Raw genomic sequence first — 55,834 nt, 5'->3', positions numbered from 1 at the left:
CGAAGCATAATCAAAGGGCGAAGTGTACCGCTATTCGCCCTGGTTATAAACGCCCGGTTAACGCATAACGATAAGGTGATCGGAGCCCGCCGGTAACCCGTCAGGTTTTACATTCTCCAGACGCAGCACGTTACCCATAATCTCGCTGAAAACAGGCGCGGAAACGGCACCGCCGTAGTAGGCGCCATTTTGCGGATCGTTAATGACTACCACCAGGGCAAAGCGCGGATCGCTGGCGGGCGCAACGCCGGCCGTATACGCAACGTATTTATCGACGTACTTTCCGCTGTCGTCAATTTTCTTCGCCGTGCCGGTTTTCACCGCCACCCGGTAATCGCGAACGGCGGCCTTAACGCCCCCGCCGCCGGGCAGCGCAACGCTCTCCATCATGTGTTCCACCTCGTGTGCGATCTCTTCCGGCATGACCCGGTGCCCGATAACGGGTGGATCGATACGCGTAATCGAGAGAGGTCGCTCGAGCCCGAAGCCGCCGATCGTGGCGTAGACGTGCGCCAGCTGGAGCGGCGTCACCATCAACCCGTAGCCGAAGGCAAAGGTCGCACGATCGAGCTGGCTCCAGTATTTACGATTTGGCAACAGCCCCGCGCTCTCGCCCGTTAAGCCAAGCCCCGTATTCGTGCCAAACCCAAAGTTTCGATAGGTATCAATAAGATGCTGGACAGGCATTGCCAGGGAGAGTCGGGATACGCCGGTGTCGCTCGATTTTTGCAGGATCCCGGTCATCGTCAGTTCAGGATAATAGCCCACGTCGCGGATACGATGCCCGTCAAGGGTATACGGGTGAGTGTCAATCACGCTGTCCGGCTGGACCAGGCCCTGCTGCAGGGCCGTCATCAGCACCAGGGGCTTGACCGTCGAACCGGGTTCGAACGTATCGCTGATCGCGCGATTACGAAAATCGTTTATCGTCGCGCCTTCCCGATTATTGGGGTTGAAATCCGGATAGCTCGCCATGGCGAGTATTTCCCCGGTTGGGATATTTATTAGCACCGATGCGCCAGACTCGGCCTTGTTCCAGGCCACGGCATTATCGAGTGCATCCTCGGTGATGGTTTGCAGCCGCTCGTCGATACTTAACTGGATGTTATGCGCCGGCGCGGGCGCCACTTCCGTCAGGTTTTCAACCACGCGACCGTAGCGGTCTTCCCTTACCTGCCGCACTCCGGCCTTGCCGGTCAGCTGCGCGTTGAAGCTTTTTTCCACGCCTTCAATGCCCTGCCCGTCAATATTGGTGAAGCCAATCAGGTTCGCTGCCACATGGCCGGCAGGATAAAAACGGCGGGATTCATCGCGTAAATTGATACCGGGCAGATTCAGCTTATCGATCCACTTCGCCTGTGCGGGATCGACCTGACGGGCAAGATAAATAAAACGCCCCTGCGGGTTGGCGTTGATTCGCGCCGAAAGTGTGCCCAGGGAGAGATGCAGCGCGTTTGCCAACGCCTGCCAGCGTTCGTCAATGCCAACGCCCCCTTTTGCCAGCACCGTTTTAGGATCGGCCCAGACGGCCCGGACGGGCACGCTCACCGCCAGGGGGCGACCTTCGCGATCCATTATCATGCCCCGCGGCGCATCAATCGCCAGCTGGCGGAGGGATCGCATATCTTCCTGCTTCACCAGATTGTCAGGCTTGATGATTTGCAGCCAGGCAACGCGGCCCAGCAAAAAAGCCAGACTACAAAAAATAGCTAAACAGAGCAGCACAAAACGCGCTGGCGTGAAATTGCCAGCGGTGGTTATCAATTTCTTCTTCACCTGAACCCCAGGACTGTTAAACAACGCCCTGATTTAACGGGAAAAGATGGGTTTAAGGTGGCAAAACAGTGCTACTAACCTCGCAGCTTTGCAACAAGTTACTAACAAGACCGCCAATGGTAATATTTTGAAAGATAAGGGACATAAAAAAGCCCCGCATTATGCGAGGCTTTATGTCTGAGAGTGAAGTGCGAAGCGCTTCAGTCAGCAGCGGTTCGATCAGATAGCAGTTACGTTAACTGCAGCTGGGCCTTTCTGGCCGTCCTGAATTTCGAACTCAACGTTCTGGCCTTCAGCCAGAGTTTTGAAGCCGTTACCCTGGATTGCAGAGAAGTGTACGAACACGTCTTTGCTGCCGTCAGCAGGAGTAATGAAACCAAAACCTTTAGACTCGTTGAACCACTTAACTTGACCTTTAATCTTTGCCATTTTGCAAAATTCCTTAGAGTGTTTTCTTAGCCCGCAGGCATTAGCTGAGATAAAACTGAGACATTACTGCATGAGGCACTAATATAAGGTTCGGCAGAGAAGCGGTATTCAACGACAACGTGTTTACTCAGGACTTCTTTACTGAAAATGCCACACATAAACAGAACTGTACCTCGTTTGACCCAAAACGTGTTATCACACACTATGTTTAATATGGCAAGCCATTTTTAAACATGTCTCGATCCGCCGCACAAATTCGAACAGTGCCTGTCAGGTTTTGCACAATTATGCGCATCACTTACAGACAGCTCTGCTGCGTAACAAAGACCCAGCGTTGCTTTCACAAGCGCTGTAATCTAAGACTTTTTTAACATAGCTCAATCATTACGAAGCGTCCATGTAATGGCTCAATAGTAATGTCCGCCTGTGGCTCAATTCAGATGTCCGCGCTATGGTAAGCTTCACTGGTCCGTTTAAACTACCGGGAGGCATATCATGAGCGCAGAAAGCTCAGGAGTGTTTACTTTGAAAGAGATCAACCGGATCAAGATTATACAGGACGTCATTGAACGTCGCATCACAACGCGCCGTGCGGCCGAGCACCTCGGTATCAGCGACAGGCAATGCCGCAGACTTCTTGCCCGTTACCGTGAAGGCGGACCGCTTGGTATGGCCAGCAGACGATGTGGCATGCGTGGTAACCGCCAGTTGCCACCCGGGCTCGCAGATCAGGCTCTGGAACTGATCAAGACGCGTTATGCTGATTTCGGTCCGACTCTGGCGCGTGAAAAGCTCGAAGAACTCCACGGACTGTTTCTTGGCAAAGAAACTGTCCGGCGCATCATGGTGCGGGCTGGCTTATGGGTTCCCCGTAAACAACGTGCCGCAAGGATCCCTCAACCACGGTACCGGCGTCCGTGTACTGGTGAGCTGATACAAATAGATGGCTGTGATCACGACTGGTTTGAAGGCCGTGGCCCGGCCTGCACCGCGCTGGTCTATGTTGATGATGCAACCAGCAAACTGATGGAACTGTTGTTTGTTAAATCGGAGTCCACGTTTTCTTACTTCGAAGCCACGCGGCGCTATATCGATAAGCATGGTAAACCGCTGGCACTGTACAGCGATAAAGCCGGTGTTTTTCGTGTTAACAATAAACACGCCACAGGCGGAGACGGGCATACTCAGTTTGGGCGAGCCATGCATGAACTGAACATCCAGACTATCTGTGCAGAAACCAGTCCCGCCAAAGGGCGTGTAGAACGAGCTCACCTCACTTTACAGGATCGTCTGGTCAAAGAGCTGCGGTTACAGGGCATTTGTTCAATGGAGGCTGCAAATGACTTCGCTGAGGCCTATATGGCTGACTATAACCGCCGTTTTGGCAAAGTACCGCGACATGATTTTGACGTACACCGTGCTGTAGAACATGATGAGGACCTGGGGCTTATTTTCACTGTTCGTGAAAAACGTAAAGTCTCAAAATCGTTGACGATACAATATGATAAAATGTTGTACCTGATTGAAGACAGCGAACTGAGTCGCCGTGCAATAGGTAAATATATCGATGTGTATCACTATCCTGATGGCAGAAAAGAGCTGCGCCTGAACGGTACGCTACTTCCCTACTCTACCTACGACCGACTGTCAGAAATCGACCAGGGCGCGATTGTCGATAACAAGCGTCTTGGCCGAACCCTGGAGTTTATCAGTCTGGTGCAGAGCAAGCGGGATAACACGCGCTCTCAGTCAATTCCCGCTGGAGATGGCCCTTCCCGACGACGGCCAAAGCAGGAAGGGAAGAAATCCCAGCGCTCACTGGATAATGATGACATGCTCGAAGCACTCAAACAGCTTCAGTCACGTTCAGAGGACATTTTTGGTAAAAGAGCCCGCTGATGGTACTCACTGGCCGGACAGTGGTTGCTCACCAGTTGATATTGTCCGGCCAGACCCATGATGTATTATTCATTTCGTTCAGCATCTTTATGTCCTGCTTTTCACGGGCATACTTACCCCATAATGAATGAAAAGAACGAACAATACTGATTAACTGCTTTTTTCTTTGCTCCGGAGATAGGCTGATAAAATAGCAGCACCTGCTGTCAATATTATCCTCAATGAAATTAAAATCAGAGTCTGATGCATATTTTACTGTTAGCATAATATCATTCGACGTTGTTCTCTCAGACTCTGTTAATGCTGATTCTATCAGGTATTCAAAGGCATACATGACAGACAGCTGGTTTTTGTCTGTCTGAATATAACCCATTGAGTTTCTGAGTATTGAGGACTGTACCAGGACCAGAGGCCATAAAAGCTCAACACCATAAAGCTTATATGTATCATGTTGATCATACTGATGTTGCTCAACACGACGATTACCTTCCCGTGCTTTACGAATATCATAGGCAAGGGATAACATAAATCCGTCTTTAACTTTAATCAGTGGGCTTTCATCCACGATGTAATGAATGAGTTCATGTAATTCATTCAGGGCTTCTGAATCTCCCCACAGTATAAAACCTGCATTGTTCGGCGTTAACTCGTATCGAAGCATGGGCTCAATCATCCTGTTGTTTCAGTCGGAGGAAAGTCTATCAGTAAAGAGAATGAGAGATCAAAGTGGTCATTTTAATTGAGCTGGATAACGGACATTTCAATTGAGCCTTGACAAATATGGGATCAGAAGGAATCTGGCATTTTATGGGCATCGTTTGGGCGTTGGCCTGAATGCTAATGACCTCTGAGTGTGTCTTCTCACGTGCTGCTATCATCACGCTGATCGTCTCACAGTGCATGACTTACCGTTTTCCATCGCCTGCGCATGGCCCTTCAGCTCAACGGCTGCATCCGTGGCCTGCAATCCCGTCTGCGAACGGGTAAATAAAACAAGCCCCAGGGCTGATTCAAGTGCCGCAATGTGGCGTCCGGCGGTTGGCTGGGTAATGGCAAGCCTGCGTGCGGCCCCTGACAGAGACCCTTCCTTCAATTTCCATGGTGGCTGGTCTCTGCAATGAGTCCGTTTAACACCACGCTGCGTGAAATGCGGGAGATGCGCTATCTCTGGGAGCAGACAATAGAGATGGATAATTCAAAACTGATCGCCTTTTTAGGTCATGAACCGCAGACCCCCCTTACCGAGGCCGTGCGTTCTACATTAGCAGGCCTGGGGTGTATTTAACATAACCTGCATTAGAAAAGGTTGAAAGACATCTGATATACTTCAGCTTTTGAAAAACGCTGCCGTAAGCAAATGGAAATTGAATTAAATAAGAGTGTTAAAGAGAGAGTTTTCCATGCTGTCATTTTTGAAGTGACGGCCAACGTTATCATCGCGCTGTCTCTCGCCTGGCTGATGAACGTGTCGGTACTCCAGTCAGGCTCGTTGTCCGTGATATCCGCCCTTACCGCCACGGTCTGGAATTTTATTTTTAATAAGCTCTTTGACTCCCTGCAGAAAAAACATCAGTTTCAGCGCACATTTCTCGTTCGCGCAATCCATGCGGTTGGTTTTGAAACGGGACTTATCATCTCCTTAATCCCTGTGGCAATGGTTATGCTGAACCTGACCGTGGCTGAGGCATTTTTTGTTGAGATTGGTCTGGTGCTGTTTTTCCTGCCCTATACGATGCTGTTTAACTGGCTTTACGACTACCTGCGCTGGACGTTCGTTGGACGAAAGCGTTCGGCGTTATAGCTAAGTGAATCAATGTAAAAAATGAGGTCATACGGTGAAAATTACTATGCCGCGTTTGTCATTTCGCCTGATGGCCATAATATCGAGGCGGTGTGCCATGCGCCGGAAAGTCTGTAGCTCAGCCCTTCTCTCAGAAGCGATTAAATGATCTGTCATGCATCTTTTTGCACGATAATGCACGAAAGTGTTTCATAACGCGGCCACAATCCCGTATGGTATCGGTAGTAAACGTGCAACTTCATGCAATAACACTGGCAGAGGTACCTATGACACAACAGCTAATTTTAATTGCCGGCCCCTATCGCAGCGGAACCGAAGGCGTTCAGGCACGTATTGATGAGAATCTGGCGCGTCTCGAAAGCGCAGCACTAGCCGTTTACCAGCGGGGTCACATCCCGGTCATTGGCGAATGGCTGGCTTTGCCGTTGGCAAAAGCCGCAGGATCGAAAGCGGTTGGTGATGAAATCAGTGAAGCGATGCTGTACCCCGTTGCTCACCGGCTAATAGCTAAATGTGATGCCATTTATCGTATTGCCGGTCCGTCTAAAGGTGCCGATATGGACATTGAGGTTGCCCGCAAATATGGCCTGAAGGTTTATACCGCACTTGAGAACATTCCTGAGGCTTAAGGCAGTCCGCCAGCCAGCCTGTGAGCACAGGCTGGCTATCAGAGAGTGTCACTCTCTGAGGTCAACACGACGGAGACTCCCTTTTCCGATACCGCGCGGATCCACTCCTTATCGGTATGGTCTTCAACGATAATGGTGTTCACCGACGACACATCGCCAATCACAAACGAAGACGCTGTGTTGATCTTTTCAGGAGAAGCCAGCACAACCGTCTCCGCGGCTCTGCCGGAAAATGCACGTTTGATGCACGCTTCTTCGAAATCGCCGGTTGTCAGCCCCGCCTCAGGATGGATCCCGGTCACGCCCATAAAGAACAGATCTGCATGAATATTTTCGATGCCTTCGATGGCCGCAGCGCCGACCGCAACAATGGAGTGCTTATACAAGCGACCGCCGATCAGAATCACCTCGATGGACGGATGATCCACAAGCCCCAGGGCGATGCTCGGACTGTGTGTAACCACCGTGATGCGCAGATCAGGAGGGAAAAACGTAATCAGCTCCGAAGTAGTCGTGCCACCGTCAACGATCACCACCTGGCCTGATGAAATCAGCTGCGCGCCTTTGCGGGCGACCCGTTTTTTCGCATCCATTTTCACGGATTGCCGTTCGGCAAAGGGAGCAATAGCAGAAGATGACGGCAGCGCGCCGCCGTGAACGCGCTGCAAACGCCCTTCTGCCGCCAGCTCGCGCAAATCACGCCTGATGGTGTCTTCAGAGACATCAAAGAACATGCTGAGCGCTTTTGACTGGACCTGGCCTTCGGTGCCGAGCTTTTCGAGGATCAATTGTTTTCGCTGACTGGTGAGCATCATGAATTCCTGATGTTGCATGTTTTATCTTGAGGATGCACGATAGTGCTGTTTATGATAATTACTCTACGTAAGGAGGAACAAACGTGCAATCAAAACGTGCAGATGTGCGCATCATTGACAGTGAAACCCTGTCAGATAACTGGTACAACCTTAAAAAGTACACCTTCGACCTGCAGCACCGTGACGGCGAATGGCAACGACAGCAACGAGAGGTCTACGACCGTGGCAACGGCGCGACTATTCTTCTCTACAACCGTGAGAAAAAAACGGTGATCCTGACGCGCCAGTTCCGCTTCCCTGTCTTTATCAACGGCCATGAGGACGATTTAATCGAAGCCGCGGCGGGACTGCTGGACAACATGGATCCCGAAAGCCGCATAAAAGCAGAAGCGGAAGAAGAGACAGGGTTTCAGGTTTCGAGCGTGCAGAAAATCTTTGAAGCCTATATGAGCCCGGGCTCCGTCACGGAAAAACTTTATTTTTATCTTGCCGAGTACCAGCCGCAAGACAGAACCGGCGCAGGCGGCGGGATCAAGGCTGAGGGAGAAGATATCGACGTGCTGGAAATGACGCTCGAAGAGGCATTACGCGGCATTGAAACAGGCAAGATTGTCGACGGTAAAACCATCATGCTGCTTTATCATATTGCTCTTAAAGGCATTATGTAGACCGCGGGCTAAAATCCTGAATTTGAATCTGGGTCGGTACGCTTGTCCATTACTCAAATGTAAAGCGGAAAACCTCCTAAATTTTGCAGCCTACTATATTTAGTGAACTATTTCGGGATTTGACAAAATCTTCTAAAATTCGCCGAGTCATCTGCATTTACCATTAGAAATGCCACACGTTGGCCAGGCTACCACTTGAGGTAGCCTGTCTTATCTGTTGGCTGGATTAAAATGCGACTCGCTACAGATAACGAAGCATATTATACTTGCTCCTCCACTCGAACAGGAGGCAAGCAACTCACGTGAAGGATACATATTACAACGACATAGCGATCAATACGCTAATTCAGAGTGAGCTGGACGCGTTTTTTGAGGATTTCAAAGGGATCGTCTTCGCCTACGCCATTATGAACAAGAAAGATCCTTCACAGATGCGGATAATCAATAACAGCCCCGAGTGGTTTGATATCTACCTCGACAGGAAATATCAGTTCATTGACCCTGTTATCATTCGGGCTTTGCGCTGTGTTGAAGATTTTTTCTGGGAAAGTGATGTCATCCTGTCTGATGGTTATAACCTGACGCGCATTTTCAACGAAAGCGTCCAGTATGATATCTACCAGGGGCAGACGTTCCCTCTGCATGACTATCTTAATAATCTTGTCGTCTTATCCGTCATCAGTCCTAAGCATTCTGGTATTGATATAGAAAAATATCGGCCACAATTTCTAAGCTTCCTTGTTCAACTGCATCAGAAGACACTCAATCTCTATAGCCAGCATCAACAGAAAAAGAATGTTTTTCTGTCGCCACGTGAGCGACAAATCCTTAAATGGGTCAGCGCCGGGAAAACCTACGCAGAAATTTCTGTTATTTTGTCTATTGCTGAACGCACCGTTAAATTCCATATGGGGAATGTAATGAAAAAACTCGGTGTGAATAATGCCAGACACGCAATTAAACTTGGAACAGAACTACGATTACTGGACGACTGAGCCTCAGCCACTGGTTATAAGTGGCGTAAATGCTCCAGCATTTCGCGAAGCCAGTGACTGGATTTATCTTTGCTAATAATGTCTTCAATAATGTTGATACTGGCAGGCATAAATATATAGTAAATAACCTCCCCTTTTTCAGACAAGCCGCGTTGAATAACTTCAACTTTCCAGTTTGCATGGCGAAAAATGGCATACATACCACGACTGACTACTGCGTACATTCCATGATATTTATTCTTAATGCAATAAATATTCATCGCAAGAAACAATGCCTTACTGGCGGGCACGCCCTGCAGACTTGAGGAGTCTCGTCTTTCTTTATCTAAAAATAAACGGCTAATTTCACAGCAGGGAACATCTGTCGGTAAAATAATGGTTTCGGCAAAATAATTGTGAAAAATTTCACTTATCATTGTCGGATGCGTCGAATTAATGAATCGCGCGCCACATAACAACTCTCCCTCATACATACCCAACAAGTATGTCGTGTTTGGGTTGTCAAATTGATCCTTTTCCATATCTTCAACGCATTCAACTTTCCAGTCGAGTCGGTCCCGAAAGGTTTTTCTCCTGAGTCGGAAGAGTTCGCGGGCTAATGCTGACGGTAAATCATCGTAATCATGCAAAAAAAACTCAATAACAGAATTCATTGCTCTTATTCCTGATAATAACACCTGAAACTATTATCCCCTGTCTTTTAGGACAGCTTTCATTGTGCATGGTATTCCTTATACTTGAAAAGTACCCGGCCACTAAGTCCTCGTGAAACTCAGTGGCCAGGAGGTCAAAGACCTACGAAACACCAGGGATATATCCATTCATGATTATCTAATATTTATAGTTTCGGGTACAGAGCGTAAGAAGCACTTAGCCGATAAAATATTAAAAAACGATAATTATAAAATAATTACAATTAAAGTATTGCCCCTTAAGAATTTAAGGGGTAATATTCCCTTTTTCTTATTTTTTCCCTATTATCTCTGTTCTTACTGCTGTGCTACTCTTGCAGAAGCATGCTAAACGGAGAATCAAAATGGCCGACTGGAATCCTTCTCTTTACCTGCAATACGGCGCGGAAAGAACGCGTCCTGCCGCAGAACTGCTCGCCAGAATTCCTCTGGATGAGGTCTCCACCATCGCTGATTTAGGCTGCGGGCCGGGAAACAGCACCGCGCTGTTGAAGCATCGCTGGCCTTCGGCGCACATTACCGGGGTCGACAACTCCCCTGCAATGCTCGAGGAAGCAAGAGCCGCATTGCCTGGCTGCCATTTTGTAGAGACCGATATCCGCCAGTACAAGCCTGGCCAGCCGCTGAGCCTGATTTATGCCAACGCTTCGCTGCAATGGGTTCCTGACCACTACGATCTCCTTCCTCATCTCGTTTCTTTGCTCACGCTTAACGGCGTATTAGCGATCCAGATGCCTGACAACTGGCTTGAACCCACTCACGTAGCGATGCGTGAAGTGGCGCTGGAGCAAGACTACCCTGACCGCGGCCGTGAACCTCTCCCGGGTGTGCATGCCTATTACGACATCTTGTCGGAGGCGGGCTGTGACGTGGATATCTGGCGGACAACCTATTTCCATAAAATGAGCTCGCACCAGGCCATTATTGACTGGGTAAGTGCCACCGGCTTGCGTCCGTGGCTCCAGGAACTGAACGAGAGCGAGCAGAAACGTTTCCTGAAACGCTACCATGAACTGCTGGAAGAGCAGTATCCGCTCCAGGAAAATGGGCAGATACTGCTCGCTTTTCCGCGGCTATTTATCGTGGCGCAACGCCAGCCCTGACGGGTTATGACCTGGCTTCTTTCAGCAGCTGCTGAATGATCTTTTCCTGCTGCGCATAATCTCCTTCGCCAAAGGCGGTATAGCGTAGCTGGCCTTTGGCATCGAAATAGTAATGCGCTGGCCAGTACTGGTTCCCGAAAGCGTTCCAGATTTGATAATTGTTATCCGTCACCACCCGATACGGCAGCTGCCATTTCTCCACCGCGGTTTTTACCGACGAAAGCGGCTTTTCCCAGGGATATTCCGGCGTGTGAACCCCAATCACGACCAGCCCCTGAGACTGATACTTCGTGGCCCAGTCTTTCACATGGGGAAGCGTATGCTGGCAGTTAATGCAATCCCACGTCCAGAAATCAATTAATACCACCTTCCCTCGCAGAGATTCAGACGTGACAGGGTCACCGTTTATCCACCCTGTTCCCCCGCTTAACGAAGGCAGCTGGCTGCTGGGCTCTGTCATCACGACCGGCCGGAGCTTCACCGGCGCGGCTGTGGGTTTCGCCAGCGTCAAAAGTGTTGTCTCCAGACGATCCGCAACGCTATTTGCTCCTTTCAGAAGCGAAGTCATTCCTGTCGCGTTAAATACGACTGCCGCCAGCATCGCCACGCCAGCCCCCTGCCGCAGCCTTTCCATCAGCGCCGATTTTGCTCTTAACGGCGCAATCAGCGTGCGGCCGCCGAAAACGAGCAGGCTCAGCATCAGCGCGCATCCGCTGCCGTAGGCCGCCAGCAGCGCGCCCGTCGTAATGGCCGAATGGCCCGCGATATTAATGCTGAAAATGGCGCCCAGTATGGGACCGGCGCAGGGAGACCAGAGCAGCCCCACCGCGAGCCCGGCCAGAAAAGCCGATACCATACCGCGCGTTTGCCCGCTTCGGGTGTTCAGGACATTTCCCGCGCTGACGGCCGGACCCGCAATACGCTGGGCGAATGACGGAAAAATTAAGGCCAGCGCGGCCGTGTCCAGAATGACTAGAGCGATCCAGCGCCCGACGATGGTTGCCTCTGCGATCCACTCGCTGGCGACGGTGACGGCCATCGCCACCAGGGTGAACATCACGATCATCCCCGCGAGCAGGGCCAGAATATGTCGTCGCTGTCCCTGAAAACCGGCGAACAGGAGCGGAATAACCGGGAGAGTACATGGGCTGAGCAGGCTTATCATCCCGCCCAGAAAAGCGATTACCAGAAACATAGACACCTCACAATACAAGTCCTGCGACGCTGCAGTGAGGCTATTTCATCGTGCGGATGTGTTCAGGATATGTGTAAAAAAGCAGGTTTTGTCTGACTCTGTATCACCCAGGCCGGGAGATACAAAGCCGTACAATTAACGGCGCGGTAGCGTAATGGAGACATCCAGTCCGCCTCCGGCCAGGTTCGTCAGGTTGAGCTTTCCTTCAAGCTGAGCGGTGAGCTGCGCGGCAATCGCCAGTCCGAGTCCTGTTCCGCCGGTATCGCGGTTGCGCGATGTTTCCACCCGGTAGAACGGCTGTAAAACCGCCTCAAGCTCGGCTTCAGGGATCCCCGGCCCGTCGTCCGTGATGTGGATAACCACCTCCCGGTCAGACGAATCATCGATGGTTATTACAGCGCGTTCGCCGAATTTGAGCGCGTTATCCAGCAGGTTAGTCATCACCCGGCGGAGCGCCTGGGGACGCGTAACGATTGGCAGGCGGGCATCGCTTGCCTGAAACTGCACGTTTTTACCGATGTCCTGATAATCGCAGGCGATGCTGTTGACCCAGGCGTTTAGCTCCAGCTTCAGCGGGGTCTCTTCCAGCGATTCTGATGACCGGGCATACGCAATCCCCTCCCGCACCAGACGCGTCATGTTATCAAGGTCGTTCAGAAGCTTGTCGCGAAGTTCTGGTTCCCCTGCCATTTCGACGCGCAGCTTCATGCGGGTAATGGGCGTCTGGAGATCGTGAGAAATCGAGGCCAGGATCTGCGCGCGTTCCCGGAGATAAGACTGAATGCGCGCCTGCATGGCGTTGAAGGCATGCGCTGCCCGCTGCACCTCAAGCGGCCCTTTCTCCGTCATTGGCGTGCTGGCCGCCGGATCCAGCGAATCCACCGCGCGGGTAAATTGTGAAAAAGGCCGCACCACCTGCCGCACGGCAATCCAGGCGCACGCAGCCAGCAGCAGCAGCTGCAGAATTAGCACAACGGGCAACCAGCTGGCGACCGGCGGCATGCGCGGGATCAGGTCAATGGTCAGCGGCGCGCCGTCGCGCAGCGTCAGATGCGCCTGGATGTGTGAAACGGCACCAGGGACGGCGGTGAAGCTGAGCGGGTACTGTGTCGCGAGCGTCGCTTTTAAGGTTCGGATGGCGTCCTGCGAACGCCTATCCGTCGGCGCGTTGCCGGGCTCTCCCGGCCCCAGAATATAGCGATAGTTACCCCGTTCGAGGCGCGGAAGCCAGGCCGCGCGTTCGCTGGCCGGTAAGCGGTCTAAAATGGCGACGCTGGTTGCGACGTCGTTTTCCAGATTACCGAGCATCACCGTTCTGGCGCTGTGCATTCGTTCAATCATGACCAGCGTCAGGCTCAGGGCGTTGGCCAGCAGCAGACCGGACAGCACGACGAGCAGCAAGCGGGCAAGCAGCGAGCGTGGCCAGAACCTCATTCGTTAGCCTCTTTGATGGTGACCGGCATCGTAAAAACGTAGCCTTCGCTGCGCACGGTCTTGATATAGGCGGGCGTGCGGGCATCTTCGTTCAGGCGCTGACGGACCCGGCTAACCAGCAGGTCGATAGAACGTTCAAACAGCTCGGCGTCGCGCCCCTGCGTGAGGTTGAGCAGCTGATCGCGGGTCAGCACCCGCTGAGGGTGGTCAAGGAAAACGCGCAGCAGGCGATACTCCGCCCCGCTGAGCACGACGATCACCCCTTCCGGATCGATTAAGTGACGTGCAACGGTATCGAGCTGCCATTCACCGAACATCACCAGCCGCCCGGCTTCTGTCACCTGCAGATTGGGCGGCATCGTGCGAAAACGTCGTAAAATCGCTTTGATACGCGCCAGCAGTTCGCGGGCGACAAACGGCTTCACCACGTAGTCATCCGCGCCCATCTCCAGACCCAGGATCCTGTCCGTCTCCTCATTGCGGGCCGTCAGCATCAGGATGGGCAGATCTTTATATTTCCCGACGCGTAGCTCTCGACACAGCGTAAGGCCGTCGTCGCCGGGCATCATGACATCCAGCACCACCAGGTCGATATGCTGTTTATCCAGCACGACGCGCATCTCTTTACCGTTGGCCGCGCCCGTCGCGCGATAGCCAGACTTACCGAGATAATCGACAATCAGTTCACGAATATCCCTGTCGTCATCGACGACAAGAATATGATCAATATGCTCCACCGAAATCTCCAGACCGAAGGTTAACGTACTGAAAATAGCACATTTCAGAGCTTGTCCGCGTCAACGACGGCCTTGACGAAATCCTGCGGATCTTCCTGAGGCGGATTGTGCCCCACGGTTGCCCCGAAGGTGCGGTGCTCATATTTACCGGTAAATTTACCCGCGTAGGCCTGAGGTGCAGGATGCGGCGCACCGTTGTTTCCGCCTTCGATGGTAATCGTTGGAACGGTTATATTCGGCAGCGTAGCGAGTTTTTGCTCGTAGCTGTCGTATTTGCGCTCGCCTTTTTCCAGCCCTAAACGCCAGCGATAGTTGCTGAGCGTCACGGCGACGTGATCCGGGTTATCGAGGGATTTGGCGCTGGCGTTAAAAACAGCATCGCTAAATTTCCAGTCAGGCGAGGCCTGAGACCAGATTAAGCGCGCGAAGTCATGCGTGTTTTTGGCATAGCCCTCAGCACCGCGCGCGGTGGCGAAATAGAACTGATACCACCACTGCTGCTCCGCTTTTGGCGGCAGCGGCTGTTTGCCAATCTGCTGGCTGCTGATGAGATACCCGCTCACCGACACCAGTGACTTAACGCGCTCTGGCCACAGCGCCGCAACGATATCCGCCGTACGAGCGCCCCAGTCATATCCTGCAAATACCGCCTGCTTAATATTCAGGGCATCCATCAGGTTCACAATATCTTTCGCCATGGCTGAAGGCTGGCCGTTGCGCGGCGTTTTGGCTGACAGGAAGCGCGTGGTACCGTAGCCGCGCAGAGAAGGCACAATCACCCGATAGCCTTTTGCCGCCAGCGCGGGCGCAACGTCGGCGTAGCTGTGAATATCGTACGGCCAGCCGTGCAGTAAAATAACCGGCTGGCCGTTTTTCGGGCCGATGTCGACATAACCGACGTTCAAATCGCCGGCGTTAATTTGCTGCGGACGATCGAAGGCTGCCGCGAAAGTTGTGCCGGTGACTTCGGCCTGACAGGACATCACGGTGCCAAGGGAAACGGTCAGTGCGAGAGTTGAATATGCGAGTTTGCTAAACATGTTGGTATCTCCGGTTGAGTACAATTCACGGGGATATAACAACACGGCAATGTATAGCGGATATGTGCGAAAGCGGGTTTATTGCAAGCCTGTGTATGTATCCGGGACGCAGATACAGTGTGATACAAACACAGGCGTTGTCGCCTTAAAGGGAGAGGCGATAGCGGACGTAATCGTCAGCTTGACCGTATTTGTCATAGAGTTTACGCGCCGGGTTATTCTCACGGGTGACCCAGTACAGTTTTGACCACCCTTCGCGCTTGCCTTCCTCAATCAGAGCATCAATGAGCGCCTTACCGGCTCCCGCCCCGCGTTCGTCGGCATCAACAAACAGATCTTCCAGGTAGCAGACGGGGGCCGTTGACCAGGTTCCTTCATGCAGAATGCACATCGCGAAACCGATGACCTTTTGGTCCTTCTCGACCACCCGGCAAAACATCCGGGAATGCGCTGAGAGCGCCCTTTCCCATGTCGATGCGGTGACGGATTCCTCGAGGTAGCAATCATAAAAATGGGTATAGCCATCCCAAAGCGGTCGCCATTGGGAGTAATCGTCTTCGCATAGAGGTCTTACCGTGACAGCCATGTGTTCCTCACATTACAAATCGATCGCCATTTCGAAACAGCGTAAATCAGCCCCCGCCATACGCGAGTGATGATAGGTTTCGCTCAGCGTCACAAACCCCAGTTTCTGATAAAACGACTGGGCGTTAGGCGTTGCATCCAGCCTCAGGCGGGCTATCCCCCGGCTGCGGGCCTCATTTTTTAGCGCCTCGATAATCCGGGTCGCCATGCCTTTACCGGATGCAGCGGGCAAGGTGAATATCGCCTCCAGACAGTGGGTATCCAGATCCAGATAGCCGGTTGCCGCAATATCACCCTTTTCATCTTCCACCACGTAAAAAGGGTATTCAATGACCATCTGCCGATAGCGTTCTGGCATGAGATCCGGCGTCCAGCGCGCAATGACGTCGGCGCCGTAGCTGATTTTACAGCCGTGACGAATCGCCTGATTGCGAATATTCCAGAGTATTTCGGCTTCCTGCGGGTTTGCCCGTCTTAATGCCATGATGACCTCTGCAATTCTTAGTAGTATGGGAAAAGAGCTCACTGGGATAGAGTGCCGTTAAGATGAAAATACCAGAACGCAAACAAAAGCATAACGCTTAAATATGGAGATCAGCGGATGACGATACCGACGCTCATGACAGAACGCTTACTGCTAAAGCCTCTGGTTGCTGAAGATGCGGCCCAGATACAAAAGCTTTATCCGCGCTGGGAGATTGTCCGCTATATGCTCTCTTCTGTGCCCTGGCCCTACCCGGACAACGGCGCAGAGAACTATGTCAACAACGTGGCGCTGCCGGATATGGCAAAAGGGATCGCCTGGTTCTGGAGCATCCGTCGTCGCGAGGTGCCGGATGAATTGATGGGTATTATCTGTTTGTATGACATTGAAGATAACAACCGAGGGTTCTGGTTGGCCCCGGAGTTTCAGGGCCAGGGATACATGCGCGAGGCCAGCATTGCCGCGACGGATTTCTGGTTTAATACCCTAAACAAACCCGTGTTACGCGCCCCGAAAGCCGCCGCCAACAGCCGCTCCCGGCGTATTTCAGACATTAGCGGCATGCGGCTTATCAGAACGGAACAAAAAGCCTACGTCAGCGGCATGCTGGATTCTGAACTGTGGGAAATCACCCGCGACGAGTGGAACGCCCGTCAGGTCAGCTGATAATGCTTATCCGGCATCAGCCTTTCCGGAATGTTCTCTTCATCGTTCATCTGCAGCAGATCGCGTTCCATCATGTTGCAGATGGCGTCCAGGGGCAGATCGTTATCTTCTGTGCCGAACGGGTCTTCCAGCTCTTCCGCCAGGGTGTCCAGCGAGATAAAGGTGTAGGAGATCAGCGCCGAGACAAAGGGCGTCATGTAGTGCAGATCCACAACCAGCGCGAACGGCAGCATGATGCAGAACAGATACACCGTGCGGTGCAAAATCAGCGTATAGGCAAACGGTACCGGCGTTGTCGCAATGCGCTCGCACCCGGAAAGGACGATGGACATATCGTTCAGACGGTTGTTCAGGCTGTGGAACAGGATGTCTGAAAGCTGGCCGTTTCGCCGCCGCACGGCCAGCCACTCCCCCATGATCAGTAAAATACGGTTCGCCGGCGAGTTGGCGCTCATCACGTGGCGTAAATCATCCGGAGCAAGATAGCTAGAGAGCTTTTCGGCGTTCAGGTCCCGGCGCAGGGTCATACGCAGGCAGTTGGCAAAAGCTATCTGCAGGCGGACAAATTCGCCCAGATGCTTATCGTCAGGCAAGGTGTTTTTTACCTCGCGAAACAGCGAGCGTGCCGCTATCATCAGCTGCCCCCACAGCAGGCGAGCCTCAACGTAGCGTGAATAACAGGCGTTGTTTCTGAAACCGAGAAAGATAGCGATCGCCACGCCGAGAATGCTAAATGGCGCCACGGTAAATTTGATGCCCAGCGAGGTATACCACGGCAGCATCAGGATAACGGCGATAGAAAGCAGGAAGTTGAGCAGCAGTCGGGTGTAGATTTTGGGAAGTACCGAACCGTGCCAGACAAAAATCAGTTGTAGCCAGTGCTGTTTAGGACGAACAATCATAGTGAGTTTCAGGAAGGAAAAGAGCGTGGCTATTAAACGTGATCTCCCTCACCGTTGCAAGCATGTTAACGGAACATTGAATTTTACGACCTGCTTAGCGATAACCGCACGGTGCTGCATGTGGTTTTAAAAAAAAGAGCAAATAGTATGTTGTAACTAAATTAAGATGTAATTAAACCCGGCCGAAGCCGGGTGACGTCATTAGCACAGGGGTTTCACCGCTGCGCGCATTCCCTTCAGGAGAATGGCGTCAAGATTCAGGGTGACCTGGTCGACAAGTCCGGAGACCTGCGTGAGATCCTGTTCCCAGTGCTCGCTCACGCTCAATACGGACTGCACCAGCTCACGGGTGCTCAACTGCTGGTCGCGATGCTGTGCCCACAGCTGCTGATAACGTTCCAGCCAGAATGCATCATCCTGTACCGGGTAGTTTTCCCCGTTACGTTCCCCGCGATAAAACGCTATCAATGCAGCCAGCGCGAACGTCAGACGCGCGGGCAGTTGTCCGCTTGCCTTCTGCCCTGCCAGCAGCTGCGGCAGGATGCGGGTGCGGTATTTGGTCATGCCGTTGAGCGCGATGGAAAGCAGCTGGTGTCTGATGTAAGGGTTGCGAAAACGCCCTGTTACCGCGCTGGCGAAAGATTCCAGCTCGTCACGCGGCAGATCGAGGACAGGAATAATCTCCTGATAAATCGCTTTTTCGACGAATGCGCAGATCTCTGCATCATTCATCGCCTCGCCCACCGTATCCAGCCCGGCCTGGAATGCCACCGGCACCAGCGCGGTGTGTGCGCCGTTCAGGATAGCGACTTTGCGCTCTTTGTAGGGCCTGATGTCGTCGACAATCAGCACGTTTAACGGATACTTATCCAGACGGAGTTCCTGTGCAAGGGATGCCGGCCCCTGGATAACGAACAGATAGAAATGTTCAGCCGTGTCCAGGAACCCATCGTGATAACCCAGCTCGGCTTCCATCGTGGCCGCTTCGTCACGCGGGTAACCGGTCACGATACGGTCGACCAGCGTAGAGCAGAAGCTGTTGGCGTCATTTAGCCACTGAATAAAGGCCGCAGGCAGGGCCCACTCCCGGGCATAGCGCAGGACAAGTTCATGCAGCGCAGCGCCGTTGTAGTCAATCAACTCGCACGGAATGATGATCCAGCCTTTATCCGCTGCACCGTTGAAGTGGCTAAAGCGCTCAAACAGCAGCCGCGTCAGCTTCGCCGGGTAGCTAACCGCAGGGGCATCGTCGAATCTGTCCCCCGCGTGGTAGCTGATACCCGCTTCGGTGGTGTTTGAGAAAACAAAACGCATATCCGGATTGTGCGCCAGTTTCAGGAACGCATCATACTGGCCGTAGACGTCGATCCCGGTTAACCGAGCGGATTAGACGGCTCTCGCTCATCGCTTCGCCCTGCCCGTTCAGGCCGCGAATGATAGTGGTATAGAGACCATCCTGAGTGTTCAGCGACGGCGGGAAGTCGCTCTGAATAGGACGAACGATAACCACACCGGCGTTAAGATCGGTATGTTCATTTAGCAGGTCAATTTGCCAGTCGACAAACGCACGCAGGAAGTTGCCTTCACCAAACTGAATAATGCGTTCCGGGTATTGAGCACCGGGAAAATCACGACGGTTGAGCGTGTTCACAAGAGGGTTCCTTTTATGATTAGTCATACAGCCCGATAAGATTGGTACGATAACTTATCAAAACTTAACGACCAGAAACCCTGTTTTGATCAATCCACGGTGTAGTTGTACAAAATAATCATAAGAGCTTATAGAACACGGAGGTGGCCGTCATGGCGCCGTCCGGCATCAGGGCATAGCGCGGGATCTCCCCCACCTTTTGCCAGCCGGCGCGCTGGTAGAACGTCTCGGCGCCGCTGCCGGTGGAGGTATCGAGCACCAGAACGGAAATATCTCTGGCCCGCGCCTCCGCTTCAAGCGCTTCCATCAATGCCATCGCGGCACCTTTCCGGCGCGCTTTCTCGTGAACCAGCAGCTTCGCCACATCGGCGCGATGCGGCTGGTTTTCCGGCTGGTCGACGATCAGCTGCACCGTTCCGATGACGCCGTCCTTCGGGTCGATACTGGCCAGAACGAGGCGCTCGTTGCGCCCTACGCTTTCAGCGATGCCGCGCCAGAACGAACGAGCCTTATCCAGACTAAAGGGAAGCATAAAGCTGACGGATGCCCCGCCGGTCACACAGTTTTCGAGGATCGCGGCCAGCGCATCAAGATGGGTGAGAATGTCGTCTCGGGTGAGGTTTTTAATTTGCAGTGAGGTATTCATTGTTTTTCCTTACGTTGAATACCGTCACTCTGCATTTAACATCTTCTTAACGCAAACGGATCGGACATACGCTTTTGTTATGTTACCGGGCGCGCTGGCGCTGCTGTTTCATGGCATACATCTTTTCATCGGCATCTTTTAACCACTGCTGCAGGTCGTTGCCGTTATGATCGAATTCACTGAGCCCCCACGAGAAATGGAGAGACCATGGATGTAGCTTGCGGGCGTTATAGTTTTCTACCTGCTCGGCAAGATACTGCATGGCAATCCAGGCGCCCTGCTCATCCGTATCCGCGAACAGCACGGCGAACTCGTCCCCGCCAAAACGCACCAGCAGATCCGCCTCACGGAAAGAGGCGCGCATCAGCTGCGCCATCGCTTTCAGCGCCTTATCCCCCTCTTCATGCCCGAAGCGATCGTTAATTTCCTTAAAGCGATCCAAATCCAGCCAGCCGAGCGTGAGCGGCTCAGCGCGACGTCGGGCAACGGAAAGCGTGAACCGCACGAGCTGATTAAAGCCCCGACGGTTGAATAACCCGGTTAATTCATCCGTGGTCGCCGCGCTGATGGCAGCAAATTCATCCTCTGCCAGCGCGCCAAGGTCCCTCAGCACGGCGAGGTCGGTGGCAGAAAACTCGCGGGGAGCGTAATCAATCAGGCACAGCGAGCCAACGCTTGCGCCGTCGCGCAGGCGCAGCGGGAAGCCCGCGTAAAACCGCACGCGAGGCTCACCGGCCACCAGCGGGTTATCCGCAAAGCGATCGTCCTGAAGCATATCCCCCACCACCAGCGGCGCTTCGGTGAGGATCGTATGCCCGCAAAATGAGATATTACGCGGAACGCTTCCGGGTGCCTGACCGTCGGACGACTTAACGATCAGCGAATGCTCATCAATGAGATTGACCATCGCCAGCGGCACCTGGAAGAAGCGTTTTGCCAGACGCGTTAAGCGGTCAAACGCCGGGGAGCTGTCGATCTCAAGCAGACCTGATTCTCGTAGCGAGTTGAGTCTGTCTGTTTCATTTTCAGGGGTTGCAGGTGCTTTCATAATGTCTCCTGACGTAAAGCGTTACTAAAAGCGTAGCTTAAACAGAGACATTGTCAGTGTTCTGACGTCCTGTTAAGCCGCTTACTATTCACGTCAATGCCTTATGACGATTAACGCAGCTATGTTTCACTCCCGGAGGGCGCGGCAATCTGCTCGTCCGCCACCCGGGCGCTGGTACGGTTTCGACCCGCTTTTTTGGAACGATAGAGATGATCGTCCGCTTCGGCCATGAGCTTGTTGAAGACCTCGGTCAGCTGCCAAGACTCAGCCTTTCCGCTGCCGAGGCCAATGCTGACCGTCAGATAGAGCGTCTGGTGACGCCATGTAAAAGGATGACTGGCAACGGTGGATCGTATACGTTCAGCCAGTTCAAAACCATGCCGCGCGTCGCCTGAATTAACCACCACGGCGAACTCTTCCCCGCCCATGCGCGCCACCATGCCGTCCTCACCGACGACCTGCTGAACCTGTCGGGCAAACGACGCCAGCACGCGATCTCCGCACTCGTGGCCGTAGTTATCATTAATGCTCTTGAAATAATCAATATCCAGCAGCATGACGGTCAGAAAACGCGTATGCCGGTGCGTCTCTTCATGCTTTAACGCCTCATAAAGCCCGGAACGCGAGTAGACGTGCGTTAAAAAGTCATAATCCGCCCTCAGTGAAACCTGGCGGATCAGGGAATTAATCGCCGCCATGCTGACGGAAACCATCACCGGACAGATCGCCATCGTGGCGATCCCCAGCCGGGCTGAAAACATCATTGGCGTCGTAAACGGCGTCGCCACGGCAATATTAATAATCGAGTTGGCGACCAGAATAATTTCAGTGGCGCCCGTGACAAACGTCAGCAGACAGGTCGCAGGCAATGAGTAGCGAACCGCACACCAGATAAGCGCAGGCAGAGGAAACGAGAGGCTCCCCGCTCCGCCAATCACCACCGACGCGATCACCGAGACGATCAGCGCAATCACCGGCAGCAGCTGCTCCAGACGTAACCTGAATTCGCGCACGGGCATGCCTATCGTGAGCATACAGGGCACAACAAGCACGCCGGTTGAGAACTGCTCGCTAAACCAGTCGGCAAACAGCGGCCAGAAGGTATGACTGTCAATCCCGACCGACCCTACCGCACCGAGCAAGGCGCAAAGCAGCGCGGCAATCAGACAGTAGTTAAACAGGCGTAATGCGTTAAGCGGATCGGGGGTTTTCTTCATCAGCCGCTTGTCGCGTTGAACCAGCACGGCGACAACGACGATAAAGATCATGTTTGACAGGTTGATCGTCACTGAGGCCAACCCCCAGTTGGTCGTTACCGCGTCGTACAACAGCATCGCGACATAACATACCGCATAGTAATGCAGGCGATTCAGATAAACATAGCGGGCGAAGATCCCTGCCATGACGCCATTCAGCGGCCAGAACAGCGACAGGGCTTCAATGAGCCGTAATTCCGCGCCAACAAAATAGAATAAGGTGGTAAGGATGAAGATCGTCGCTGCATTTCGCAGCGGCGTGTCAACCTGGAACGGCCTGATAGCGGTAAGAGCAGAACGCATTAAATATCATTCCATATGAGAGCTTATGGCAATTATTGCGGTCGTCAGCACGATCTGGACTAACTTGGGATGCATCTATAACACAAATACCACTGGAGCATAACTCGTCAAATTTAGGCGTTCATCTGCAGCACCAGCCAGTGGTGGATGACGCTGACGATATAATTTTGTTGCTGCGCCGTGAGCGTTACGCCCTGTGGAATGTTATGCCATTTTGCCAGACAGCCCCGGCAACAGGTAGCGGTGGCATGCTGGGCGATAAATACCGGGTGACCGCGCATGGGCGTCTGTTTACCGTCGTTGGCGGGGTGCGCGGGCGCAAGGCGCTTTTCGACAAAATCCGCGGCGTGCCGATCAATGGTTTCGGGGCCTTTGTCCCAGCAGTACTGTCTTTCCTTATCGCCTAAGCGAAAGCGCGAGCGAAATGTCGATCGCGCCAGGCGGGAAAAGAGAGGATCCAGATCGGACATCAGTATACGGAACGTCCCAGGCGCTGGGTCAGTTTCTCCAGAACCGCCACGCCGGCAAGGGAATTTCCCGTTTCATCCAGTTCCGGGCTCCAGACGGCTATCGCCATTTCATGTGGCACAATAGCCACGACCCCGCCGCCGACGCCCGATTTAGCAGGAAGCCCAACGCGCCAGGCAAACTCACCGGCGTTTTGATACATCCCGCTGGTGGCCATCAGGGCGTTAACCTGCCGGGCCTGAAGCGGAGAAACCACCTCCTGATCGAGATGCGGCGCGTGCCCCTGGTGCGCAAGGAACAGGAACGTCTGGGCCAGCTCAACGCAGCTCATTTTCAGGGCGCAGTAATGGAAGTAGTTTTGCAGCACGGTCGCCACGTCGTTGTGGAAATTACCGAAGGATTTCATCAGCCACGCGATAGCCGCGTTACGGGCGGAGTGTTCAAACTCCGAGCGTGCCACCACCGCATCATAGGCAATATCGTCAACGCCCGAGAGCTGGCGAACAATCTCCAGCATTCGCTGGCGCGGTGCGCTGAGGCGGCTTTGCAGCATATCGCAGACCACCAGCGCCCCGGCATTGATAAAGGGATTTCGCGGTTTACCCTGTTCAATCTCGAGCTGAAGCAGCGAGTTAAAAGGCTGGCCGGAAGGATCTTTACCGACACGCTGCCAGATCTCTTCTTCTTCATACTGGCGCATCGCCGCAACCAGACTCAGCACTTTCGAAATGGACTGAATGGAGAAACGCTCAGTCGCATCGCCTGCCTGGTATCGCTGTCCGTCGATGGTACAGATAGCAATCCCCAGCTTATTCCCGCTCACCGAGGCAAGGGCCGGAATATAGTCGGCAACCTTCCCCTTTCCAATTAACGGACGAACCTGCGCCAGAATCTCGTCCAACATCTCATTATGGATGACCGCAGCCACACTTTGCTCCTTGCCCTCAGGCTAAAACGGGCTGCGAGTATAACAGAGGCTTATGTATTGCGTCAGGCGCTAAGACGAAAACGCGAAACGGCCTGCAATAAAAGATCGGATTGCTTTTGCAGCCGCTCAGAGGCATCCGAGGCGTCAGAGACCAGCAGGTCCGTCTGACGAGAGACCTGATTCAGCGCCTGAAGCTGGCGCGTCATCCGGTGAATACTGTCTCCCTGGCTGAGCGTGGCGGTTGAGATCTCATTAAGCAAACTGCTTAAATTGCCCACCAGACCGGTGACCTGCTGCAGATTTTCTTCCATCAGGTTAACGGCGCGGGAACCGTCTTCAATACCCTGCAGCGAACGGTTGATCAGCTCCTGAATGGTCTGCGTCGAGTGGCTGCTTTTTCTGGCCAAAAGCCCGACTTCCCTGGCGACGACGGCAAAGCCGCGCCCCTGGTTTCCGGCATGGGCCGCCTCGATGGCCGCATTCAGCGCCAGAATGTTGGTCTGAAACGCCACGCTGTCGATCATCGCCACGATCCCTCGCATCTCAGAAGATCGGTCGACGATCGCCTGCATAGACGCATTCACGGTAGACATCATTCGGTCGCCGCCCACGGCCGCCTGACGCGCCTCATCGGCCCGCGAGCTGGCGAGCCTGGCATAGCCGGTATTCCCTTCCACATGGCTTTCCAGCGCCGCAATATGCGCCGTCACATCCTCAAGCTCTTTCGCCTGGCGCGCTGACTGCTGATACAGCTTCTGGTTACCCTGCGCAAGGGTGTCAATATTCTCCACCATCGTGGCGGTGGCATGGCTCACCTGCGTCACCAGCTGCTGCAGACCGTGCTGCATAGTCGCAATGCTGTCGCTAAGCTGACCTATCTCCCGGTTAAAGCGCATGACGTTCGGCGGGGTGCCGGAGAGATCCCCTGCCGCCAGCCGGTTAATATGCGCTATCAACCGACGCAGCGGCGTAATCACCCATCTGGACATGCCGAACCAGACGACAGCCGCGATGGCAAGCAACAGCACCGGCGCAAACAGGAACAACGTTTGCAGGCCGGAGAGCTGCGCCATTAAGCTCTGACGCCCCTGCATGGCCTGCTTCTCGCTTGCCTGCTGATAGCGCGCATAGTTGTCGTTAAAATCAGACTGAAACGCCTGAGCCGGTACGGCAAAAAACGCGTCGATGGTGTTGGTCTTAATCAAACCTTCAGCCTGCTCGTTGATCGCGCCGTAAAAAAGCTGATAGCTGTTCACCAGGGCGTCGTCTTTCGGCGGATTCAGCGCCAGCCAGGCCTTCCACGCCTGCTGAGAAACCGCCAGCGCCTTTTGCGCATCGTCCATCAGGCTGTGCCAGCTTCCGTCGGAGCCGGTCTCTTTATCCTGCATAAACCAGACGCCGGACCGGTTAAGCAGGTCGCTTGCCGCCAGCAGGGAAACACGGGCCAGATCCAGCTTGCTCTGCTGCTGCCAGGCGAGAAGGTTTTGCTGCTCGTTGCGCTGGGCGTCGTTCAGGGAAGCGTTAAGCAGGAATGAGGAGGAGAGCTGCAGCGCGGAGAAAAGGCCAATAATGCAAAAGATACCCGTCAGCAGGCCAAAGTGACGAGGGGTGAGACGCTGCGCAATACGGCGAAAAATTTGCGTTAGGTTCATAATTATCTTCATTAACAAGGCGTTAGACGCGTGCGAGTCTACGAAATGAAAATGACAGAACCATTGCAGATAAATGACAACGGCCCTCGTGATGAGGGCCGAAATCACAGGCGGGCGATAAATTACACGCGATCCTTCCAGACCGTCTGAACGTTGCAGAACTCGTGCAGCCCAAAGTGGGAAAGCTCGCGACCAAAGCCGCTTTTCTTCACGCCGCCGAAGGCCACGCGCGCGTCGCTGGCGCTAAAGCCGTTGATAAACACCCCGCCGCACTCCAGTTCGCGGGAGAATTTATCCGCCAGCGCTGCGTCAGCGGTGAAGACGGTAGCGGACAGGCCAAAGTCGCTGTCGTTGGCAAGCGTAAGGGCGTGCTCCGCGTCTGTTGCTACCGTAACGGCCGCGACCGGACCAAACAGTTCCTGGCGGAACGCCGTCATCGACGGGGTGACGTTGGTCAGCACGGTTGGCGCGTAGTAATTGCCCTCTCCGCTGATTTTCTCTCCGCCCAGCAGCAGCGTTGCCCCTTCGGCCAGGGTGGCCTGCACCTGCTGATGCAGCTCATCGCGCAGGTCAAAACGCGCCATCGGGCCCAGGTAGTTCTCTTCTTCTTCCGGCGTGCCCATCTTTAACGCGGCGACGGCGTCGACGAAGCGGCGGGTAAAGGTATCCGCAATCCCTTCTTCCACAATGAAGCGTTTGGCCGCCGCGCACACCTGCCCGGTATTCTGGAAGCGCCCCGCCACCGCCGCCTTTACGGCAAGATCCAGGTCGGCATCGTTGAGAACGATAAACGGGTCGGAACCGCCCAGCTCAAGAACGCATTTTTTCAGCGCGGCTCCTGCCTGCGCGCCAATGGCCGCACCGGCACGCACGCTGCCGGTGACGGTCACCGCCGCAATACGGCGATCGTTAATCGCCTGGCTTACGCCGTCATTGGTGGCGTTCACCCAGCCGAATACACCTTCAGGGAAACCGGCATCCGCAAAGATCTGCCCAATAAGATCCGCAGAGCCGAGCACGTTTGGCGCATGCTTAAGCAGATAGCTGTTACCTGCCAGCAGGATCGGCACCGCGCCGCGCAGCACCTGCCAGAGCGGGAAGTTCCAGGGCATTACCGCGAGAATCGGCCCCAGCGGACGGTATTCAATAACAGCGTTGTGGTTTTCCACCAGCGTGGATTCCGCACGCAGCATCGCCGGGCCATGCTCGGCATACCAGTCGCACAGACCGGCGGATTTTGCCACTTCCGCCCGCGCCTGCAGGATGGGTTTCCCCATTTCACGGGAGATGGTCTGCGCCATCTCTTCCGCGCGATTTCGCAGCGCGGCGCCGAGATCCCGCAGCTTCTGCGCCCGATGGGACACGCTTTCGCGTCGCCACTGGCGATACCCCGCGTCTGACTGATAAATCGCGCGTTCAACCTCTTCCGGCGTCGCCCAGGCGAAGGCACCGAGGGTTTCCCCCGTTGCCGGGTTAACGGACAGGGCATGTGTAGCAGATGAATATTTCATGATGTTCTCCACGCATTTCGGTTGATTGATTGTGGCTCACTCTGCTATTTCTTAAAAATGAATAATACTAACCACCTTATTCACGAAACGAGAATGCTATGGACTTAACCCAGCTTGAAATGTTTAACGCCGTCGCGCTGACGGGCAGCATCACCCAGGCGGCGCAAAAGGTGCATCGCGTGCCGTCTAACCTGACCACTCGCATCCGCCAGCTGGAAGCCGATCTTGGCGTTGAGCTGTTTATTCGTGAGAACCAGCGTTTGCGCTTATCCCCCGCCGGGCATAACTTCCTGCGCTACAGCAGGCAGATCCTCGCCCTGGTGGATGAAGCGCGCATGGTCGTCGCGGGTGATGAGCCGCAGGGGTTATTTGCCCTCGGCGCGCTGGAAAGCACCGCCGCGGTGCGCATTCCCGAAACGCTGGCGCAGTTTAACCAGCGCTATCCGCGCATCCAGTTTGCCCTTTCTACCGGGCCTTCCGGGACGATGATTGATGGCGTACTGGAGGGAACCCTCAGCGCCGCCTTTGTCGATGGGCCGCTGTCGCACCCGGAGCTGGAGGGCATGCCGGTCTACCGGGAAGAGATGATGCTTGTCACGCCTGCCGGTCATGCGGAGGTCGCCCGCGCCACGCAGGTCAGCGGCAGCGACGTTTACGCCTTTCGCGCAAACTGCTCGTACCGTCGACATCTGGAAAGCTGGTTTCATGCGGACAGAGCCACGCCCGGCCGCATTCATGAAATGGAGTCCTATCACGGCATGCTCGCCTGCGTCATTGCGGGCGCGGGTATCGCGCTGATGCCGCGCTCGATGCTGGAGAGTATGCCGGGACATCATCAGGTTGAAGCCTGGCCGCTGGCGGAAAACTGGCGCTGGCTCACTACCTGGCTGGTGTGGCGGCGCGGGGCGATGACCCGCCAGCTGGAAGCCTTTATAGCGCTGCTAAACGAACGTCTTCAACCAGCGCCTTCTCCATAAACAGGCTGAGCGGATCGTCAGCGTACGGGGCAAACGCCGGACGCAAATCGTACCCGCACTGCTCGTACAGGCGAACCGCGGCGCGCTGTTTGATGCCCGTCTCCAGCCTTACCGTGTGGCAATGACGGCTCAGGGCCTCATCTTCCAGGGCGGCCAGCAGCGTTTCACCCAGATGCTGCCCGCGATGGGCCGGATCGATATAAACCCGCTTCATCTCCCCCGTTCCGTCGCCGTTGAGCACGATGGCGCCGCAGCCCACGGCGTGCAGCTGCTGGTCACGAATGACCATCAGGATCAGCGAGGCTTCCGGCAGCGCGGACAGGTCGAGAAGATGATTGCTTTCGGCGGGATAGAGTTCGCTCTGGTAGCGGTCAAGCGCCGCGATCAGGTTGAGAATGTCCGGATGACGTGCAGATTCAGAGGTAATGGAATACATGGCAGGCTCCTTGCTGTTTTTATATCAACATAGCTCAGGCCTGCCGGGGTGGTTCATAGTATTAACTTATAGCGCGTCACTCGGCTAGCGCAGGAAGATTCGCCCTTTCAGATACAGGGTCGCCTGGCCGCCAATCAGCACGCGGTCGCCCTTCAGCTCGCAGCGCAGATCCCCGCCACGGTATGACACCTGGCGGGCATTGAGTGACGTTTTGCCCAGCTTTTCGCTCCAGTAAGGGATCAACATGCTGTGGGCGGATCCGGTGACCGGATCTTCCGGCACCCCTTCGCCCGGGCAGAAGAAGCGGCTGACGAAGTCATACTCTTCTCCCGGGGCCGTCACGCAGACCATTTTATCCAGCGGAAGCATGGCCCCGATATCCGGCGTTAACGCTTCAACCTGCTGCTGGCTCTCCAGCACCACCATGTAATCGCGTCCGACGCGCACCTCTTTTGCCGCGGTGATGCCCAGCGCGCTAAACAGCAGCGCAGGTGGGTTCTCGACAACCTCCGTCGACCACGCGGGGAAGTTCAGCGTCAGCCAGTCGCCGCTGCGTTTGACGGTCAGCTCGCCGACAAAGCGCGTGGTGAAGGTGATTTCGGTATGCGGGTAATCAAGGTATTCGAAAATGACGTGCGATGCGGCAAGCGTAGCGTGACCGCAGAGGTTAATTTCATCCAGCGTGGTAAACCAGCGCAGCTCAAACCCGCCGTCGGTGCGCACGAAAAAGGCGGTCTCAGACTGGTTATGCTGCTGCGCCATTTTGAGCAGCGTCTCGTCCGGCAGCCACTCTTCCAGAGGACATACCGCTGCGGCGTTGCCGCCAAAGGTTTTATCGCTGAAGGCATCCACCAGATAAAAATCAATTTCCTGCATTGTCTCTTCCTCTCTTGTTATGGATTTTTAGCGCAGAAAAACTGTGCCTTTCAGATAAAGCGCGGCCTGCCCGCTCATCAGCACGCGCGAACCTTTCAGCTCACAGCGTACATCGCCGCCGCGCGCGGAAACCTGACGGGCAAACATCGTGGTTTTGCCCAGCTTTTCGCTCCAGTACGGGATCAGCATGGTATGTGCGGAGCCGGTGACCGGGTCTTCCGGGACGGAAACGCCCGGTGAGAAAAAGCGGCTGACAAAATCATATTCCCCCTCACCGCGCGCCGTAACGCTCACCTTATGCTCGCCTGGCGTCATCGCCGAGAAGCGTGGCGCAAGCGCTTCAACCTGCTGGCGATTCTCCAGAACGATCAGCCAGGCGCGCCCTTTACGGGCTTCAACGTAGCGGCTGATACCCAGCGCCGAGAGCATCTCCGGCGGGGGTGTCTCTTCATGGGTTGGGCATGCCGGGAAGTCCAGCGTCATCCACTCCCCCTCCCGGCTGACCGTCAGGCGGCCAGAGGCGGTATCAAAGTGGATCCGCGAATCCGGGTAATCCAGCTCGGTAAACAGCACGTGCGCGGCCGCAAGCGTAGCGTGGCCGCAGAGATTGACTTCGGTAAGCGTGGTAAACCAGCGTAGCTCAATGCCCCCTTTACTGCAGACGAAAAAAGCCGTCTCCGACTGATTATGCTGCTGCGCCATTTTCAGCAAGGTCTCATCGGGTAACCATTCCTTGAGCGGGCAAACGGCGGCCGGATTGCCGCCAAATGAGGTATCGCTGAACGCATCTACCAGATAAAAATCAATCTCCTGCATTGTCTTACCGCCTGTTTTTATTGTGTTGTTCTTTTATATTCAATGAAAACGGCGTTCCCGGCTACCGCTTTCATAAGGTAAATATTGAGATCTGCATCACATAATGGTTGAGTTTTCGCCGTTCAACGTTTTAAGATCGTCTCCTCTTCTTTTCAGCAACGAATCTCCGACATCCCTATGACAACGAACACAGTTTCCCGCAGGGTTGCGTGGCTACGCGTGGTCACGCTGGCCATTGCCGCGTTTATTTTTAACACCACAGAATTTGTTCCGGTTGGGCTGTTGTCTGACATCGCTGAAAGTTTCCAGATGGAAACGGCGCAGGTGGGCATTATGTTGACCATCTACGCCTGGGTAGTGGCGCTGATGTCCTTACCGTTTATGCTTTTGACCAGCCAGATGGAGCGGCGCAGGCTGCTGATCGGTCTGTTTGTCTTGTTCATCGCGAGCCACGTGCTGTCGTTTATGGCATGGAATTTTACGGTGCTGGTCATTAGCCGTATCGGCATTGCCTTTGCCCATGCGGTGTTCTGGTCGATCACCGCGTCGCTGGCTATTCGACTCGCACCGGCGGGGAAACGCGCCCAGGCGCTGAGCCTGATTGCCACCGGTACCGCGCTGGCGATGGTGCTGGGTCTGCCGATTGGCCGCATCGTGGGGCAATACTTCGGCTGGCGCACGACCTTCTTCGCCATCGGTATGGGCGCGCTGGCGACGCTGGTATGCCTGATTAAACTGCTGCCCGCGCTGCCGAGCGAACATTCCGGCTCGCTGAAAAGCCTGCCGCTGCTGATGCGTCGCCCTGCGCTACTGAGCATCTACCTGCTGACCGCCATCGTCGTGACGGCACACTACACGGCGTACAGCTACATTGAACCGTTTGTACAGGTGGTGGCGGGCTTTAGCGCCAGCTTTGCCACCGTCTTACTGCTGATCCTCGGCGGCGCGGGCATTATCGGCAGCGTGCTGTTTGGCAAGCTGGGTAACCGACACGCCTCCTTGCTGGTGAGCAGCGCCATCGGCCTGCTGCTGGGCTGTCTGCTGTTGCTGATGCCCGCCGCGGGCAGTGAAAGCCATCTGGCGATCCTCAGCCTGTTCTGGGGCGTGGCGATCATGATTATTGGCCTGGGTATGCAGGTGAAAGTGCTGGCCCTGGCGCCGGATGCGACGGACGTCGCCATGTCGCTGTTCTCGGGGATTTTCAATCTGGGCATTGGCGCGGGGGCGCTGGTGGGAAATCAGGTCATCCTGCACGTGTCGATGTCGGCCATTGGCAACCTGGGGGCTATTCCGGCGCTGGTGGCGCTGGTCTGGTCGGTGCTCATCTTCCGTAAATGGCCGGTGGCGCTGGAGGAGCAGGGTCAGCACGGGTGAGCCTTCTTGCCGGGTGGCGGCTTCGCCTTACCCGGCAATCACATCAATGATAGGTCTTAATAATTTCCAGCACGCCGTTAATAATAAACTGCACGCCCATACAGACCAGTAAGAAGCCCATTAGCCGGGAAATCGCCTCGATACCGCCCTTGCCTACCCAGCGCATGATGGCGCCGGAGCTGCGCAGCGACGCCCACACGATAACCCCGATAATCGCAAAAATCAGCGGTGGCGCAACCGTCAGCACCCAGTCCGGGAAGGTTGCGCTGTCACGCACCGTCGAGGCGGAGCTGATGATCATCGCGATGGTACCAGGCCCCGCCGTGCTCGGCATGGCAATCGGAACAAAGGCGATATTCGCACTCGGTTCGGTTTCCAGCTCTTCCGATTTGCTGGCCGCTTCCGGCGACTCATGCGCTTTTTGCGCCGGGAACAGCATGCGGAAACCGATAAAGGCCACAATCAGCCCCCCGGCGATACGCAGGCCAGGGATGGAAATCCCGAAGGTGTTCATCACCACCTGTCCGGCATAGTAAGCCACCATCATGATGGCAAACACATACACCGAGGCCATCATCGACTGATGGTTGCGCTCGGCGCTGTTCATATTCCCTGCCAGCCCGAGGAACAGCGCCACCGTCGTTAACGGGTTAGCCAACGGCAGCAAGACCACCAGCCCAAGGCTGATTGCTTTTATTAAATCCAACATAGTGCGTTGTCGTCCTTATCCATATTTAACACAGCAATTATAGGGTGAAAGTGTGACATTGAGCCATGGGCGCAACGCAACGATTATTTCCGTCCTGGAAAGATAACTCACAGTTATCTATATGATTTGAAAGACCTCAAAAAAAGTTCATGAACCGTTTTAGCAATTCGTGGCATCGGCTGACTCATTCAGTTGACTTATACTTGCCTGAGCAATAATATCTGCCGTGACTAACTACTTGCCAGGGCAACCATTGTGAAAAGCACCAGTGATATCTTTAACGACGTTGTTCCGCTGGGTCGTCTTATTCATATGGTAAATCAGAAAAAAGATCGCCTGCTCAATGACTATCTGTCACCGCTGGATATCACCGCAACACAGTTCAAAGTGCTGTGTTCCATTCGCTGCGAAGTGTGTATTACACCGGTTGAGCTGAAAAAGGTGCTCTCTGTCGATCTGGGCGCGTTAACCCGCATGCTCGATCGTCTCGTCTGCAAAGGATGGATAGAACGAAGCCCTAACCCGAATGACAAACGCGGCGTACTGGTGAAGCTAACCAGCGATGGCGCGGCCATGTGCGAGCAATGTCATCAATTAGTAGGACAAACACTGCATCAGGAACTAACAAAAAACTTAACGGCAGATGAAGTGGCAACCCTTGAGCTTTTGCTCAAGAAAATACTGCCGTAAACAGAAAAAGAGGTATGACGATGTCCAGACGCAATACTGACGCTATCACCATTCATAGCATTTTGGACTGGATCGAAGATAACCTGGAATCGCCGCTCTCCCTTGAAAAAGTGTCAGAGCGTTCAGGTTACTCCAAATGGCACCTGCAACGGATGTTCAAAAAAGAGACCGGTCATTCATTAGGTCAATACATTCGCAGCCGCAAGCTGACGGAAATTGCCCAGAAACTGAAAGAAAGCAATGAGCCGATCCTTTATCTGGCGGAACGTTACGGATTTGAATCGCAGCAAACCCTGACGCGTACGTTCAAGAACTATTTTGACGTGCCGCCTCATAAGTACCGAATCACCAGCGTGCCGGGCGAATCCCGCTACCTGTATCCGTTAAAACACTGTAGTTAATCATCGCCTGTAAAGACGTAACCGAGGAAATCATGAAAGTTACCGCCTCCGCCGCCCTCGCCTTGCTGGTGCTGTTCTCCAGCCAGACCTTCGCGGAGCAAACCCCTCGTGCAACGCAGCAAAATAATCCTGATACGATAATTTTGCCGTCCGCACATGACCAGTCGCCTTATGATTTCAATCATATGGGTGCTGGTAGCGACAAATCCGACGAATTAGGCGTGCCTTATTATAATCAGCACGGCCTCTGATTCGTTTTTGCCCCGCAGACGCGGGGCTTTTTTTATGCCTTTCTTACCCGCGTCGCCCGACGAACCCGCAGACCAAACACGTTAATGTACAGCCCGGCCATGATCAGCACGGCGCCAAACAGCTGCAGCGCGCTTAGCGTTTCACCCAGCAAAATCGCTGCGCTGGCCAGTCCTACCACCGGCACCAGCAGAGATAACGGTGCAACGCGCCAGGTTTCATAGCGCCCCAGCAGCGATCCCCAGATCCCGTAGCCCACAATGGTGGCGACAAAGGCCAGATAGACAAGAGAAAGGATTGTGGTCAGATCGATTTCGACCAGACTGTTCAGCATCACATCCGGACCATCCAGAATAAACGACGCCGCCAGAAACGGGATTATCGGGATCAGCGCGCTCCAGACCACCAGAGACATCACCGCCGGGCGCGCCTCGTGCTGCATAATCAGCTTGTTGAAGATATTCCCGCAGGCCCAGCTCAGCCCCGCCGCCAGCGTCAGCATAAAGCCGAGCAGCGCCACATGCTGACCATTCAGGCTGGCTTCAATGAGCACCAGCACGCCGAACACCGCCAGCGTAATGCCCGCCAGCTGTTTGCCCTGCAGACGTTCACCAAATACGAAGGCGCCGAGAATAATGGTAAAGAACGCCTGCGCCTGCAACACCAGCGAGGCCAGACCGGCCGGCATACCGAACTTGATGGCGCAGAAGAGAAACGCGAACTGGCCGAAGCTGATGGTCAGACCGTAGCCCAGCAGCAGTTTAAAGGGGATCTTTGGACGCGCCACAAAGAAGATGGCCGGGAATGCGACCAGCAGAAAACGCAAACCGGCCAGCATCAGCGGCGGCATGTTGTGTAACCCCAGCTTGATGACCACAAAATTCAGCCCCCATACTACGACCACCAGCAACGCCAGCAGTCCGTCTTTACGCGTCATACCCTGCCCCTGAATTATTAATTATTTGTTAACAGTTCAAGGTAACAGAAAAAAGCGGGCGGCGAGAAGATCATTAATTCTGGCAGGCAGCTGAAGCACTTAGGGATAAATCAGGTGCTATACAAGCCCCTTATGTCGTGATACTCCTTTTAGGACACAACATAAAAAGCATAAGCAACTGTCGGGCAGGAATATGAAACCATCTCTCAGGCGCTCAACCGCAGCGCTGCTGGCATCGTCATTGTTATTAACCATTGGTCGGGGGGCAACGCTGCCGTTTATGACCATTTATCTCACGCGCGTCTACAGCATGAGCGTTGAGAATATTGGTTATGCCCTGACGATTGCGCTGACTATCGGCGTAGTGTTCAGCCTGGGATTTGGCATTCTTGCCGATAAGTTTGATAAAAAGCGCTACATGCTGATCGCGATCGTGGCCTTCATCGCCGGATTTGTCGCGATCCCGCTGGTCGATAACGTCTCGCTGGTGGTGCTGTTCTTTGCGCTGATCAACTGCGCCTATTCCGTCTTTTCGACAGTGCTGAAGGCCTGGTTCTCCGACGTGCTTACCGCAAGCCAGAAAGCGCGCGTCTTCTCGCTTAACTACAGCTTTCTGAACATTGGCTGGACGATCGGGCCGCCGATTGGCACCCTGCTGGTGATGTACAGCCTGCAGCTGCCGTTCTGGCTGGCGGCCTTCTGCGCCGCGCTGCCGCTCGGATTCATCCATTTCTTCGTGCAGAAAAGCGTTGCGCTCGATACCGCAGAGGAGAAGATGCCCTGGCAGCCGTCGGTGCTGCTGAAAGACCGCGCGCTGTTCTGGTATACGCTCTCTGGCCTGCTCGCCTCTTACGTGGGCGGATCGTTCGCCAGCTGCATTTCGCAGTATGTTCTGGCCGCCCATGCCGATAGCGATTTTGCGCAGAAGGTCGTTGCCGTGGTACTTCCCGTCAACGCCGCCGTGGTGGTGACGCTGCAGTACGCGCTGGGCCGCAGGATCTCTGCCAGCAATATTCGCCCGCTGATGACCCTCGCCACCCTGTTTTTTATCGTGGGGCTGGGGGGATTTATGGTCTCTGGAGAAAACCTGGTTTACTGGGGCATCGCTGCCGCCATATTTACCCTGGGTGAGATTATCTATGCACCGGGCGAATATATGCTGATCGACAACATTGCCCCGCCGGGAATGAAGGCAAGCTATTTCTCCGCTCAGGCGCTGGGCTGGCTCGGCGCGGCGGCAAACCCGATGATCACCGGTATTATTCTGACCAACCTGCCGCACTGGTCGTTATTTGTCATCATGATGGTCGCCATCGTCATTGCGTGGCTGATGATTTTGCGTGGGATGAGCGTGAAGGCGTGGTGCGAGTCACCGAAGGTGGCGTAGCGCTTCCAGGCCGGGTGAGGCGTAGCCGCCACCCGGCAATAAAGCATCAGTGGTGCAGCATTTCTTCTACCACCTGCTCTTTGTACATCTCATTCGGATAATAGGTCGGCCAGTTATCCATCTCTTTGAGCAGCGCCTCGTGGGAGGTGTTGCCCATGAAGAGATGGAAGTGCGAAGAGGCCTTCGGCGCGATGGTGTGGTCGCTGAACTGAACAAACTTCGGCGCCTTGCTGCCGGCGTCCTTACACTCAAACAGGTAGCGAACGCCTTTTTTGCCCGATGCGTAGGTCAGTATTTTGTAGCCGCTGTAATCATACTGACAGCGGCTGACCGCTTTGCCCTTATGGAATTCCATCACGTTGTTTTCGATGCCGATGGCATCCACGTCCGTTGCATATCCCTTACGGTAGTACGCTTTCACCTCGTCATAGGTTTTGCTTTTGTCCTTCTGCGCTTTCTGTTTAAACACCGGATCCAGCGAGCCGTCCAGCAGGAACGGATAGACCGACTGCCAGGTCCCGTCCCAGTCTGACAGCGCTCTGTCCTTGACGTCCTTATCCTCAAACACGCCGTTTGCCGCCCGCTGTTCCGCTTCGGTCATCTGATGGCCGTGCGAGTGAGCAAACAGCTGGCCGCTGACCAGCAGCGCCCCCAGAGTCATGGCAAATTTCCCAATATGTGCAGCCAACATAACACCCTCATTCCGTTTTGTAAGAATGCGAATGTTATATTATAACATTTTAAATCGCAACCAGGCCGCGCACGCCCTCCTGCTCCATGTTTTCACCCCGCCCGCGCTGGATAATGGTGCCGCGGGACATCAGCAGGTAGCTGTCGGCCAGCTCGGCGGCAAAGTCGTAAAACTGTTCGACAAGCAGGATCGCCATGTCGCCTCGGTTCGCCAGGGTGCGGATCACCTGGCCAATCTCTTTAATCACCGACGGCTGTATGCCTTCGGTCGGCTCGTCCAGAATCAACAGCTGCGGACGGCTCGCCAGGGCGCGGCCAATCGCCAGCTGCTGCTGCTGTCCACCGGAGAGATCGCCCCCGCGGCGATGCTTCATCTCTTTAAGCACCGGGAACAGCTGCCAGATCTCATCCGGGACCTGCTTCGCCTCGCGGGCGGAAAATCGCGACATCCCCAGCAGAAGGTTCTCCTCCACGGTCAGGCGCGGGAAAATCTCGCGGCCCTGCGGGACGTACGCCACGCCAGACTGCACCCGCTGGTGCGGCCTGCTGTGGGTGATCTTTTTACCCTGCCAGATGACCTCCCCGGTTTTCGCCGGGATCAGCCCCATCAGACACTTCAGCAGCGTGGTTTTCCCGACGCCGTTGCGCCCCAGCAGGCAGGTGACTTCTCCGGTGACGGCCTCAAAACTCACGCCGCGCAGGATATGGCTGCCGCCGTAATACTGATTCAGTTCGTTAACCTGTAACATCATCGCTCCTTAGCGCCCCAGATAGACCTCAATCACCTGCTCGTTGGCCTGCACCTCGCGAAGCGAACCTTCCGCCAGCACGCGTCCCTGATGCAGCACCGTGACGTGGTCGGCGATAGTCTCAACAAAGCCCATATCGTGCTCCACCACCATCAGGGAATGCTTACCCGCCAGCGTTTTGAACAGCTCGGCGGTGTATTCGGTTTCCGCGTCGGTCATCCCGGCGGCCGGTTCATCCAGCAGCAGCAGGTGCGGGTCCTGAACCAGCAGCATACCGATCTCCAGAAACTGTTTTTGTCCGTGCGAAAGTAGCCCGGCGCGGCGGTCGCGCTCGCTGCTAAGGCGCAGCAAAACCAGCATCTCATCGATTCGGTCGCGCTGTTCACCGTTGAGTTTTGCCCGCAGGCTCGCCCAGACGGATTTATCGGTTTTCATGGCGATCTCCAGGTTTTCCCACACCGTCAGGGCTTCAAAAACCGTGGGCTTCTGGAATTTACGCCCGATCCCCTGGCGGGCGATGGCCGCAGGCTCCAGCGCGGTCAGGTCGATGGACTGATCGTACCGCTCTTTGGCCGCGTTTTGCCGGTGATGACGTCCATCAGCGTGGTTTTACCGGCGCCGTTAGGGCCAATCACGCAGCGCAGCTCGCCCACGCCGATATTCAGCGAGAGATCGGTCAGGGCCTGAAACCCGTCAAAATTGACGTTAATGGCCTCAAGCTGCAGCACCGGGTCGGTCTGTTCACGGTAACGATCGCCCGGCAACTGGCGGGTAAATAACCCTTCGGCTGGCTGCATTATTTCTCTCCCTTTCGAAACAGACCGTAGACGCCGCGCGGTAAAAACAGCGTGACGGCGATGAAAATCAGCCCCAGGAACAGCTGCCAGTATTCCGGCATCGCGACGGTGAAGAAGCTCTTGGCGCCGTTTACCAGCGCCGCGCCAATCACCGGCCCGACCAGCGTGCCGCGCCCGCCCAGCGCCACCCAGATCGCGGCTTCAATCGAGTTGGTCGGCGACATTTCGCCAGGGTTGATAATGCCCACCTGCGGGACATACAGCGCCCCCGCCAGGCCGCACAGCACGGCAGAAAGCGTCCATACCAGCAGCTTGAACCCGCGCGGATCGTAGCCGCAAAACGTCAGGCGGTTTTCGGCGTCGCGAACGGCGGTCAGGATGCGCCCAAACTTGCTCTTCGCCAGGGCAAATCCGGTGCCCAACGCCAGAATCAGCAACAGCACGGTCGCCAGAAACAGCGCGATACGGGTGGTCGTTTCCGTCACCGAAAACCCGAGCAGCGTGGTGAAGCCGGTAAAGCCGTTATTGCCGCCAAAACCGGTTTCGTTGCGAAAGAACAGCAGCATCCCGGCATAGGTCAGCGCCTGGGTCATAATCGAGAAATAGACCCCTTTGATCTTTGAGCGGAAGGCGAACCAGCCGAACACCAGCGCCAGCAGGCCAGGTACCATCACAATCAGCACCAGCGCCCAGGCAAAATGCTGGGTTCCCCACCAGAACCACGGCAGTTCGCTCCAGGAGAGAAACGACATAAACGCGGGAAGACCTTCACCCGCGGCCTGGCGCATCAGGTACATGCCCATCGCGTAGCCGCCCAGGGCGAAGAAGATACCGTGCCCAAGAGAGAGCATCCCGGCGTAGCCCCACACCAGATCCAGCGCCACCGCAACGATGGCATAGCAGAGGATCTTGCCAATCAGCGTCAGCATCCAGGTCGACAGCGCCAGCGGATGCGTCGCAGGCAGTAAGGCGAAAAACGGTAATATCAGCAGACACACCACCAGCAGGCTGCCTGCAAGTTGCGTTGTGCGCGGCGCTTTGCGCGCCAGCGTTAAGGTCAGCGGCTGGCTCATCAGTCAATCACCCTCCCTTTCAGCGCAAACAGCCCCTGAGGGCGTTTCTGAATAAACAGCACGATCGCCACCAGAATCACGATCTTGCCCAGGACCGCCCCCATCTGCGGTTCAAGAATTTTATTGAAAATACCCAGACCAAACGCCGCGGCCACGCTGCCTGCCAGCTGCCCTACGCCACCGAGAACGACCACGAGGAAGGAATCAATAATGTAGCCCTGACCCAGCTCCGGCCCGACGTTACCGAGCTGCGATAGCGCCACGCCGCCTAACCCGGCAATCCCTGATCCAAGCCCAAACGCCAGCATATCGACGCGACCTGTCGGTACCCCGCAGCAGGCGGCCATGCTGCGGTTCTGCGTCACCGCGCGCACGTTCAGCCCCAGACGGGTTTTATTCAGAATGAGCCAGGTAAAGAACAGCACCAGCAGCACGAAGCCCAGCACCACGATGCGGTTCCACGGCAGCGTCAGGTTGGCAAAAACCTGCACCCCGCCGGACAGCCATGCCGGGTTGGCCACCTCCAGGTTCTGGGCGCCAAACGTCATGCGCACCAGCTGGATGAGCATCAGGCTGATCCCCCACGTTGCCAGCAGCGTTTCCAGCGGGCGACCGTACAAATGGCGGATCACGGTGCGCTCCAGCACCATTCCGATGCCCGCCGTCAGGCAGAACGCGACCGGAAGCGCGATAACGGGATAGAGCGCCAGCCACTGTGGCGCAAGCCCGGCCATCGCCTGCTGCACCATCCAGGTGGCATACGCCCCCAGCATCAGCATCTCGCCGTGCGCCATATTGATGACGCCCAGCAGGCCGTAGGTGATAGCAAGCCCCAGCGCCGCCAGCAGCAGCACCGACCCCAGGGAGAGCCCCATAAACGCCTGGCCCAGCAGCTCGCCCCACATCAGTCGATGCTGGATCTGGCTAAGACTCTCCTGTGCGGCGGCGCGCACCCCGGCATCCGGCTCTGTCTGTGCCTGGGTAAACGGGGTAAGTCTGGACTCAACGTCCGGATCGTCGGACTGCCCTAATAACTCGACGGCCTTGCGGCGCACCTCTGCCTGCGGGCTGGAGAGCTGGAGATTCGCCACCGCCAGTAATAGCGCCTGACGTGCCATCGCGTCCGTTTCATCGTTTACCCGCTTTTCCAGAAAAGCGAGCATTCCGGGCTGGGTATCCCGCTGAAGCTGACGAGCTGCCGCCCGCCTTTCGGTGACACTGTCACTCACAAGCTGATGCGTAGCGATGGCCGTGGCGGCCAGCACGCGCAGCCGGTTGGTCAAACGAACGGCTTTGGCTGCCCCTTCGATCGACTTAGCGTCACCGAGCGACACCATTTGACCGCTGCGCTGCGCAAAGGCGTGCTTTTGACTGTCGGTATAGAGATTTTCTTTTTGCAGTGCCTGCAGCAGCGGCAGCCTCGCGGCGTCCGGTGCTTCGGCCCACTGCGTCAGCAACTCCGCCTGCTGGCTGCGGCTGGCGGCAACAAAACGATCGGCATCCGATGCCTGCGCCATCCCTGGCAGCAGTCCGGAAAGCCATACAAGAGCGATGAACATGCGCATGGCGTTCATGACGTTTCTCCCTGGTGATGGCTTAGTTGCTGGCGGTATTCATCGGCTGGTCGGGCTTTTTATCGTTTCCGGCGATGAACGGGCTCCACGGCTGGGCGCGCACCGGCTGTTCCGTCTGCCACACCACGTTGAACTGACCGTTGCCTTCGATTTCGCCGATCATGACCGGCTTATGCAGATGGTGGTTGGTGGCATCCATGGTGAGCGTGAAGCCTGACGGCGCCTTAAAGGACTGGCCGGCCATCGCCGCACGCACTTTATCCACGTCGGTAGTACCCGCTTTTTCCACCGCCTGCGCCCACATATGGATCCCCACGTAGGTAGCTTCCATCGGGTCGTTGGTCACCACGGTATCGGCATTCGGCAGCTTGTGCGCTTTGGCATAGGCTTTGTAATCCGCCACGAAGGCCTGGTTGGTCGGGTTATCCACGGATTCAAAGTAGTTCCACGCCGCGAGGTTGCCGACCAGCGGTTTGGTGTCGATCCCGCGCAGCTCTTCTTCTCCCACGGAGAACGCCACCACCGGCACGTCGGTCGCCTTCAGACCCTGGTTAGCCAGCTCTTTGTAGAACGGAACGTTGGAATCGCCGTTGATGGTCGACACCACGGCGGTTTTACCCCCCGCAGAGAATTTCTTGATGTTGGCGACGATGGTCTGGTAGTCGCTGTGACCAAACGGGGTGTAAACCTCCTCGATGTCCTTATCCTCCACCCCTTTCGAATGCAGGAACGCGCGCAGGATCTTGTTGGTGGTGCGCGGGTAAACATAGTCCGTGCCCAGCAGGAAGAAGCGCTTCGCCGCGCCGCCGTCTTCACTCATCAGGTATTCCACCGCCGGGATGGCCTGCTGGTTCGGCGCCGCGCCGGTATAGAAGACGTTTGGCGACATCTCTTCGCCTTCATACTGCACCGGATAGAACAGCAGACCGTTCAGCTCCTCGAAGACCGGCAGCACGGACTTGCGCGATACCGACGTCCAGCAGCCGAATACCACAGCCACTTTATCCTGACTTAACAGCTGGCGCGCCTTCTCGGCAAACAGCGGCCAGTTTGAGGCGGGATCCACCACCACCGGCTCCAGTTTTTTACCCAGCACGCCGCCTTTCGCGTTGATCTCGTCGATGGTCATCAGCGCGACGTCTTTCAGCGGCGTTTCGGAGATGGCCATGGTGCCGGAAAGAGAATGCATGATCCCCACTTTGATGGTCTCGGCCGCCTGCACGCCAAAACTCATTCCCATCGCCACGACGGACGCGGATAACGCAAAGGCTTTTAATAAGGTACGACGCTGCATATTTTCACTCCTGAAAAAGAACGCTGTGCGAAAACGTCCGTTACGGCGTGGACGCGGAAAAAAATGTGTCAGCGAAGCAGGAGCAAAAAGGATGCCAGAATGAAGGAAGCGCTATTTCAGGAGGGGGAACGCAGGATGTAAAGAGAACGTCTCAGAATGGCACAGCGCTGCACTTTTATAATGCAGCGCTGTGGAAGAGGCTTTACCAGACTTCGCTGGCGATCTGCGTGACCAGACGGACTTTGTCCCACTGCTGGGATTCACTCAGGCTGTTGCCCTCTTCGGTAGAGGCAAAGCCGCACTGCGGGCTGAGGCATATTTGCTCTTTTGCCACGTATTTCGCCGCCTCTTCCAGACGGGCTTTAATCCCCTCCGGGTTCTCCAGCTCACCGTTTTTCGTGGTGATAAGGCCGAGCACCACCTGCTGCTTGCCCGGGCGAATGAAGCGCAATGGCGCGAAATCCCCGCTGCGGTCGTTATCGTATTCAAGGAAGAACGCGTCAACGTTGACCGTCCCGAACAGCACTTCCGCCACGGGCTCATAGCCGCCTTCGGAAATCCAGGTTGAACGGAAGTTACCGCGGCATACGTGCAGGCCGATGGTCAGATCTTCCGGCTTGCCTTCCAGCGCCTTGTTCAGGACGCGGGCATAGATGCGTGCCAGCTCATCGGCATCATCGCCGCGCTCGCGGATCTGACAGCGCTGGTCGTCCGAACACAGATAGGCCCAGACGGTGTCGTCCAGCTGCAGGTAACGGCAGCCCGCGTCGTAAAATGCGCGGATGGCGTCGCGCCAGGTGGTCGCCAGATCGTCGAAATAGTCATTTAGATCCGGGTACACCGTCGCATCGATGTCTTTGCGCCCGCCGCGGAAATGGAGCACGCTTGGGCTGGGAATGGTCATCTTCGGCTGAGCATTGCCGCTGATGCTTTTCAGGTAGCGGAAATCTTCAAGCATCGGATGGTCGCCAAAGCCCAGCTTGCCGGTGACGCGCACGCCGTGGGCTTTGGTTTGTACCCCGTTGAACTGAATGCCCTGCTGCGAATCGTAACGCTCAACACCCTGCAGACCGTCGAAGAAGTCGAAGTGCCACCAGGCACGACGAAATTCACCGTCGGTGACCACATGCAGGCCGCACGCACACTGCTGCTCAACGACGTGGCGGATGGCATCATCCTCTACCGCGCGAAGCTGTCCGGCGTCAATTTCGCCGCTGGCGAACTTCAGGCGAGCCTGTTTGATGGCATCCGGGCGTAAAAAACTGCCGACTACATCGGCGCGGTACGGGGCGTGCTGTCGTTGCATGAAAATCTCCTCAGTCTGCCGGCGATAATTGCCAGCAGTGATAATTCATCATTTGAATTTTTAGACTTCTGGATGTCTAAATGTCCAAAAACAATGTCATACCTCACTGGCGCCGGCAAACGAGAAAATTTCACGGGTGTTGAAAAAAATTCACGTTCACAGCGCGACGGCAGTTTCGCTGCTGGCAAAGGCGAAGTTTTCATCCTCCCATCCGGTGATCCCCCCGAGCATGATTTTGACCGGCAGCCCGAGGCGCGCAAGCTTGAGCGCGGCTCTGTCCGCGCCGTTACAGTGCGGCCCTGCGCAGTAAACGACGAACAGCGTGCCTTCAGGCCATTCGGCCATGCGCTCGGCGGTCATCTGGCTCCGCGGCAGGTGCAATGCGCCAGGTACGTGACGGCGGGCAAACTGCTCCGGGCTCCCCACTACGTGCAGCAGCACGAAGTCCTGCTCATTATTGGCGATGGCATGGTGCACATCCGCGCAGTCGGTTTCAACGCTCAGGCGGCGCAGAAAATGGGTAACGGCTTCCTGCGGCTCGGCGGCCGGAAATTCAGTAACATAGCTCATGATCCTTCCTCATCTTTGGCGTTTGTGTTAACACTACTCTATCCACAAATTCAGCCCGTGAATGCGTTCGCTTATGCCAGAAAACAGCAAAAAGATGACAAACTTAAGACAAATTGCCCGCCCGCAGGTGGTGGTGCTGGCGTATGACGGTCTGTGTACCTTTGAGTTTGGCGTGGCGGTGGAGATCTTCGGCCTGCCGCGTCCCGAGCTGGGCGACGAGTGGTATCGTTTTGCGGTGGCGAGCGTGGACTACGGTGAACTTCGGGCAACAGGCGGGATCCGCATCGTTACCGATGGTGATTTAAGCCTGCTTGCGTCTGCGGACCTGATTGTGGTTCCCGGCTGGCGGGGGATAGATTCACCGGTTCCGGACGCGCTCTGCGTGGCACTACGCCAGGCCAGCGCGCGAGGATGCCAGCTGCTCTCCATCTGCTCGGGAGTGTTTGTGCTGGCCGCAACGGGGCTATTGAACGGCCGCAAAGCGACGACGCACTGGCGCTACATTGACGCGCTGAAAGTCCGCTACCCTGACATCGACGTGGTTGAGGATGTACTCTACCAGGATGAAGGCGATATTCTGACGTCCGCTGGCAGCGCGGCGGGAATCGATCTCTGTCTGCACGTTGTGCGGCGGGATTATGGCATGGAAACAGCAAACAGCGTGGCGCGTCGGCTGGTCATTCCCCCTCACCGGGATGGTTCACAGCCACAGCAGCTGAGCCGTCCGGTAGCCCAGCTGCGGGAAAGCCAGCGTCTCGGCCAGCTGTTTGATTTTCTGCACACGCATCTTATAGAGGCGCACAGCGTCGACTCCCTCGCGCGTCGGGTCGGAATGAGCCAGCGCACCTTCCTTCGTCGCTTCGAGGCGGCAACGGGGACGACGCCCGCACGCTGGTTAATCAATGAGCGCCTGCTGAGAGCAAAAGATTATCTGGAAAGCAGCCGGTTAAGCATCGACAGCATCGCTGAACAGACCGGGTTTGGTCAGGCGTCGACACTGCGTCATCATTTTCGCCAGCAGTTCGCGCTTTCCCCGGCTCAGTATCGCAAACAATTTTCACGTCCGGGTACTGCACGCTAACGGTTGAGGGTTCCCCACAAAATAATGCCTGCACGGACGACTCCCTCTCCCTTGTGGGAGAGGGCTGGGGTGAGGGGAACATACGGGTCTGGTGGTCATTCCGTTCACTTTATGTTCCTTGCTACTCTTTAACGACATAACCGGTGAACGTGCCAGGGTGGCTCAATCGCCACCACCCTGGCGACCCGGGCTCCCGGCGGTAAATCGCCGCTTCGCGGTCCCCTCAGCTTATTCCTTCAGGCTATCGGGTCGGGCATGAGCCTGCATCCCTGCAGGCCACGCCCTCTCGGCGCATCCCTGCGCCTCGCCCCGGCCTTACGGAAACGCTTCGGCGATTTACAGCCGGACCAGGGCATCGCTGTAAATCTGTCATTATTCTGAAGACAGTCTTATTGCTTCTGAATACATGTTTACAAAGGGGCCCCTCTCCGCTAAGAGGAAGACTCATTTTTTAATTTTCGTAATACGGAGCACCTGATGGTCACCACACACGTTTTTATTGCGGTCAGTCTTGATGGTTACATCGCCCGACAGAATGACGATATCGACTGGCTGCTGCAGCGCGACGATCCGGCGGAAGATCATGGCTATGAGGCGTTCATCGCGGACAAAGACTGCATCGTGATGGGACGAGGGAGTTATGAGAAGGTACTGACCTTTGACGCATGGCCTTACGATCGTCCCGTGCTGGTGCTCTCGCGACGGCTGGCCGATACGCCCGTGCCGGAGGCGCTGAGGGGCAAAGTGCAGTTTTCATCCCGCACGCCAAAGGAGGTGCTTGACGATCTCGCTGCGCAGGACGTACATCGCGTCTATCTTGATGGCGGACAGGTGATACAGTCGTTCCTGCGCGAAGGACTGGTAGCCGATATGGCGATCACGACCGTACCTGTACTGCTCGGGGGAGGGAAAACCGCTGTTCGGAACCTTGTCCCGGGATATTGATTTGACCCTGGTATCAAGCCGCAGCTTCCCTTCGGGCCTGGTGCAGTCGCATTATCGCCTGATGCCATAACCCTATCGCGACGGTCTGCGCAAAAAAAAACCGCCAAAAAATGGCGGTAAATGCTTGCATGGATAGATTTGTGTTTTGGTCTCTACGTCCCGACACTCCATGGCCGGGCAGCGGATCTCATATAACCTAACACCTGTTGTCTTAACGAACGCTAAACAACCTTATTAACCAGTATGGGTATTGATCTGCAAATAACGCATAAGGCCCTGCTCAGCGCTCTGTTTTGCATCGTCATTAATGGCTTCCAGATAAAAGGAGCGAGCGACACCATAAGGTGCTTTTTCAGAGGGATACACCGCAAACTGGAATGTTTTTCCTCTCGCCTGATGAGTGCAGTCTAATTCCCAACGCTGATCGTTCACTTTTTTGCTGGCGCAGGCAACGCTACCATAATCGCTGGTTAAATAAGAACCCACGCGAATTTCTGCAGATTGAATATATTCTGGTTCGTCATTACCTGCATAACGAACCCCTGCAGCGGCTCCAACAGCCACTGCCAGAAGCGCAAGCGCTATTATTTTTTTCATTTATAAATGACCTGTTCCTTAGCCTAAGATTACTATTATATAAGATTAATCCGTAATGCATACCTCCAATTGTGGACCAGAAATGGTAGTTTACAAAGATTAAGATGTTTTTAGGAACTGTCCTGGCCGCTATTTCGAACGCACATTATTTGACAATTTCTTTGCGCTAATTTTAATTTTTGAATAATAACCCAAAGAAATAATCGACATGATTATTCCGCATTGTTTTTAAGCGGTGAATCCATGATTAAAAAAGGGTTATCTTTCGTCATGCTTATTTGTGCGCTGTTTTCAGGCCAGCTTATGGCCGGACACAAAGGACACGAATATTTATGGGTCAAGAATGTAGGGCATCAGCTTCGTCATGAAGCCGACAGCGATGAGTTGCGAAGCGCTGCAGAAGAGTCGGCGGAGGTTTTGCGCGAACACCACCTGTGGCAGAAGTCGCGCAAACCGGACACGCACGTTCGGTAATTAGCTGCCCTTGCGTTTTGGCAGGGTTTTCATCAGATCGTCCGGACTGACGGACGCCACAATACTGCCGGGCTGCGGCATTTTGAAGATGTGGTTTTTCATCTTGCCAATCACATGCATTTCGCAGGGACGGCAGTCGAACTTGAGGGTCAGAACTTCATCGCCGTTTACCAGCTGCATGGGAGTGGCCTTCCAGCTCTTAATGTTCCCTTTCGCCTGTTTAGGACACAGGTTAAACGCAAAGCGCAGGCAGTGCTTGGTGATCATCACCGGCACATCGCCCTTCTCTTCATGCGCTTCATAAGCCGCGTCGATCAGCTGCACGCCGTGGCGATGATAGAATTCACGCGCTTTATGGTTATAAACGTTGGCCAGGAAGGATAAATGTGTCTCCGGGTATACGGGTGCAGGAACGGCTTCCGCTTTTCGGCTAGCGCGCGGATACTGCGCCAGGCGCGCGGCATCCAGCATCTCTGCCGTTTCACGGCGGAACTGGTTAAGCAGGCTGTTTGGCACAAATAGCGCGTCCGGCAGATTCACGTCGATAGCGCGCGCGTAGTAAATCGTCTGGCCCAGCTTCGCCACGCCATCCTTCAGGCTGTTAAGCGCTTTTTCCGCGTTGTTTGCCACCTCGAAAAGGCCATCGAGCGTATGCGTCACGCTAATTCCGTCTTCGCAGGTCATCGTCAGAATCAGCTGCTCTTCCCAGCCGCCCAGCTCAATATCCACGGCGATACGGCGTTCGCTGGAGGTTTTCAGCAGCGCCTGCTGCCAGTTATGATCGAGGTTACGGTTAAGGGCCGCGTTCGGCCGCGCCTTGTAGAGATCGGCGGGCATTTCATTCGGCCAGACGCGGTAGCGGTTCTCGCCGGTTTTCTCGACCGTATTGGCACGGAAGCCCACGACCTCACGCTTAATCATCACGTTAAGGCCATCGCCGTTCGCCAGCGGTTCCGTCACTTCGACATCAAGGTGATCTTTCGCCACTTTCAGCACTTCGCCCACCGGTAAACCGATAAACTTCGGTGAGTCGAACGCGCCGATATCCCCTTTACGGGCATTCACAAAATAGTCCGTGCTGCCGCGGTGGAACGTTTTGTCCGTCGACGGAATAAAGAAATGCTCGGTGCGGCCGGCCGACGCGCGCGCCAGGTCGCCGCGATCTTCGATAATGGCGTCCAGCATCTGGCGATAGTGCGCGGTGATGTTTTTCACGTAGCTCATATCTTTGTAGCGCCCTTCAATCTTGAAGGAACGCACGCCCGCGTCGATCAGCGCGCCCAGGTTGGCCGTCTGATCGTTATCCTTCATGGAGAGCAGGTGTTTTTCGAACGCCACGACGCGGCCCCGATCGTCTTTCAGGGTATACGGCAGACGGCAGGCCTGAGAACAGTCGCCGCGGTTGGCGCTGCGGCCCGTCTGCGCGTGGGAAATGTTGCACTGACCGGAGTAAGCCACGCACAGCGCACCGTGGATAAAGAATTCAATCGTCGCGTCTGTCGCCTGGTGAATATCGCGGATCTGATTCAGGTTCAGCTCTCGCGCCAGAACGATCTGCGAAAAGCCGACGTCGGAGAGAAACTTCGCCTTCTCGACCGTGCGGATATCGCACTGGGTACTGGCATGCAGTTCAATGGGCGGAATATCCAGCTCCAGAACGCCCATGTCCTGAACGATCAGGGCATCCACCCCGGCCTGGTAGAGATCGGTAATCAGACGTTGCGCAGGCTCCAGCTCATCATCATGCAGAATGGTGTTCAGGGTCACGAACACTTTCGCCCCGAAACGGTGGGCGAACGGCACCAGTTCAGCAATATCGCTCAGGCTGTTGCTGGCGTTATGGCGGGCACCGAAGCCAGGGCCGCCAATGTAGACGGCGTCAGCGCCGTGAAGGATCGCTTCACGGGCAATGGCGGCGTCGCGGGCCGGGCTTAAAAGTTCAAGATGATGGGATTGCAGGCGCATACTTCGTCGTTATCCGTTATGGTCAAAATGGCGGCTATTGTAGTCAGAAGTATGCGTCAGCGAAACAGTTTTGCGTAGCGTCAGCGGGGATAATGAATCAGGGAGTGAAAATGCACCGTCCGGTCGCTGCTGTTGCGGTAGGCGTGCGGTTTATCGCCGGCGAAACGGACGCCCGAATCGGCAGAAATCGTCTGCCACGTGCCGTCAAGCTTCATCTCCAGCTCGCCGCTGACCACCACCACATGTTCAATCACCCCGGCCTCATGCGGCGTGGATTCACTGAGCGCGCCGGGTGCCAGGGTAATGGAGAAATAATCAAACCCGAGCGTCTCGTCCCACGGAAAGAGCGGTTTGACCACCATCGCCTGCTGCTGCGGGTCAAACACCGCCTGCCGGTCCGCCTCTGGCGTGATGAACGCGGAAAACGGCACGTTCAGCCCGGTGGCTATTTTCCACAGCGTCGACACCGTCGGGCTGGATTCATTGCGCTCGATTTGCCCCAGCATCGCTTTTGACACGCCGGTCTCGTCCGCGAGCTTCGACAAACTCCAGCCGCGCGCCTGGCGCAGAGTTTTCAGCGTTGTTGCAAGGTGTAGTGTGATGTCCATGGTCCCTCCTGATGGCGATCAGCATACCACTTGTACGCTATAGCGCACAGTGTTACCTTATGTCGGACGTTATAACGCACAACGGAGTTTTTATGCGCCCTTCCTCTCACCTTGTTCCAGTCGCACTGGCTGGATTTGTCGCCGTGCTGGTCGGTTACGCCAGCTCGGCCGCCATCATCTGGCAGGCCGCCGCGGCGGCTGGTGCCAGCGCACAGCAGATCGCAGGCTGGATGACCGCGCTGGGGATTGGAATGGGCGTCAGCACGCTGGCGCTTTCCTGGTGGTACAAAGCGCCGGTGCTGACCGCCTGGTCAACGCCCGGCGCGGCGCTGCTCGCCACCAGCCTGCACGGCGTGACGCTGCCGGAAACGATCGGCGTGTTCATCTTTGCTAATGCGCTCATTTTACTTTGCGGCATCACCGGGCTCTTCGCCCGTCTGATGAGGCTGATCCCCCATTCGCTTGCCGCCGCCATGCTGGCAGGCGTGTTGCTGCAGTTTGGCCTGCACGCGTTTGCGCACCTGGAGGGTCACTTTCTGCTGTGCGGCAGCATGATTGCGGCGTGGCTGTTGGCAAAAGCGCTGGCGCCGCGCTATGCCATTGTGGTCACGCTGCTGGTTGGCGGTATCGTGGCATGGGCGGGAGGTGACGTTGTCACCGATAAGCTCGCGTTCTCCCTTGTGATGCCCGAGTTTATTGCGCCCACGTTCACCTTCACCAGCCTGGTGAGTATTGGCGTGCCCTTCTTCCTGGTCACCATGGCATCGCAAAACGCGCCGGGGTTCGCCACGATGAAGGCCTCCGGTTACCCGCTGGCGGTCTCGCCGCTCATCATCGTTACGGGAGCGCTGGCGCTGCTGTTTTCCCCTTTTGGCGTCTTTTCTATCTGTATCGCAGCCATTACTGCCGCCATTTGTCAAAGCCCGGATGCGCACCCGGATCCCGCAAAACGCTGGCTGGCGGCCATCGCAGCCGGAGGATTTTATCTGCTGGCGGGGATTTTCGGCGGCTCGATTACCGGGCTGATGGCCGCTCTGCCGCTCAGCTGGATCCAGACGCTTGCCGGTCTGGCGCTGCTGGGCACCATCAGCGGAAGTTTATATCAGGCACTGAGCCACGAGGCGGAGCGCGACGCGGCCATCGTCACGTTCCTGATGACCGCGAGCGGCGTCACGATCCTGGGCATCGGTTCGGCATTCTGGGGGCTGGTGCTGGGCGGCGTGTGCTATGCCCTGTTTTCACGCGCTCGCCGCGCGTAGCTGCGAAGGCGTCATGCCCGTCGCGCTGCGAAAGCGGTTGCTGAAGTGGCTGGCGGAGTTAAACCCACAGGCAAGGGCGATGTCCGTCAGCGGCGTCGCCGTGTTCTGCACCAGCGCCTTCGCTTTTTCCATTCTTCTCTGCATCACGTACTGATGCGGCGCCAGCCCCGTCGACTGGCGGAACATGCGGGCAAAATGGTATTCGCTGAGGGCGGCCTGCGCCGCCAGTTCAGCCAGCGTAAGGGGTTGCCCGAGGTTCTCTTCAATAAAGGCCAGCACGTTGCGCAGCACGAATGGCGATAGCCCGCCGGTGACGACCGGCAGCTTCCACTGAACGTTTGAGTAGTTTTGCAGCAGATGGGTCAGGAGCAGCGTAGAGGCCGTGCTCAGGGTTAGCTGGTTGGCGTGCTGCTGCCAGTCGCAGCCGAGTAAAAACTGGCGATACAGCGCGGTGATCTTCGGATCGCTACCAAAAATGCGCTCGTCCAGCGTCAGCGAAAGCGGGCGCTTGTCCCAGATCTTTTCCCCCACGTCGCGCAGGTGTTCATCGGTGCAGTACAGATGCACAAACGACAGGTCATCACGGATATCCCACGTCGATTCGCTCTCTTTTGGCATCAAACAGAAGCGGTCCGGCCCCCCGCCGTTCTTCCAGCCGCCCGGCGTTTTTTGATAGCTTTCGTAGCCGTCCGCTACGTACAGGCTCAGGGTATGGTGGTTACTTTTTACCGTTATCGTATCGTGCTTGTTGTACCACGCTGCCAGCTGAATGCCCGAATTCAGCGAGACGGTTTCCCGCAGGACCGCATTCTGTTGGCAAAGCGTTTCAAAGGTATCGTAAGCGTGAGACATGACCGTAAGCGCGTGATTGACTGGAATATCAGTCTAAGAAGAGTTGTCTCTCGTTGCCAGCCCCCGGGAAAGAAAAAAGCGCAAGATTTTGCAAGTCGACCGCAAGCCGGTGAAAGCCCCTGACCGATCTCGGCGCCATACTGCGGGCTTCCGTGGTTTGAGAAGAGAAAAAGTATGAACGCATTATTATACGGACTGGTGGTGGTCATCTGGGGAACCACCTGGATTGCGATTTTCCTGCAGCAGGGTCCCGTAGCGGCGCCCGTCTCGATTTTCTGGCGTTTCGCCGTCGCCAGCCTCACGATGATGGTAGTGTTAATCGCCCTGCGCCGCCTGCACAAGCTGGCGCTGAGGGATCACCTTTTTTGTATCCTCCAGGGATGCTGCGTTTTCTGCTTTAACTTCTGGTGTTTTTACGCCGCAGCCTCGCACATCAACACCGGGCTGGAATCGGTGATCTTCTCCATGGCCGTGCTCTATAACGCCATTAACAGCTTTATTTTCTTCGGGCAGCGCCCGCCCGTGCGTTTCTGGACGGCGGCAGCGCTGGGCCTGACTGGGATCGTCACCCTCTTCTGGGACGATCTGCTGGCCAGCGGCTGGAGCGCGTCGCTCCTGACCGGGATTGGCCTCTCCGCGCTCGGCACCTACGGCTTCTCGCTGGGCAATATGATCAGCATGCGTCACCAGCGCAGAGGCCTTGAAACCATGACCACCAACGCCTGGGCGATGCTCTACGGCACGCTGGTGATGGGCTGCATTGCCCTGTTCAGAGGCGACAGCTTCGCGCCAGAGTGGACCGTCAGCTACGTTGGCGCGCTGCTCTATCTGGCTGTATTTGGTTCGGTGATTGCGTTTGGCGCCTATTTCACGCTGGTGGGACGCATCGGTCCGGGCAAAGCGGCCTACAGTACGCTGCTCTTCCCGCTGGTGGCGCTGACCATCTCCACGGTGTATGAAGGCTACGTCTGGCATATCAACGGTATCGTGGGATTAGTGCTGATTCTGGGGGGAAATATGGTGATGTTTACCAAACCAGAAACCTGGTTCAGACGCTTACGAATGGCGTAAATAAAAAGGCCTGCATTACGCAGGCCTTTTTATTTTATTTCGCGGTCTTTTTCACATCAAACATGGTGGCGTCCGTCGCCATGTCATCAACTACCTGCTTCAGCGTCGCAAAGGTCATCGGCGTACTTTCGTTGTTCAGATCTTTACCTTCGCCTTTACGCACCACCTTCATGACCGGTTTGTTGGTGGCCGCATCGATCAGTTCTCCTTCAAAGAAGAGATGCGTATCCATGGTGCGATGCCCGGTTGCCATCTGCGTACCCGCTACTACCAGCGCGACCGGTACCACTTCATAGAACTGCAGACCCTCTTTCTGCGAACTCACCCCGGTAATTGCACCGCGGAAAATCAGGCTGTGTTTACCCGGCGTGGTCACAACTGGCTTACGGGTACCAATAGCGGTTTTCATTTTGTTATTGGTGTAATTCAACAGCTCATCAAGCGTTTTTTGACCAATTTGAGTGGTCGGTTTAGGCGCAGGATAATAAGTAATCGGCGTCCAGAGAATACTGTCGTAATTAGCTTCGTTATAAGAAGGATCCACCCAACGCAGCGTTGGTTTTCCCGTCGCAGACGTCGTCTGCTGCAAGCCGGAATAGTCTTTTAAAAAGCCAGAATATTGTTCGGGAGCCGCAACTTTTGAAGAACAGCCCGCCAACGCCAACAGACCAGTAAGCACTGCAACTTTAAAAAAAGTTTGAGTACGCATGATAGTTTTCCATGTTATCTGCAAGTATGCATTTGAAGTTATAGCAAAAGACCGATGGGTTTGTTGTGACAAAAAATGATGCGGAGAGCACAAATTGCGAAAAGACTGCCCGGAGGCGTGCCGGGCAGTGAAAAATTACTGATTTATATCCAGTTGCCAGAACAGATGTTTGCCAAACGGGTCAATTTCATAGCCCGTCACCTCCTTGCGCACCGGCTCGAAAATGGTTGAATGCGCAATCATCACCGCCGGCATCTGGTCATGCATCATTTGCTGAGCCTCTTTATACAGCGCCACGCGTTTATCGCGGTCGGTCGTTGATTTTGCTTCCGCGATAATTTTATCGAAGGGCTTATAGCACCATTTCGCCGAATTTGAGCCACCGTTTGCCGAGGTACAGGTAAATAGCGGACCAAAGAAGTTGTCAGGATCGCCCGTTGCGGTCGTCCAGCCCATCAGCGCTGCCTGATGTTCCCCGCCCTTCACGCGCTTAAGGTATTCGCCCCACTCGTAGGTGACGATTTTGGTCTGTACGCCGATTTTCGCCCAGTCGGCCTGAATCATCTCCGCCATGCGTTTCGCATTCGGATTGTACGGACGCTGCACCGGCATCGCCCACAGGTCGACGCTCACGCCGTTGGCAAAACCGGCCTCTTTCAGCAGCGCTTTCGCCTTTTCAGGATCGTAATCGTAATCCTTAAGCTCGCTGTCTGCGCTCCAGACGCCCGGCGGCAGCAGGTTCTTCGCCGCAGTGCCGGTGCCGTGGAAAACCGCATCAATAATGGCCGGCTTATTGATGGCCATCGCCAGCGCCTGACGGACTTTTACGTTATCCAGCGGCGGCTTTTGGGTATTGAACGCCAGAAAGCCGGTATTCAGTCCGGCTTTGCTCATCAGGTTGATGTCTTTGTTCGCCTTCATGCGCGGCAGGTCCGCCGGGTTCGGGAACGGCATCACCTGACATTCGTTCTTCTCAATTTTGGCAAACCGCACGGAGGCATCCGGCGTGATGCTAAACACCAGCCGATCCAGCTTCGATTTCCCCTGCCAGTAGTCGGCAAACGCCGTAAACAGGATCCGCGAATCCTTCTGATACTGCGCCAGCTTAAACGGCCCGGTGCCTATAGGCTCCATATCCACCTTTTCCGGCGTGCCCGCTTTGAGCATCGCGTCGGCATACTCCGCGGACAGGATCGAGGCAAAATACCATGCCAGATCGGCGACAAACGGCGCTTCCGGGTGCGCCAGGGTAAAGCGCACGGTGTGGTCATCAACTTTATCAATGCCGGTAATCAGGCTGCCAAACTCCAGACTTTCGAAGTTGGAATAGCTGCCGTTAGAGACGTTGTGATACGGATGATTCACGTCTTTCTGGCGCATAAACGAGAAAATCACGTCGTCGGCGTTAAAGTCGCGGGTCGGCGTGAAGGATTTATTGCTCTGGAACTTAACGCCCTTACGCAGATGGAAGGTGTAAACCTTGCCGTCGTCGCTCACCTCCCAGCGCTCCGCCAGGCTCGGCACCAGCTCCGTGGTGCCGGGTTTGAAATCAACCAGCCGGTTATAGACCGGCACGGCGCTGGCGTCCACGCTGGTTCCCGAGGTGTATAGCTGAGGATTAAAGTTTTCCGGCGATCCTTCGGAGCAATACACCAGCGTTTTCGCGGCAACGGTGGAACTGACCGTGAGTGCTGCGAGCGCCAGCGTTATAGTTGTGAGTTTGCTTTTCATCATTTATTCCTGTCTTTTTAATTCGACGGCTAATTAATTCTTTTGCCATTTCATAAATAACATTAAAGTGAGGTGGCAAACACCTGAAAAATAAATAAGGAACAAATCACTATGGGCTCGCCGCTTTCCAGACAATTAACGCACCGTTTTTTCCGCTATCTCGCGATCACCAGCCAGAGCGATCCCAAAGTCAAAACCCTGCCCTCAACGCCGGGCCAGCACGACATGGCGCGCGAGCTGGCGCAGGAGCTGGCACAGCTGGGGTTAGACGATATTGTGATTGATGAATTCGCCACGGTAACGGCGGTAAAAAAAGGCAACGTG

56 protein-coding genes and 6 pseudogenes (1 of these 62 only partly in view) are annotated in these 55,834 nt (G+C 55.4%); 21 read left to right on the top strand and 41 right to left on the bottom strand.

The window, feature by feature from the left end:
• Nucleotides 1–57 precede the first annotated feature (57 nt).
• The 3 genes and pseudogenes from ftsI to WM95_RS12485 all read right to left on the bottom strand — a co-directional run bounded on the left by ftsI (nucleotide 58) and on the right by WM95_RS12485 (nucleotide 2,363).
• Entirely contained in the window at nucleotides 58–1,776 is a 1,719-nt protein-coding gene (gene ftsI / locus WM95_RS12495; protein ID WP_045355990.1) for a peptidoglycan glycosyltransferase FtsI, read from the bottom strand.
• Between the two features lie 219 nt (nucleotides 1,777–1,995).
• Nucleotides 1,996–2,205 carry a transcription antiterminator/RNA stability regulator CspE gene (gene cspE / locus WM95_RS12490; RefSeq protein WP_001062678.1) on the bottom strand — a complete coding sequence of 70 codons (210 nt, stop codon included), beginning with the start codon at nucleotides 2,203–2,205 and terminating at the stop codon, nucleotides 1,996–1,998.
• A 13-nt stretch (nucleotides 2,206–2,218) separates the two neighbouring features.
• A pseudogene (locus WM95_RS12485) lies at nucleotides 2,219–2,363 on the bottom strand (DUF2627 domain-containing protein).
• A gap of 337 nt (nucleotides 2,364–2,700) precedes the next feature.
• On the opposite strand from WM95_RS12485, the gene WM95_RS12480 reads away from it, so the two are divergent.
• The gene (locus WM95_RS12480; protein WP_001567368.1) at nucleotides 2,701–4,104 is read left to right on the top strand and encodes an ISNCY-like element ISKpn21 family transposase; all 1,404 of its coding nucleotides are present in this window, start codon (nucleotides 2,701–2,703) and stop codon (nucleotides 4,102–4,104) included.
• 28 nt (nucleotides 4,105–4,132) lie between these two features.
• On the opposite strand, the gene WM95_RS12475 is transcribed toward WM95_RS12480, so the two are convergent.
• Together WM95_RS12475 and WM95_RS12470 are read right to left on the bottom strand one after the other, a co-directional pair.
• The gene (locus tag WM95_RS12475) at nucleotides 4,133–4,765 is read right to left on the bottom strand and encodes a DUF6904 family protein (protein ID WP_001567369.1); all 633 of its coding nucleotides are present in this window, start codon (nucleotides 4,763–4,765) and stop codon (nucleotides 4,133–4,135) included.
• Between the two features lie 219 nt (nucleotides 4,766–4,984).
• Nucleotides 4,985–5,197: pseudogene (locus tag WM95_RS12470) on the bottom strand (LysR family transcriptional regulator); the annotation flags it as partial.
• 24 nt (nucleotides 5,198–5,221) lie between these two features.
• Here WM95_RS12470 and WM95_RS12465 point away from each other — a divergent pair.
• From WM95_RS12465 to WM95_RS12450, 4 genes and pseudogenes are all read left to right on the top strand, one after another.
• On the top strand, nucleotides 5,222–5,389 hold the full coding sequence (locus WM95_RS12465) for a hypothetical protein (RefSeq protein WP_369880834.1): 168 nt from the start codon (nucleotides 5,222–5,224) through the stop codon (nucleotides 5,387–5,389).
• A gap of 72 nt (nucleotides 5,390–5,461) precedes the next feature.
• On the top strand, nucleotides 5,462–5,905 hold the full coding sequence (locus WM95_RS12460; protein WP_023311814.1) for a PACE efflux transporter: 444 nt from the start codon (nucleotides 5,462–5,464) through the stop codon (nucleotides 5,903–5,905).
• A 27-nt stretch (nucleotides 5,906–5,932) separates the two neighbouring features.
• Nucleotides 5,933–6,022 (top strand): annotated as a pseudogene (locus WM95_RS27780) (VOC family protein); the annotation flags it as partial.
• 149 nt (nucleotides 6,023–6,171) lie between these two features.
• Nucleotides 6,172–6,534, top strand: a complete 363-nt coding sequence (locus WM95_RS12450) for a DUF4406 domain-containing protein (RefSeq protein ID WP_045354998.1) — start codon at nucleotides 6,172–6,174, stop codon at nucleotides 6,532–6,534.
• 38 nt (nucleotides 6,535–6,572) lie between these two features.
• Here WM95_RS12450 and WM95_RS12445 read toward each other — a convergent pair whose 3' ends face one another.
• Nucleotides 6,573–7,346 carry a DeoR/GlpR family DNA-binding transcription regulator gene (locus WM95_RS12445; RefSeq protein WP_047741864.1) on the bottom strand — a complete coding sequence of 258 codons (774 nt, stop codon included), beginning with the start codon at nucleotides 7,344–7,346 and terminating at the stop codon, nucleotides 6,573–6,575.
• Between the two features lie 86 nt (nucleotides 7,347–7,432).
• Between WM95_RS12445 and WM95_RS12440 the strand changes: the two genes are divergently transcribed.
• Nucleotides 7,433–8,017, top strand: coding sequence for an NUDIX domain-containing protein (locus WM95_RS12440; protein WP_063409660.1), 585 nt, complete (start codon nucleotides 7,433–7,435; stop codon nucleotides 8,015–8,017).
• Nucleotides 8,018–8,319: 302 nt separating this feature from the next.
• Nucleotides 8,320–9,012 (top strand): helix-turn-helix transcriptional regulator, encoded by a 693-nt coding sequence (locus WM95_RS12435; RefSeq protein ID WP_023311808.1) that lies wholly within the window; start codon nucleotides 8,320–8,322, stop codon nucleotides 9,010–9,012.
• 14 nt (nucleotides 9,013–9,026) lie between these two features.
• Here the strand turns inward: WM95_RS12435 and WM95_RS12430 are convergent, their stop codons facing one another.
• On the bottom strand, nucleotides 9,027–9,665 hold the full coding sequence (locus tag WM95_RS12430) for an acyl-homoserine-lactone synthase (RefSeq protein ID WP_045354992.1): 639 nt from the start codon (nucleotides 9,663–9,665) through the stop codon (nucleotides 9,027–9,029).
• A 383-nt stretch (nucleotides 9,666–10,048) separates the two neighbouring features.
• On the opposite strand from WM95_RS12430, the gene tam reads away from it, so the two are divergent.
• Nucleotides 10,049–10,807 (top strand): trans-aconitate 2-methyltransferase, encoded by a 759-nt coding sequence (tam, locus tag WM95_RS12425; protein ID WP_023311806.1) that lies wholly within the window; start codon nucleotides 10,049–10,051, stop codon nucleotides 10,805–10,807.
• 4 nt (nucleotides 10,808–10,811) lie between these two features.
• Here tam and WM95_RS12420 read toward each other — a convergent pair whose 3' ends face one another.
• From WM95_RS12420 to WM95_RS12395, 6 genes are all read right to left on the bottom strand, one after another.
• Nucleotides 10,812–12,002 (bottom strand): cytochrome c biogenesis protein/redoxin, encoded by a 1,191-nt coding sequence (locus WM95_RS12420; RefSeq protein ID WP_063409659.1) that lies wholly within the window; start codon nucleotides 12,000–12,002, stop codon nucleotides 10,812–10,814.
• Between the two features lie 135 nt (nucleotides 12,003–12,137).
• A complete protein-coding gene (locus WM95_RS12415) occupies nucleotides 12,138–13,436 on the bottom strand; it encodes an ATP-binding protein (protein WP_063409658.1) in 1,299 nt (432 codons plus the stop codon).
• Nucleotides 13,433–14,173, bottom strand: a complete 741-nt coding sequence (locus WM95_RS12410) for a response regulator (protein ID WP_063409657.1) — start codon at nucleotides 14,171–14,173, stop codon at nucleotides 13,433–13,435. Before WM95_RS12410 ends, WM95_RS12415 begins: the two co-directional genes overlap by 4 nt.
• 44 nt (nucleotides 14,174–14,217) lie before the next feature.
• Nucleotides 14,218–15,213 (bottom strand): alpha/beta fold hydrolase, encoded by a 996-nt coding sequence (locus tag WM95_RS12405; RefSeq protein ID WP_063409656.1) that lies wholly within the window; start codon nucleotides 15,211–15,213, stop codon nucleotides 14,218–14,220.
• A gap of 145 nt (nucleotides 15,214–15,358) precedes the next feature.
• The gene (locus tag WM95_RS12400) at nucleotides 15,359–15,799 is read right to left on the bottom strand and encodes a GNAT family N-acetyltransferase (RefSeq protein WP_023311801.1); all 441 of its coding nucleotides are present in this window, start codon (nucleotides 15,797–15,799) and stop codon (nucleotides 15,359–15,361) included.
• A 12-nt stretch (nucleotides 15,800–15,811) separates the two neighbouring features.
• Complete coding sequence (locus tag WM95_RS12395; protein WP_063409655.1) at nucleotides 15,812–16,282, bottom strand: GNAT family N-acetyltransferase; 471 nt, start codon at nucleotides 16,280–16,282, stop codon at nucleotides 15,812–15,814.
• A 117-nt stretch (nucleotides 16,283–16,399) separates the two neighbouring features.
• Here WM95_RS12395 and WM95_RS12390 point away from each other — a divergent pair, with 117 nt between their 5' ends.
• A complete protein-coding gene (locus tag WM95_RS12390; RefSeq protein WP_088544790.1) occupies nucleotides 16,400–16,948 on the top strand; it encodes a GNAT family N-acetyltransferase in 549 nt (182 codons plus the stop codon).
• On the opposite strand, the gene WM95_RS12385 is transcribed toward WM95_RS12390, so the two are convergent.
• The 9 genes and pseudogenes from WM95_RS12385 to sad form a co-directional block, all read right to left on the bottom strand.
• A complete protein-coding gene (locus WM95_RS12385) occupies nucleotides 16,936–17,850 on the bottom strand; it encodes a bestrophin family protein (protein ID WP_063409653.1) in 915 nt (304 codons plus the stop codon). The two genes, WM95_RS12390 and WM95_RS12385, sit on opposite strands and share 13 nt — an antisense overlap.
• A 201-nt stretch (nucleotides 17,851–18,051) precedes the next feature.
• Nucleotides 18,052–19,501, bottom strand: a pseudogene (locus WM95_RS12380) (tagaturonate reductase).
• 118 nt (nucleotides 19,502–19,619) lie between these two features.
• Nucleotides 19,620–20,147: a GNAT family N-acetyltransferase gene (locus WM95_RS12375; RefSeq protein WP_063409652.1), complete on the bottom strand. Its 528-nt coding sequence runs from the start codon at nucleotides 20,145–20,147 to the stop codon at nucleotides 19,620–19,622.
• 82 nt (nucleotides 20,148–20,229) lie between these two features.
• Nucleotides 20,230–21,195: a sensor domain-containing diguanylate cyclase gene (locus WM95_RS12370; protein ID WP_063409651.1), complete on the bottom strand. Its 966-nt coding sequence runs from the start codon at nucleotides 21,193–21,195 to the stop codon at nucleotides 20,230–20,232.
• Nucleotides 21,196–21,314: 119 nt separating this feature from the next.
• Nucleotides 21,315–22,754, bottom strand: a complete 1,440-nt coding sequence (locus tag WM95_RS12365) for a sensor domain-containing diguanylate cyclase (protein ID WP_063409650.1) — start codon at nucleotides 22,752–22,754, stop codon at nucleotides 21,315–21,317.
• A gap of 113 nt (nucleotides 22,755–22,867) precedes the next feature.
• Entirely contained in the window at nucleotides 22,868–23,224 is a 357-nt protein-coding gene (locus WM95_RS12360; protein WP_045354969.1) for a DUF4186 domain-containing protein, read from the bottom strand.
• Nucleotides 23,224–24,150: a glutaminase B gene (gene glsB / locus WM95_RS12355; protein ID WP_023311792.1), complete on the bottom strand. Its 927-nt coding sequence runs from the start codon at nucleotides 24,148–24,150 to the stop codon at nucleotides 23,224–23,226. The genes WM95_RS12360 and glsB overlap by 1 nt, the downstream gene beginning before the upstream one ends.
• A gap of 62 nt (nucleotides 24,151–24,212) precedes the next feature.
• Nucleotides 24,213–25,802, bottom strand: a complete 1,590-nt coding sequence (locus WM95_RS12350; protein WP_063409649.1) for a methyl-accepting chemotaxis protein — start codon at nucleotides 25,800–25,802, stop codon at nucleotides 24,213–24,215.
• 122 nt (nucleotides 25,803–25,924) lie between these two features.
• Nucleotides 25,925–27,313 (bottom strand): succinate-semialdehyde dehydrogenase, encoded by a 1,389-nt coding sequence (sad, locus tag WM95_RS12345; RefSeq protein WP_063409648.1) that lies wholly within the window; start codon nucleotides 27,311–27,313, stop codon nucleotides 25,925–25,927.
• 98 nt (nucleotides 27,314–27,411) lie between these two features.
• Here sad and ptrR point away from each other — a divergent pair, with 98 nt between their 5' ends.
• A complete protein-coding gene (gene ptrR / locus WM95_RS12340; protein WP_033145537.1) occupies nucleotides 27,412–28,290 on the top strand; it encodes a putrescine utilization regulator PtrR in 879 nt (292 codons plus the stop codon).
• Here ptrR and WM95_RS12335 read toward each other — a convergent pair.
• The 3 genes from WM95_RS12335 to WM95_RS12325 all read right to left on the bottom strand — a co-directional run bounded on the left by WM95_RS12335 (nucleotide 28,244) and on the right by WM95_RS12325 (nucleotide 30,418).
• A complete protein-coding gene (locus WM95_RS12335; RefSeq protein WP_029741250.1) occupies nucleotides 28,244–28,726 on the bottom strand; it encodes a GNAT family N-acetyltransferase in 483 nt (160 codons plus the stop codon). The genes ptrR and WM95_RS12335 overlap by 47 nt on opposite strands.
• A gap of 84 nt (nucleotides 28,727–28,810) precedes the next feature.
• On the bottom strand, nucleotides 28,811–29,602 hold the full coding sequence (locus tag WM95_RS12330; RefSeq protein ID WP_059445496.1) for a PhzF family phenazine biosynthesis protein: 792 nt from the start codon (nucleotides 29,600–29,602) through the stop codon (nucleotides 28,811–28,813).
• 27 nt (nucleotides 29,603–29,629) lie between these two features.
• Nucleotides 29,630–30,418 (bottom strand): PhzF family phenazine biosynthesis protein, encoded by a 789-nt coding sequence (locus WM95_RS12325; protein ID WP_063409647.1) that lies wholly within the window; start codon nucleotides 30,416–30,418, stop codon nucleotides 29,630–29,632.
• A gap of 177 nt (nucleotides 30,419–30,595) precedes the next feature.
• Between WM95_RS12325 and WM95_RS12320 the strand changes: the two genes are divergently transcribed.
• Nucleotides 30,596–31,792, top strand: coding sequence for a sugar transporter (locus tag WM95_RS12320; protein ID WP_088544789.1), 1,197 nt, complete (start codon nucleotides 30,596–30,598; stop codon nucleotides 31,790–31,792).
• Nucleotides 31,793–31,835: 43 nt separating this feature from the next.
• Here the strand turns inward: WM95_RS12320 and WM95_RS12315 are convergent, their stop codons facing one another.
• Nucleotides 31,836–32,501, bottom strand: coding sequence for a MarC family NAAT transporter (locus WM95_RS12315; protein WP_023311775.1), 666 nt, complete (start codon nucleotides 32,499–32,501; stop codon nucleotides 31,836–31,838).
• 255 nt (nucleotides 32,502–32,756) lie between these two features.
• Between WM95_RS12315 and marR the strand changes: the two genes are divergently transcribed.
• The 3 genes from marR to marB are packed head-to-tail and all read left to right on the top strand — an operon-like array spanning nucleotide 32,757 to nucleotide 33,843.
• Nucleotides 32,757–33,191 (top strand): multiple antibiotic resistance transcriptional regulator MarR, encoded by a 435-nt coding sequence (marR, locus tag WM95_RS12310; protein WP_008502236.1) that lies wholly within the window; start codon nucleotides 32,757–32,759, stop codon nucleotides 33,189–33,191.
• 20 nt (nucleotides 33,192–33,211) lie between these two features.
• Nucleotides 33,212–33,592 carry an MDR efflux pump AcrAB transcriptional activator MarA gene (gene marA, locus WM95_RS12305; RefSeq protein WP_008502237.1) on the top strand — a complete coding sequence of 127 codons (381 nt, stop codon included), beginning with the start codon at nucleotides 33,212–33,214 and terminating at the stop codon, nucleotides 33,590–33,592.
• A gap of 32 nt (nucleotides 33,593–33,624) precedes the next feature.
• Complete coding sequence (gene marB / locus WM95_RS12300) at nucleotides 33,625–33,843, top strand: multiple antibiotic resistance protein MarB (protein WP_023311774.1); 219 nt, start codon at nucleotides 33,625–33,627, stop codon at nucleotides 33,841–33,843.
• Nucleotides 33,844–33,875: 32 nt separating this feature from the next.
• On the opposite strand, the gene eamA is transcribed toward marB, so the two are convergent.
• Nucleotides 33,876–34,778: an O-acetylserine/cysteine exporter gene (eamA, locus tag WM95_RS12295; protein ID WP_059445499.1), complete on the bottom strand. Its 903-nt coding sequence runs from the start codon at nucleotides 34,776–34,778 to the stop codon at nucleotides 33,876–33,878.
• Nucleotides 34,779–34,971: 193 nt separating this feature from the next.
• Here eamA and ydeE point away from each other — a divergent pair, with 193 nt between their 5' ends.
• The gene (gene ydeE / locus WM95_RS12290; RefSeq protein WP_063409646.1) at nucleotides 34,972–36,165 is read left to right on the top strand and encodes an efflux MFS transporter YdeE; all 1,194 of its coding nucleotides are present in this window, start codon (nucleotides 34,972–34,974) and stop codon (nucleotides 36,163–36,165) included.
• A gap of 46 nt (nucleotides 36,166–36,211) precedes the next feature.
• Here the strand turns inward: ydeE and zinT are convergent, their stop codons facing one another.
• The 8 genes and pseudogenes from zinT to WM95_RS12250 all read right to left on the bottom strand — a co-directional run bounded on the left by zinT (nucleotide 36,212) and on the right by WM95_RS12250 (nucleotide 44,218).
• A complete protein-coding gene (gene zinT, locus WM95_RS12285) occupies nucleotides 36,212–36,853 on the bottom strand; it encodes a metal-binding protein ZinT (protein WP_063409696.1) in 642 nt (213 codons plus the stop codon).
• Nucleotides 36,854–36,905: 52 nt separating this feature from the next.
• The gene (gene urtE, locus WM95_RS12280; protein WP_045354944.1) at nucleotides 36,906–37,604 is read right to left on the bottom strand and encodes an urea ABC transporter ATP-binding subunit UrtE; all 699 of its coding nucleotides are present in this window, start codon (nucleotides 37,602–37,604) and stop codon (nucleotides 36,906–36,908) included.
• Nucleotides 37,605–37,613: 9 nt separating this feature from the next.
• Nucleotides 37,614–38,401, bottom strand: a pseudogene (gene urtD, locus WM95_RS27715) (urea ABC transporter ATP-binding protein UrtD).
• Nucleotides 38,401–39,474, bottom strand: coding sequence for an urea ABC transporter permease subunit UrtC (urtC, locus tag WM95_RS12270; RefSeq protein ID WP_045354943.1), 1,074 nt, complete (start codon nucleotides 39,472–39,474; stop codon nucleotides 38,401–38,403). The pseudogene urtD and the gene urtC overlap by 1 nt, the downstream one beginning before the upstream one ends.
• Nucleotides 39,474–41,048, bottom strand: coding sequence for an urea ABC transporter permease subunit UrtB (urtB, locus tag WM95_RS12265; RefSeq protein WP_063409645.1), 1,575 nt, complete (start codon nucleotides 41,046–41,048; stop codon nucleotides 39,474–39,476). The genes urtC and urtB overlap by 1 nt, the downstream gene beginning before the upstream one ends.
• A 22-nt stretch (nucleotides 41,049–41,070) precedes the next feature.
• On the bottom strand, nucleotides 41,071–42,342 hold the full coding sequence (gene urtA, locus WM95_RS12260) for an urea ABC transporter substrate-binding protein (protein WP_063409644.1): 1,272 nt from the start codon (nucleotides 42,340–42,342) through the stop codon (nucleotides 41,071–41,073).
• 202 nt (nucleotides 42,343–42,544) lie between these two features.
• The gene (locus tag WM95_RS12255; RefSeq protein WP_063409643.1) at nucleotides 42,545–43,648 is read right to left on the bottom strand and encodes a cobalamin-independent methionine synthase II family protein; all 1,104 of its coding nucleotides are present in this window, start codon (nucleotides 43,646–43,648) and stop codon (nucleotides 42,545–42,547) included.
• Between the two features lie 156 nt (nucleotides 43,649–43,804).
• Nucleotides 43,805–44,218, bottom strand: coding sequence for a rhodanese-like domain-containing protein (locus WM95_RS12250; RefSeq protein ID WP_063409642.1), 414 nt, complete (start codon nucleotides 44,216–44,218; stop codon nucleotides 43,805–43,807).
• Nucleotides 44,219–44,291: 73 nt separating this feature from the next.
• On the opposite strand from WM95_RS12250, the gene ftrA reads away from it, so the two are divergent.
• On the top strand, nucleotides 44,292–45,299 hold the full coding sequence (gene ftrA / locus WM95_RS12245; protein ID WP_088544788.1) for a transcriptional regulator FtrA: 1,008 nt from the start codon (nucleotides 44,292–44,294) through the stop codon (nucleotides 45,297–45,299).
• 477 nt (nucleotides 45,300–45,776) lie between these two features.
• Nucleotides 45,777–46,314: pseudogene (locus WM95_RS12240) on the top strand (dihydrofolate reductase family protein).
• A gap of 164 nt (nucleotides 46,315–46,478) precedes the next feature.
• On the opposite strand, the gene WM95_RS12235 reads toward WM95_RS12240, so the two are convergent.
• Nucleotides 46,479–46,841 (bottom strand): hypothetical protein, encoded by a 363-nt coding sequence (locus WM95_RS12235; protein WP_023311761.1) that lies wholly within the window; start codon nucleotides 46,839–46,841, stop codon nucleotides 46,479–46,481.
• A gap of 243 nt (nucleotides 46,842–47,084) precedes the next feature.
• Between WM95_RS12235 and WM95_RS12230 the strand changes: the two genes are divergently transcribed.
• The gene (locus WM95_RS12230) at nucleotides 47,085–47,315 is read left to right on the top strand and encodes a DUF2554 family protein (RefSeq protein WP_063408416.1); all 231 of its coding nucleotides are present in this window, start codon (nucleotides 47,085–47,087) and stop codon (nucleotides 47,313–47,315) included.
• Here the strand turns inward: WM95_RS12230 and WM95_RS12225 are convergent, their stop codons facing one another.
• On the bottom strand, nucleotides 47,316–49,280 hold the full coding sequence (locus WM95_RS12225) for a peptidase U32 family protein (RefSeq protein ID WP_023311759.1): 1,965 nt from the start codon (nucleotides 49,278–49,280) through the stop codon (nucleotides 47,316–47,318).
• A gap of 80 nt (nucleotides 49,281–49,360) precedes the next feature.
• Nucleotides 49,361–49,888 (bottom strand): helix-turn-helix domain-containing protein, encoded by a 528-nt coding sequence (locus WM95_RS12220; protein ID WP_023311758.1) that lies wholly within the window; start codon nucleotides 49,886–49,888, stop codon nucleotides 49,361–49,363.
• Nucleotides 49,889–49,980: 92 nt separating this feature from the next.
• Between WM95_RS12220 and WM95_RS12215 the strand changes: the two genes are divergently transcribed.
• Nucleotides 49,981–51,147, top strand: a complete 1,167-nt coding sequence (locus tag WM95_RS12215) for a benzoate/H(+) symporter BenE family transporter (protein ID WP_023311757.1) — start codon at nucleotides 49,981–49,983, stop codon at nucleotides 51,145–51,147.
• Here WM95_RS12215 and WM95_RS12210 read toward each other — a convergent pair.
• The gene (locus WM95_RS12210) at nucleotides 51,127–51,999 is read right to left on the bottom strand and encodes a helix-turn-helix transcriptional regulator (RefSeq protein ID WP_032657103.1); all 873 of its coding nucleotides are present in this window, start codon (nucleotides 51,997–51,999) and stop codon (nucleotides 51,127–51,129) included. The genes WM95_RS12215 and WM95_RS12210 overlap by 21 nt on opposite strands.
• 174 nt (nucleotides 52,000–52,173) lie before the next feature.
• Here WM95_RS12210 and WM95_RS12205 point away from each other — a divergent pair, with 174 nt between their 5' ends.
• Complete coding sequence (locus WM95_RS12205) at nucleotides 52,174–53,070, top strand: DMT family transporter (protein WP_088544787.1); 897 nt, start codon at nucleotides 52,174–52,176, stop codon at nucleotides 53,068–53,070.
• A gap of 34 nt (nucleotides 53,071–53,104) precedes the next feature.
• Here WM95_RS12205 and WM95_RS12200 read toward each other — a convergent pair whose 3' ends face one another.
• The gene (locus WM95_RS12200) at nucleotides 53,105–53,779 is read right to left on the bottom strand and encodes a DUF3313 domain-containing protein (protein WP_033145514.1); all 675 of its coding nucleotides are present in this window, start codon (nucleotides 53,777–53,779) and stop codon (nucleotides 53,105–53,107) included.
• 135 nt (nucleotides 53,780–53,914) lie between these two features.
• A complete protein-coding gene (locus WM95_RS12195; protein WP_047741837.1) occupies nucleotides 53,915–55,510 on the bottom strand; it encodes an ABC transporter substrate-binding protein in 1,596 nt (531 codons plus the stop codon).
• A gap of 111 nt (nucleotides 55,511–55,621) precedes the next feature.
• Here WM95_RS12195 and pepT point away from each other — a divergent pair, with 111 nt between their 5' ends.
• Nucleotides 55,622–55,834, top strand: partial view of a peptidase T gene (gene pepT, locus WM95_RS12190; protein ID WP_063408414.1) — the start only. Its footprint extends 1,017 nt past the window's final position; the window shows 213 of its 1,230 coding nt (coding positions 1–213); it begins with the start codon at nucleotides 55,622–55,624; the stop codon falls past the right edge of the window.

Origin of the sequence: Enterobacter cloacae complex sp. ECNIH7 (assembly GCF_002208095.1) — a bacterium.
GTDB classification, from domain to species: Bacteria; Pseudomonadota; Gammaproteobacteria; order Enterobacterales; family Enterobacteriaceae; genus Enterobacter; species Enterobacter cloacae_M.
The sequence above is the reverse complement of the archived record's forward strand: the minus strand, read 5'-3'. Positions and strand labels throughout refer to the sequence as shown.

Coding starts and splice junctions, on each gene's coding strand:
- ftrA (WP_088544788.1), top strand. CDS start 44,292: ATGCCAGAAAACAGCAAAAAGATGACAAACTTAAGACAAATTGCCCGC.
- ydeE (WP_063409646.1), top strand. CDS start 34,972: ATGAAACCATCTCTCAGGCGCTCAACCGCAGCGCTGCTGGCATCGTCA.
- WM95_RS12235 (WP_023311761.1), bottom strand. CDS start 46,841: ATGAAAAAAATAATAGCGCTTGCGCTTCTGGCAGTGGCTGTTGGAGCC.
- WM95_RS12255 (WP_063409643.1), bottom strand. CDS start 43,648: ATGCAACGACAGCACGCCCCGTACCGCGCCGATGTAGTCGGCAGTTTT.
- WM95_RS12385 (WP_063409653.1), bottom strand. CDS start 17,850: ATGATTGTTCGTCCTAAACAGCACTGGCTACAACTGATTTTTGTCTGG.
- WM95_RS12460 (WP_023311814.1), top strand. CDS start 5,462: ATGGAAATTGAATTAAATAAGAGTGTTAAAGAGAGAGTTTTCCATGCT.
- WM95_RS12250 (WP_063409642.1), bottom strand. CDS start 44,218: ATGAGCTATGTTACTGAATTTCCGGCCGCCGAGCCGCAGGAAGCCGTT.
- marB (WP_023311774.1), top strand. CDS start 33,625: ATGAAAGTTACCGCCTCCGCCGCCCTCGCCTTGCTGGTGCTGTTCTCC.
- WM95_RS12475 (WP_001567369.1), bottom strand. CDS start 4,765: ATGCTTCGATACGAGTTAACGCCGAACAATGCAGGTTTTATACTGTGG.
- WM95_RS12400 (WP_023311801.1), bottom strand. CDS start 15,799: ATGGCTGTCACGGTAAGACCTCTATGCGAAGACGATTACTCCCAATGG.
- WM95_RS12210 (WP_032657103.1), bottom strand. CDS start 51,999: ATGTCTCACGCTTACGATACCTTTGAAACGCTTTGCCAACAGAATGCG.
- WM95_RS12390 (WP_088544790.1), top strand. CDS start 16,400: ATGACGATACCGACGCTCATGACAGAACGCTTACTGCTAAAGCCTCTG.
- WM95_RS12230 (WP_063408416.1), top strand. CDS start 47,085: ATGATTAAAAAAGGGTTATCTTTCGTCATGCTTATTTGTGCGCTGTTT.
- WM95_RS12335 (WP_029741250.1), bottom strand. CDS start 28,726: ATGTATTCCATTACCTCTGAATCTGCACGTCATCCGGACATTCTCAAC.
- urtC (WP_045354943.1), bottom strand. CDS start 39,474: ATGAGCCAGCCGCTGACCTTAACGCTGGCGCGCAAAGCGCCGCGCACA.
- WM95_RS12430 (WP_045354992.1), bottom strand. CDS start 9,665: ATGAATTCTGTTATTGAGTTTTTTTTGCATGATTACGATGATTTACCG.
- WM95_RS12200 (WP_033145514.1), bottom strand. CDS start 53,779: ATGCGTACTCAAACTTTTTTTAAAGTTGCAGTGCTTACTGGTCTGTTG.
- WM95_RS12220 (WP_023311758.1), bottom strand. CDS start 49,888: ATGGACATCACACTACACCTTGCAACAACGCTGAAAACTCTGCGCCAG.
- WM95_RS12320 (WP_088544789.1), top strand. CDS start 30,596: ATGACAACGAACACAGTTTCCCGCAGGGTTGCGTGGCTACGCGTGGTC.
- WM95_RS12195 (WP_047741837.1), bottom strand. CDS start 55,510: ATGAAAAGCAAACTCACAACTATAACGCTGGCGCTCGCAGCACTCACG.
- tam (WP_023311806.1), top strand. CDS start 10,049: ATGGCCGACTGGAATCCTTCTCTTTACCTGCAATACGGCGCGGAAAGA.
- WM95_RS12350 (WP_063409649.1), bottom strand. CDS start 25,802: ATGAACCTAACGCAAATTTTTCGCCGTATTGCGCAGCGTCTCACCCCT.
- sad (WP_063409648.1), bottom strand. CDS start 27,313: ATGAAATATTCATCTGCTACACATGCCCTGTCCGTTAACCCGGCAACG.
- marA (WP_008502237.1), top strand. CDS start 33,212: ATGTCCAGACGCAATACTGACGCTATCACCATTCATAGCATTTTGGAC.
- eamA (WP_059445499.1), bottom strand. CDS start 34,778: ATGACGCGTAAAGACGGACTGCTGGCGTTGCTGGTGGTCGTAGTATGG.
- urtB (WP_063409645.1), bottom strand. CDS start 41,048: ATGAACGCCATGCGCATGTTCATCGCTCTTGTATGGCTTTCCGGACTG.
- WM95_RS12420 (WP_063409659.1), bottom strand. CDS start 12,002: ATGTTTCTGGTAATCGCTTTTCTGGGCGGGATGATAAGCCTGCTCAGC.
- WM95_RS12205 (WP_088544787.1), top strand. CDS start 52,174: ATGAACGCATTATTATACGGACTGGTGGTGGTCATCTGGGGAACCACC.
- WM95_RS12405 (WP_063409656.1), bottom strand. CDS start 15,213: ATGTTTAGCAAACTCGCATATTCAACTCTCGCACTGACCGTTTCCCTT.
- urtE (WP_045354944.1), bottom strand. CDS start 37,604: ATGTTACAGGTTAACGAACTGAATCAGTATTACGGCGGCAGCCATATC.
- WM95_RS12395 (WP_063409655.1), bottom strand. CDS start 16,282: ATGGCATTAAGACGGGCAAACCCGCAGGAAGCCGAAATACTCTGGAAT.
- WM95_RS12415 (WP_063409658.1), bottom strand. CDS start 13,436: ATGAGGTTCTGGCCACGCTCGCTGCTTGCCCGCTTGCTGCTCGTCGTG.
- WM95_RS12225 (WP_023311759.1), bottom strand. CDS start 49,280: ATGCGCCTGCAATCCCATCATCTTGAACTTTTAAGCCCGGCCCGCGAC.
- WM95_RS12370 (WP_063409651.1), bottom strand. CDS start 21,195: ATGAAAGCACCTGCAACCCCTGAAAATGAAACAGACAGACTCAACTCG.
- WM95_RS12375 (WP_063409652.1), bottom strand. CDS start 20,147: ATGAATACCTCACTGCAAATTAAAAACCTCACCCGAGACGACATTCTC.
- WM95_RS12445 (WP_047741864.1), bottom strand. CDS start 7,346: ATGCTCACCAGTCAGCGAAAACAATTGATCCTCGAAAAGCTCGGCACC.
- ptrR (WP_033145537.1), top strand. CDS start 27,412: ATGGACTTAACCCAGCTTGAAATGTTTAACGCCGTCGCGCTGACGGGC.
- WM95_RS12215 (WP_023311757.1), top strand. CDS start 49,981: ATGCGCCCTTCCTCTCACCTTGTTCCAGTCGCACTGGCTGGATTTGTC.
- WM95_RS12330 (WP_059445496.1), bottom strand. CDS start 29,602: ATGCAGGAAATTGATTTTTATCTGGTGGATGCCTTCAGCGATAAAACC.
- WM95_RS12360 (WP_045354969.1), bottom strand. CDS start 23,224: ATGTCCGATCTGGATCCTCTCTTTTCCCGCCTGGCGCGATCGACATTT.
- urtA (WP_063409644.1), bottom strand. CDS start 42,342: ATGCAGCGTCGTACCTTATTAAAAGCCTTTGCGTTATCCGCGTCCGTC.
- WM95_RS12450 (WP_045354998.1), top strand. CDS start 6,172: ATGACACAACAGCTAATTTTAATTGCCGGCCCCTATCGCAGCGGAACC.
- WM95_RS12465 (WP_369880834.1), top strand. CDS start 5,222: ATGAGTCCGTTTAACACCACGCTGCGTGAAATGCGGGAGATGCGCTAT.
- WM95_RS12315 (WP_023311775.1), bottom strand. CDS start 32,501: ATGTTGGATTTAATAAAAGCAATCAGCCTTGGGCTGGTGGTCTTGCTG.
- WM95_RS12480 (WP_001567368.1), top strand. CDS start 2,701: ATGAGCGCAGAAAGCTCAGGAGTGTTTACTTTGAAAGAGATCAACCGG.
- WM95_RS12365 (WP_063409650.1), bottom strand. CDS start 22,754: ATGCGTTCTGCTCTTACCGCTATCAGGCCGTTCCAGGTTGACACGCCG.
- cspE (WP_001062678.1), bottom strand. CDS start 2,205: ATGGCAAAGATTAAAGGTCAAGTTAAGTGGTTCAACGAGTCTAAAGGT.
- WM95_RS12325 (WP_063409647.1), bottom strand. CDS start 30,418: ATGCAGGAGATTGATTTTTATCTGGTAGATGCGTTCAGCGATACCTCA.